53 protein-coding genes and 3 tRNA genes (1 of these 56 running past the window's edge) are annotated in these 57,116 nt (G+C 57.5%); 22 read left to right on the top strand and 34 right to left on the bottom strand.

The window, feature by feature from the left end; translation table 11 throughout:
- The 17 genes from tolB to sdhC form a co-directional block, all read right to left on the bottom strand.
- On the bottom strand, positions 1–1,065 hold the 5' portion of the coding sequence (gene tolB, locus HMPREF3140_RS25270) for a Tol-Pal system beta propeller repeat protein TolB (protein ID WP_002895066.1). The gene continues 228 nt to the left of window position 1, outside the view; only the first 1,065 of its 1,293 coding nucleotides appear in the window; its start codon is at positions 1,063–1,065; its stop codon lies beyond the left edge, outside the window.
- Positions 1,066–1,194: 129 nt separating this feature from the next.
- Entirely contained in the window at positions 1,195–2,433 is a 1,239-nt protein-coding gene (gene tolA, locus HMPREF3140_RS25265; RefSeq protein WP_032411067.1) for a cell envelope integrity protein TolA, read from the bottom strand.
- Between the two features lie 99 nt (positions 2,434–2,532).
- Positions 2,533–2,961: a colicin uptake protein TolR gene (tolR, locus tag HMPREF3140_RS25260; RefSeq protein WP_002895061.1), complete on the bottom strand. Its 429-nt coding sequence runs from the start codon at positions 2,959–2,961 to the stop codon at positions 2,533–2,535.
- Positions 2,962–2,964: 3 nt separating this feature from the next.
- Positions 2,965–3,657, bottom strand: a complete 693-nt coding sequence (gene tolQ / locus HMPREF3140_RS25255) for a Tol-Pal system protein TolQ (protein ID WP_004152221.1) — start codon at positions 3,655–3,657, stop codon at positions 2,965–2,967.
- On the bottom strand, positions 3,654–4,058 hold the full coding sequence (ybgC, locus tag HMPREF3140_RS25250; RefSeq protein ID WP_002895056.1) for a tol-pal system-associated acyl-CoA thioesterase: 405 nt from the start codon (positions 4,056–4,058) through the stop codon (positions 3,654–3,656). The genes tolQ and ybgC overlap by 4 nt, the downstream gene beginning before the upstream one ends.
- Positions 4,059–4,207: 149 nt before the next feature.
- Positions 4,208–4,498: a cyd operon protein YbgE gene (gene ybgE, locus HMPREF3140_RS25245; RefSeq protein WP_002895053.1), complete on the bottom strand. Its 291-nt coding sequence runs from the start codon at positions 4,496–4,498 to the stop codon at positions 4,208–4,210.
- Entirely contained in the window at positions 4,498–4,614 is a 117-nt protein-coding gene (gene cydX, locus HMPREF3140_RS25240) for a cytochrome bd-I oxidase subunit CydX (protein ID WP_002895051.1), read from the bottom strand. The genes ybgE and cydX overlap by 1 nt, the downstream gene beginning before the upstream one ends.
- 15 nt (positions 4,615–4,629) lie before the next feature.
- Positions 4,630–5,769: a cytochrome d ubiquinol oxidase subunit II gene (gene cydB / locus HMPREF3140_RS25235; protein WP_002895049.1), complete on the bottom strand. Its 1,140-nt coding sequence runs from the start codon at positions 5,767–5,769 to the stop codon at positions 4,630–4,632.
- A 15-nt stretch (positions 5,770–5,784) separates the two neighbouring features.
- Positions 5,785–7,353, bottom strand: a complete 1,569-nt coding sequence (gene cydA, locus HMPREF3140_RS25230; protein ID WP_002895047.1) for a cytochrome ubiquinol oxidase subunit I — start codon at positions 7,351–7,353, stop codon at positions 5,785–5,787.
- A gap of 825 nt (positions 7,354–8,178) precedes the next feature.
- On the bottom strand, positions 8,179–9,048 hold the full coding sequence (gene sucD / locus HMPREF3140_RS25220; protein WP_002895043.1) for a succinate--CoA ligase subunit alpha: 870 nt from the start codon (positions 9,046–9,048) through the stop codon (positions 8,179–8,181).
- Entirely contained in the window at positions 9,048–10,214 is a 1,167-nt protein-coding gene (gene sucC / locus HMPREF3140_RS25215) for an ADP-forming succinate--CoA ligase subunit beta (RefSeq protein WP_002895039.1), read from the bottom strand. The genes sucD and sucC overlap by 1 nt, the downstream gene beginning before the upstream one ends.
- A 103-nt stretch (positions 10,215–10,317) precedes the next feature.
- Positions 10,318–11,544 carry a 2-oxoglutarate dehydrogenase complex dihydrolipoyllysine-residue succinyltransferase gene (gene odhB, locus HMPREF3140_RS25210; RefSeq protein ID WP_004142209.1) on the bottom strand — a complete coding sequence of 409 codons (1,227 nt, stop codon included), beginning with the start codon at positions 11,542–11,544 and terminating at the stop codon, positions 10,318–10,320.
- A 14-nt stretch (positions 11,545–11,558) separates the two neighbouring features.
- Positions 11,559–14,366: a 2-oxoglutarate dehydrogenase E1 component gene (sucA, locus tag HMPREF3140_RS25205; RefSeq protein ID WP_004147623.1), complete on the bottom strand. Its 2,808-nt coding sequence runs from the start codon at positions 14,364–14,366 to the stop codon at positions 11,559–11,561.
- Between the two features lie 381 nt (positions 14,367–14,747).
- The gene (gene sdhB, locus HMPREF3140_RS25200) at positions 14,748–15,464 is read right to left on the bottom strand and encodes a succinate dehydrogenase iron-sulfur subunit SdhB (RefSeq protein ID WP_002894954.1); all 717 of its coding nucleotides are present in this window, start codon (positions 15,462–15,464) and stop codon (positions 14,748–14,750) included.
- 15 nt (positions 15,465–15,479) lie between these two features.
- Positions 15,480–17,246: a succinate dehydrogenase flavoprotein subunit gene (sdhA, locus tag HMPREF3140_RS25195; RefSeq protein WP_004179067.1), complete on the bottom strand. Its 1,767-nt coding sequence runs from the start codon at positions 17,244–17,246 to the stop codon at positions 15,480–15,482.
- Positions 17,246–17,593, bottom strand: a complete 348-nt coding sequence (sdhD, locus tag HMPREF3140_RS25190) for a succinate dehydrogenase membrane anchor subunit (protein WP_002894949.1) — start codon at positions 17,591–17,593, stop codon at positions 17,246–17,248. Before sdhD ends, sdhA begins: the two co-directional genes overlap by 1 nt.
- Complete coding sequence (gene sdhC / locus HMPREF3140_RS25185) at positions 17,587–17,991, bottom strand: succinate dehydrogenase cytochrome b556 subunit (protein ID WP_004142216.1); 405 nt, start codon at positions 17,989–17,991, stop codon at positions 17,587–17,589. The genes sdhD and sdhC overlap by 7 nt, the downstream gene beginning before the upstream one ends.
- Positions 17,992–18,631: 640 nt before the next feature.
- On the opposite strand from sdhC, the gene gltA reads away from it, so the two are divergent.
- Positions 18,632–19,915 (top strand): citrate synthase, encoded by a 1,284-nt coding sequence (gene gltA / locus HMPREF3140_RS25180; protein WP_002894943.1) that lies wholly within the window; start codon positions 18,632–18,634, stop codon positions 19,913–19,915.
- Positions 19,916–20,005: 90 nt separating this feature from the next.
- Here gltA and nei read toward each other — a convergent pair whose 3' ends face one another.
- From nei to HMPREF3140_RS25135, 8 genes are all read right to left on the bottom strand, one after another.
- Positions 20,006–20,797 carry an endonuclease VIII gene (gene nei / locus HMPREF3140_RS25170; protein WP_004223693.1) on the bottom strand — a complete coding sequence of 264 codons (792 nt, stop codon included), beginning with the start codon at positions 20,795–20,797 and terminating at the stop codon, positions 20,006–20,008.
- A gap of 15 nt (positions 20,798–20,812) precedes the next feature.
- Positions 20,813–21,457, bottom strand: coding sequence for a pyroglutamyl-peptidase I (gene pcp, locus HMPREF3140_RS25165; protein WP_016947164.1), 645 nt, complete (start codon positions 21,455–21,457; stop codon positions 20,813–20,815).
- 9 nt (positions 21,458–21,466) lie between these two features.
- Positions 21,467–22,462, bottom strand: coding sequence for a DUF979 domain-containing protein (locus HMPREF3140_RS25160; RefSeq protein WP_004176855.1), 996 nt, complete (start codon positions 22,460–22,462; stop codon positions 21,467–21,469).
- On the bottom strand, positions 22,459–23,184 hold the full coding sequence (locus tag HMPREF3140_RS25155) for a DUF969 domain-containing protein (protein ID WP_002894928.1): 726 nt from the start codon (positions 23,182–23,184) through the stop codon (positions 22,459–22,461). The genes HMPREF3140_RS25160 and HMPREF3140_RS25155 overlap by 4 nt, the downstream gene beginning before the upstream one ends.
- 81 nt (positions 23,185–23,265) lie before the next feature.
- Positions 23,266–24,009 carry a 5-oxoprolinase subunit PxpA gene (pxpA, locus tag HMPREF3140_RS25150; RefSeq protein WP_004176856.1) on the bottom strand — a complete coding sequence of 248 codons (744 nt, stop codon included), beginning with the start codon at positions 24,007–24,009 and terminating at the stop codon, positions 23,266–23,268.
- Complete coding sequence (gene pxpC, locus HMPREF3140_RS25145) at positions 23,999–24,931, bottom strand: 5-oxoprolinase subunit PxpC (RefSeq protein ID WP_004183433.1); 933 nt, start codon at positions 24,929–24,931, stop codon at positions 23,999–24,001. The genes pxpA and pxpC overlap by 11 nt, the downstream gene beginning before the upstream one ends.
- Positions 24,925–25,581, bottom strand: a complete 657-nt coding sequence (pxpB, locus tag HMPREF3140_RS25140; RefSeq protein WP_004176857.1) for a 5-oxoprolinase subunit PxpB — start codon at positions 25,579–25,581, stop codon at positions 24,925–24,927. The genes pxpC and pxpB overlap by 7 nt, the downstream gene beginning before the upstream one ends.
- A gap of 14 nt (positions 25,582–25,595) precedes the next feature.
- Positions 25,596–26,339, bottom strand: coding sequence for a type 2 GTP cyclohydrolase I (locus HMPREF3140_RS25135; RefSeq protein WP_004176858.1), 744 nt, complete (start codon positions 26,337–26,339; stop codon positions 25,596–25,598).
- Positions 26,340–26,606: 267 nt separating this feature from the next.
- Here HMPREF3140_RS25135 and dtpD point away from each other — a divergent pair, with 267 nt between their 5' ends.
- Positions 26,607–28,085, top strand: coding sequence for a dipeptide permease DtpD (gene dtpD, locus HMPREF3140_RS25130; RefSeq protein WP_004199663.1), 1,479 nt, complete (start codon positions 26,607–26,609; stop codon positions 28,083–28,085).
- On the opposite strand, the gene phrB is transcribed toward dtpD, so the two are convergent.
- Positions 28,057–29,499, bottom strand: coding sequence for a deoxyribodipyrimidine photo-lyase (gene phrB, locus HMPREF3140_RS25125; protein WP_032411062.1), 1,443 nt, complete (start codon positions 29,497–29,499; stop codon positions 28,057–28,059). The genes dtpD and phrB overlap by 29 nt on opposite strands.
- Before the next feature lie 183 nt (positions 29,500–29,682).
- On the bottom strand, positions 29,683–29,892 hold the full coding sequence (locus HMPREF3140_RS25120) for a DUF2517 family protein (protein ID WP_175437607.1): 210 nt from the start codon (positions 29,890–29,892) through the stop codon (positions 29,683–29,685).
- A 306-nt stretch (positions 29,893–30,198) separates the two neighbouring features.
- On the opposite strand from HMPREF3140_RS25120, the gene kdpF reads away from it, so the two are divergent.
- From kdpF to kdpE, 6 genes are read left to right on the top strand one after another with little or no spacing between them, the layout of a single operon-like run.
- A complete protein-coding gene (gene kdpF / locus HMPREF3140_RS28025; protein ID WP_020323459.1) occupies positions 30,199–30,288 on the top strand; it encodes a K(+)-transporting ATPase subunit F in 90 nt (29 codons plus the stop codon).
- Entirely contained in the window at positions 30,288–31,967 is a 1,680-nt protein-coding gene (gene kdpA, locus HMPREF3140_RS25115) for a potassium-transporting ATPase subunit KdpA (RefSeq protein ID WP_004152226.1), read from the top strand. The genes kdpF and kdpA overlap by 1 nt, the downstream gene beginning before the upstream one ends.
- Before the next feature lie 20 nt (positions 31,968–31,987).
- Positions 31,988–34,036, top strand: a complete 2,049-nt coding sequence (gene kdpB / locus HMPREF3140_RS25110) for a potassium-transporting ATPase subunit KdpB (protein WP_023284857.1) — start codon at positions 31,988–31,990, stop codon at positions 34,034–34,036.
- A gap of 10 nt (positions 34,037–34,046) precedes the next feature.
- Positions 34,047–34,622, top strand: coding sequence for a potassium-transporting ATPase subunit KdpC (gene kdpC, locus HMPREF3140_RS25105; RefSeq protein WP_004142248.1), 576 nt, complete (start codon positions 34,047–34,049; stop codon positions 34,620–34,622).
- The gene (gene kdpD / locus HMPREF3140_RS25100; RefSeq protein WP_004176863.1) at positions 34,623–37,310 is read left to right on the top strand and encodes a two-component system sensor histidine kinase KdpD; all 2,688 of its coding nucleotides are present in this window, start codon (positions 34,623–34,625) and stop codon (positions 37,308–37,310) included.
- The gene (kdpE, locus tag HMPREF3140_RS25095; protein ID WP_002894776.1) at positions 37,307–37,984 is read left to right on the top strand and encodes a two-component system response regulator KdpE; all 678 of its coding nucleotides are present in this window, start codon (positions 37,307–37,309) and stop codon (positions 37,982–37,984) included. The genes kdpD and kdpE overlap by 4 nt, the downstream gene beginning before the upstream one ends.
- On the opposite strand, the gene HMPREF3140_RS25090 is transcribed toward kdpE, so the two are convergent.
- Genes HMPREF3140_RS25090 through seqA form a run of 3 tightly spaced genes read right to left on the bottom strand, consistent with a single transcriptional unit; the run spans position 37,966 to position 40,679 of the window.
- Positions 37,966–38,403: a hypothetical protein gene (locus HMPREF3140_RS25090; protein ID WP_004176864.1), complete on the bottom strand. Its 438-nt coding sequence runs from the start codon at positions 38,401–38,403 to the stop codon at positions 37,966–37,968. The genes kdpE and HMPREF3140_RS25090 overlap by 19 nt on opposite strands.
- A gap of 54 nt (positions 38,404–38,457) precedes the next feature.
- On the bottom strand, positions 38,458–40,098 hold the full coding sequence (gene pgm, locus HMPREF3140_RS25085; RefSeq protein ID WP_002894773.1) for a phosphoglucomutase (alpha-D-glucose-1,6-bisphosphate-dependent): 1,641 nt from the start codon (positions 40,096–40,098) through the stop codon (positions 38,458–38,460).
- A gap of 32 nt (positions 40,099–40,130) precedes the next feature.
- Complete coding sequence (gene seqA, locus HMPREF3140_RS25080) at positions 40,131–40,679, bottom strand: replication initiation negative regulator SeqA (RefSeq protein WP_002894771.1); 549 nt, start codon at positions 40,677–40,679, stop codon at positions 40,131–40,133.
- A gap of 183 nt (positions 40,680–40,862) precedes the next feature.
- Between seqA and ybfF the strand changes: the two genes are divergently transcribed.
- From ybfF to HMPREF3140_RS25050, 5 genes are all read left to right on the top strand, one after another.
- The gene (gene ybfF / locus HMPREF3140_RS25070) at positions 40,863–41,636 is read left to right on the top strand and encodes an esterase (protein WP_004152229.1); all 774 of its coding nucleotides are present in this window, start codon (positions 40,863–40,865) and stop codon (positions 41,634–41,636) included.
- 133 nt (positions 41,637–41,769) lie between these two features.
- Entirely contained in the window at positions 41,770–42,063 is a 294-nt protein-coding gene (gene ybfE / locus HMPREF3140_RS25065) for a LexA regulated protein (protein WP_032411057.1), read from the top strand.
- Between the two features lie 151 nt (positions 42,064–42,214).
- Positions 42,215–42,745, top strand: a complete 531-nt coding sequence (fldA, locus tag HMPREF3140_RS25060; RefSeq protein ID WP_002894765.1) for a flavodoxin FldA — start codon at positions 42,215–42,217, stop codon at positions 42,743–42,745.
- Positions 42,746–43,036: 291 nt separating this feature from the next.
- Positions 43,037–43,489, top strand: coding sequence for a ferric iron uptake transcriptional regulator (gene fur, locus HMPREF3140_RS25055; protein ID WP_002894761.1), 453 nt, complete (start codon positions 43,037–43,039; stop codon positions 43,487–43,489).
- Between the two features lie 121 nt (positions 43,490–43,610).
- A complete protein-coding gene (locus HMPREF3140_RS25050) occupies positions 43,611–44,108 on the top strand; it encodes an MFS transporter (RefSeq protein ID WP_032423930.1) in 498 nt (165 codons plus the stop codon).
- On the opposite strand, the gene chiQ is transcribed toward HMPREF3140_RS25050, so the two are convergent.
- Together chiQ and chiP are read right to left on the bottom strand one after the other, a co-directional pair.
- Positions 44,105–44,437 (bottom strand): ChiQ/YbfN family lipoprotein, encoded by a 333-nt coding sequence (gene chiQ / locus HMPREF3140_RS25045; protein WP_002894759.1) that lies wholly within the window; start codon positions 44,435–44,437, stop codon positions 44,105–44,107. The two genes, HMPREF3140_RS25050 and chiQ, sit on opposite strands and share 4 nt — an antisense overlap.
- A gap of 47 nt (positions 44,438–44,484) precedes the next feature.
- Positions 44,485–45,888 carry a chitoporin ChiP gene (gene chiP / locus HMPREF3140_RS25040; protein WP_004152230.1) on the bottom strand — a complete coding sequence of 468 codons (1,404 nt, stop codon included), beginning with the start codon at positions 45,886–45,888 and terminating at the stop codon, positions 44,485–44,487.
- Between the two features lie 229 nt (positions 45,889–46,117).
- Here chiP and HMPREF3140_RS29685 point away from each other — a divergent pair, with 229 nt between their 5' ends.
- Positions 46,118–46,270: a hypothetical protein gene (locus HMPREF3140_RS29685; protein WP_411298111.1), complete on the top strand. Its 153-nt coding sequence runs from the start codon at positions 46,118–46,120 to the stop codon at positions 46,268–46,270.
- Positions 46,271–46,323: 53 nt separating this feature from the next.
- On the opposite strand, the gene glnS is transcribed toward HMPREF3140_RS29685, so the two are convergent.
- On the bottom strand, positions 46,324–47,991 hold the full coding sequence (gene glnS, locus HMPREF3140_RS25030) for a glutamine--tRNA ligase (RefSeq protein ID WP_070553155.1): 1,668 nt from the start codon (positions 47,989–47,991) through the stop codon (positions 46,324–46,326).
- Between the two features lie 178 nt (positions 47,992–48,169).
- On the bottom strand, positions 48,170–50,125 hold the full coding sequence (nagE, locus tag HMPREF3140_RS25025; RefSeq protein ID WP_004147599.1) for a PTS N-acetyl glucosamine transporter subunit IIABC: 1,956 nt from the start codon (positions 50,123–50,125) through the stop codon (positions 48,170–48,172).
- Positions 50,126–50,439: 314 nt separating this feature from the next.
- Here nagE and nagB point away from each other — a divergent pair, with 314 nt between their 5' ends.
- The 8 genes from nagB (at position 50,440) to HMPREF3140_RS24985 (ending at position 57,048) form a co-directional block, all read left to right on the top strand.
- Positions 50,440–51,240, top strand: coding sequence for a glucosamine-6-phosphate deaminase (gene nagB, locus HMPREF3140_RS25020; RefSeq protein WP_002894749.1), 801 nt, complete (start codon positions 50,440–50,442; stop codon positions 51,238–51,240).
- 113 nt (positions 51,241–51,353) lie between these two features.
- Positions 51,354–52,502, top strand: a complete 1,149-nt coding sequence (gene nagA, locus HMPREF3140_RS25015) for an N-acetylglucosamine-6-phosphate deacetylase (protein ID WP_032411053.1) — start codon at positions 51,354–51,356, stop codon at positions 52,500–52,502.
- A gap of 8 nt (positions 52,503–52,510) precedes the next feature.
- Positions 52,511–53,731 carry a DNA-binding transcriptional regulator NagC gene (gene nagC / locus HMPREF3140_RS25010; protein WP_002894742.1) on the top strand — a complete coding sequence of 407 codons (1,221 nt, stop codon included), beginning with the start codon at positions 52,511–52,513 and terminating at the stop codon, positions 53,729–53,731.
- A 116-nt stretch (positions 53,732–53,847) separates the two neighbouring features.
- Entirely contained in the window at positions 53,848–54,600 is a 753-nt protein-coding gene (locus HMPREF3140_RS25005) for an HAD-IIA family hydrolase (protein ID WP_032411051.1), read from the top strand.
- 278 nt (positions 54,601–54,878) lie between these two features.
- On the top strand, positions 54,879–56,543 hold the full coding sequence (asnB, locus tag HMPREF3140_RS25000; protein ID WP_002894734.1) for an asparagine synthase B: 1,665 nt from the start codon (positions 54,879–54,881) through the stop codon (positions 56,541–56,543).
- Between the two features lie 237 nt (positions 56,544–56,780).
- A tRNA-Met gene (locus HMPREF3140_RS24995) sits at positions 56,781–56,857 on the top strand.
- An 8-nt stretch (positions 56,858–56,865) separates the two neighbouring features.
- Positions 56,866–56,950 (top strand) — tRNA-Leu (locus HMPREF3140_RS24990).
- A gap of 23 nt (positions 56,951–56,973) precedes the next feature.
- A tRNA-Gln gene (locus HMPREF3140_RS24985) sits at positions 56,974–57,048 on the top strand.
- The last annotated feature ends 68 nt before the right edge of the window (positions 57,049–57,116 follow it).

Below are 57,116 nucleotides of genomic sequence, written 5' to 3'. Positions count from 1 at the left end.
CTGACCGCCGGCCGAGCTGACCATTACCATGGTTTTACCATCCGCGCTCACGTCGGCGTCCTGGTTCTGAGAACCTTCCCAGGTGATACGCTGCGGCGTGCCGCCATTAATGTTGACTTTATATACCTGCGGACGACCTGCCTGGTCAGAAGTGAAGGCCAGATTCTGGCTGTCCGGGAACCAGCTTGGTTCGGTGTTGTTGCTGCGACCGTTGGTCACCTGACGAATCTGACCCGATCCCAGATCCATTACGTACAGGTTCAGGCTACCGGTTTTCGACAGCGCGAACGCCAGTTTAGAACCATCCGGTGAGAACGCCGGGGCGCCGTTGTGCTGCGGGAAGGAGGCGATCTGACGCACAGAGGCGTTCGCCAGGGTCTGAACCACCAGCGCAGAACGACCGCTTTCAAAGGTAACGTAGGCCAGTTTAGAACCGTCCGGAGACCAGGCCGGGGACATCAGCGGCTGGGAGGAACGGTGAACCAGGAACTGGTTGTAACCATCGTAGTCGGACACGCGCAGTTCGTAAGGGTACTGGCCGCCGTTTTTCTGCACCACGTAGGCGATACGGGTACGGAAGGCGCCCTTGATGCCGGTCAGCTTCTCAAATACCGCGTCGCTGGCCGCGTGCGCCGCATAGCGCAGGTACTGCTTAGTGACTTTAAAAGAACCTTGCGCCAGCGTTGTGCCCGGCGCTCCGCCGGTGTCCACCAGTTGATACGCAACCTGATAAGAACCATCCGGATTTTGCGTGACCTGGCCGACGACTACGGCGTCAATACCCAGCGCAGACCAGGCAGCAGGCTGCACTTCCTGGGCACTGGTCGGCTGCTGCGGCAGACGAGAGCGATCCAGCGGATTGAATTTACCGCTGTTGCGCAGGTCAGCTGCCACGATACCACCGACATCTTCCGGCGCAGCGCCCTGGCCGGCCCACTGGAACGGTACCACGCCGATAGGGCGCGCCGAGTCCACCCCCTGGGTGATCTCGATACGTACTTCTGCGTGCAGCACCGCCGCCCACAGCATTAAAAAACCAAATGCTACTCGTAATGCCTGCTTCATCATATCTCCCTTATCCGGGCGGAAAGCCCACGATAATTTAGCAGAATGTTAACAAACTCAAATATACAAAACTACCAAAACCCTGTGACTACCATAGATTGTTTTTCCCCGTTTGCACGGGGAAAAATGTCACTGAGGTTTGAAGTCCAGTGGCGCATTTTTGAAGACTTCATATACTGCCTGGCTAGGTGGTTTCGGAAACTTAGCCTGTCGGGCTGCGGCAAGAGCGGCCTGGCACAGAGCAGGATCACCACCTTCGGACTGTATATTTAACAACAGACCGTCAGGAGCAAGTTTGATACGCAAGGTACATGTTTTGCCCGCATAGGACGATGCGTCATAAAACTTACTTTCAATCGCCGATTTTATCTGTCCGGCATAGTTGTTGATATCAGCCCCTGAGGCACTGTTTTTAGTATTACCACTCCCGGCAGCGGAGGCATTGTTTCCTTTGGCCCCACCGCCTGTTTTAGGCGCATTCTTACCAGAACTCAGATCGCCGAGCAGGTTGTCTACGCCGTCCGCTTCTTTCGCAGCCGCCGCTTTCTTCGCCGCCGCGGCTTTTGCTGCTGCCGCCTTGGCCGCTTTATCAGCTGCAGCCTTCTCTGCTGCAGCCGCTTTCGCTGCCGCCGCTTTTTCAGCGGCTGCGGCTTTCTCGGCGGCGGCCTTCTCAGCGGCCGCTTTTTGCGCGGCGGCTTTCTCAGCGGCTTTTTCGGCAGCCGCTTTTTCAGCTGCCGCCTGCTTAGCCGCTTCCTGCTGGGCTTTTTTCTCCGCTTCCTGTTGCGCTTTCTTCGCAGCCGCCGCTTCCGCTTTCTTCTGCGCCTCGGCCGCAGCTTTCGCCGCTTCAGCTTCCGCCTGTTTCTTCGCCTGGGCATCCGCCTTCGCTTTCGCCTCGGCGGCCGCTTTGGCAGCGGCTTCCTGCGCTTCTTTTGCCTGTGCGTCCGCTTTGGCTTTTGCCGCCGCGGCGGCCTTGGCAGCCGCTTCTTCAGCCTGCTTCTGCTGCTCCTTCGCTTCTTTCGCCGCTTCCTGCGCCTGCAGCCGCTCCTGTTCGAGCTGTTTCAGCCGTTCCTGTTCCGCCGCCTGTTTCTCACGTAACTCTTCCGCCTGCTGCTGCGCCTGTTTTTCACGCTGTTCAGCGGCGCGACGTGCGCTGGCCTGCTGCTGTTGCTGACGGTTATAGTTATTTACCACCGCCCCCGGATCGACCATGACGGCATCAATCGACGATCCGCCGCCGCCGCCGGCAGAGGCATCCAGATGCTCGTCAAACGAACTCCAGATCAGCAGCGCGATCAGAATGATGTGCAGCGCGACTGAAATGATGATCGCTCGTTTAAGCTTGTCGTTTTGTTCGGTTGCCTTTGACACTATCGGTTCCCAAAAACTGTTCGCCTGTATCCGCGATGCGCACCGACGGCGAGCGATACCCGCCACCGGACGCCGCGCGGACGCACCTACCTGAAGCGATTAAATAGGTTTGGTCATCAAGCCGACCGATTTAACCCCTGCACTATGCAACAGGTTCAGCGCTTTAATAATTTCATCGTAAGGGACGTCTTTCGCACCGCCGATCAGGAATACCGTTTTTTCATTGGCTTCAAGACGACGCTTCGCTTCGGCAATTACCTGCTCCGGCGGCAGCTGGGACAGCGTCTCCTGCCCCACCTTCACGCTGTACTGCCCTACCCCGGAGACTTCCACAATCACCGGCGGATCGTCATTGCTTTTCACCGCTTGCGATTCCGTGGCGTCCGGCAGATCGACTTCCACGCTCTGCGTAATGATCGGCGCCGTTGCCATAAAGATCAGCAGCAGCACCAGCAGGACATCCAGCAGCGGAACGATGTTGATCTCGGACTTCAGTTCGCGACGTCCGCGTCCACGTGCTCTGGCCATGGCTTACCCCTTATTGCTTTCGCTGGTGGTAAAGGCCTGACGGTGCAGAATAGCGGTGAACTCTTCCATAAAGTTGTCGTAATTCAGTTCAAGCTTGTTCACGCGCTGGTTCAGGCGGTTATACGCCATGACCGCCGGGATCGCGGCGAACAGACCAATCGCGGTGGCGATCAGCGCTTCGGCGATACCTGGCGCCACCATCTGCAGGGTGGCCTGCTTCACCGCGCCAAGGGCGATAAAGGCGTGCATAATCCCCCAGACGGTACCGAACAGACCGATATACGGGCTGATCGAGCCTACGGTGCCGAGGAACGGAATATGGGTTTCCAGCGTTTCCAGTTCGCGGTTCATCGAAATACGCATCGCGCGCGATGCCCCTTCGACAATCGCTTCCGGCGCATGGCTGTTGGCCCGATGCAGGCGCGCAAACTCTTTGAAACCGCTGTAGAAGATTTGTTCCGAACCGGTCAGGTTATCGCGACGCCCCTGGCTCTCCTGGTACAGACGAGAGAGCTCGATCCCGGACCAGAATTTGTCCTCGAACGCTTCAGCTTCACGCGCGGCCGAGTTAAGGATACGCGTTCTCTGAATAATGATAGCCCAGGAAGCGATAGAAAAACCAATCAAAATCAACATGATAAGTTTTACCAGAAGGCTCGCCTTCAGGAACAAATCAAGGATATTCATGTCAGTCACTGCTTAAACTCCGCGACAATAGACTTGGGAAGCGCACGTGGCTTCATTAAGAGTGGATCAACGCACACAATGAGAACCTCAGCTTCGTTTAACACTGTATTCTCGGCGTTGACGATTCGCTGCGTGAAAACCAAAGAGGTGCCGCGCATCGAGGTAATTTCCGTCTGGACTTCGAGCATGTCGTCGAGTCTGGCGGGGGCAAAATACTCCAGCGTCATTTTGCGAACCACGAAGGCAACGCGTTCAGCCAACAGCACCTGTTGACTAAAGTGATGGTGGCGCAGCATCTCTGTGCGTGCTCTTTCATAAAAAGCGACGTAACTGGCGTGGTAAACCACACCACCGGCATCGGTATCTTCGTAGTAGACCCGAACCGGCCATCGAAACAGCGTTGTATTCACTTTACATCCCGGTAATGCAAAAAAAGGTTAGAGCTTTCAAACTTCGCTACTATACGCGCGGGAAAGGTGGTTTGGAATGGGGGAAAGTAAACGGGGCGTAAATTTTTATGGGCTTATGCAAGCCCATAGCATTAACAGAGATCTCTTATTCAAAAGAAGAAAAAGAAGAGACCTAAAGCGAGCACGATATCAGCGATAAGCGGACAAAAAATCCCCTGCCAGTGAACGGCACGCGGGCGAAAGCCCACGCCGTGAATAACGCCGCTGCAAACCGCCCACATCAGCAAGAAACCATGCCAGATTTCCAGCTCGCTGGTCTTCGCCGCAAAGCGCGACGGATCCCAGAAAATGCAGCCAGCCAGCAGCAGCGCCATCAATAAGGAAAGCGCCCGGAGCGGGCGCTTGTCCATTATCGCGTACAGAGTAGCGATAAATTTCATCAGATTTCTTCTTTCTTCCCGGCTTTGGTGGCTTCCACGTGCTCAAGCGCCAGCGCGGTAATGACCCCAAAAGCACAGGCAAGAAGCGTTCCCAAAATCCATGCGAAATACCACATATATAGCTCCTTACCTTAGTACAGCGAGTGGGTATTCTTTTCGATGTCTTCGCGCGTGATGCGGCCAAACATCTTCCAGTAACACCAGCTGGTGTAGGCCAGAATGATCGGCACGAAAACAATCGCCACGTAGGTCATCAGGTTCAGCGTCCGCTGACTGGAGGTCGCGTCCCACATCGTCAGGCTGGCGTTCAGCATGGTGCTGGACGGCATGATGAACGGGAACATCGCGATACCGGCAGTCAGAATGATGCAGGCCAGGGTCAGCGAGGAGAACAGGAATGCCCAGGCGCCTTTATCCGCTTTGGTCGAAACGACGGTCAGCAGCGGCAACACCACGCCCAGGGCAGGCACCGCCCACAGCGCTGGCATATTGTTAAAGTTCACCATCCACGCGCCAGCTTCCCGCACCACTTCCTTGGTCAGCGGGTTAGACGGGCCGGTATGGTCAATCACCGATTTCACCACATAGCCGTCGATGCCGTAGTAGACCCACACGCCCGCCAGCGCGAAGCAGACCAGCGTCACCAGCGCCGCCACCATGGAAACGGTGCGAGTACGCAGGTGCAGTTCGCCTACGGTACGCATCTGCAGGTAGGTGGCGCCCTGAGTCAGGATCATCGCCACGCTGACGATACCGGCCAGCAGACCAAACGGGTTCAGCAACTGGAAGAAGTTACCGGTATAGAACAGACGCAGGTATTCATCGACGTGGAACGGCACGCCCTGCAGCAGGTTGCCAAAGGCCACGCCAATCACCAGCGGCGGCACGAAGCTACCGATGAAGATGCCCCAGTCCCACATGTTGCGCCAGCGGGTGTCCTCGATCTTGGAACGGTAGTCAAAACCGACCGGACGGAAGAACAGCGAGGCCAGCACCAGAATCATCGCCACATAGAAGCCAGAGAACGCCGCGGCGTAAACCATCGGCCAGGCAGCGAACAGCGCGCCACCGGCGGTGATCAGCCACACCTGGTTACCGTCCCAGTGCGGGGCGATGGCGTTGATCATAATCCGACGCTCGGTGTCGTTGCGGCCGAGGAAGCGGGTGAGCATGCCCACCCCCATGTCGAACCCGTCGGCGACGGCAAAACCAATCAGCAGAATGCCAATCAGCAGCCACCAGATAAAACGCAATACTTCATAATCGATCATTTGACGACTCCTGTCTTAGCGTGCCGACTGAATAGCCGCAGAGGACTGTTCAAAGTGATAGCGGCCGGTTTTCAGGCTGCTAGGTCCTTTGCGGGCAAACTTGAACATCAGGAACAGTTCAGCCACCAGGAACAGCGTGTACAGACCGCAGATCAGCAACATTGAGAAGATCAGGTCGCCCGCGGTCAATGATGAGTTAGCCACCGCCGTCGGCAGGACCTCACCAATCGCCCACGGCTGACGGCCGTATTCGGCAACAAACCAGCCCGACTCCACGGCAATCCACGGCAGCGGCAGGCCGTAGAATGCGGCGCGCAGCAGCCATTTTTTCTCGCCGATGCGGTTACGGATCACGCTCCAGAAGGAGGCGCCTATAATCAGCAGCATCAGGATGCCGCACGCCACCATGATACGGAAGGCGAAGTACAGCGGTGCGACGCTTGGAATGGAGTCTTTGGTCGCTTTGGCGATCTGCTCTTCCGTGGCGTCAGCGACGTTCGGGGTATAGCGCTTCAACAGCAGGCCATAACCGAGGTCCTTCTTCACGTTATTGAACTGGTCACGCACGGCCTGATCGGTTGAACCGGCGCGCAGCTGTTCCAGCAGCGCGTAGGCTTTCATGCCGTTACGGATACGCTCTTCGTGCTGAACCATCAGATCCTTGAGGCCGATAACCGGCTTGTCCACCGAGCGGGTAGCAATGATGCCCAGCGCGTAGGGGATCTGGATCGCAAAGTGGTTGGTCTGCGCATTCTGATCGGGAATACCAAACAGGGTGAAGGCCGCCGGCGCAGGCTGGGTTTCCCACTCTGCTTCGATAGCCGCCAGTTTGGTTTTCTGCACGTCACCCATTTCGTAACCGGATTCGTCACCCAGCACAATAACGGAGAGGATCGCCGCCATACCGAAGCTGGCTGCGATGGCAAAGGAGCGCTTGGCAAAGGCGAAGTCGCGACCTTTCAGCATGTACCAGGAGCTAATCGCCAGGATGAACATCGCGCCGGTGACATAGCCCGACGCCACAGTGTGAACGAATTTCACCTGGGCGACCGGGTTGAGCACCAGTTCAGAGAAGCTGACCATCTCCATACGCATGGTTTCGAAGTTGAAGTCCGATGCGATAGGGTTCTGCATCCAGCCGTTGGCGACAAGGATCCACAGCGCGGAGAGGTTGGAACCCAGCGCAACCAGCCAGGTGACGGCCATATGCTGAACTTTGCCCAGACGATCCCAACCGAAGAAGAACAGACCTACAAAGGTGGATTCGAGGAAGAAGGCCATCAGACCTTCAATGGCCAGCGGCGCACCAAAGATATCGCCCACGTAGTGTGAGTAATACGACCAGTTAGTCCCGAACTGGAACTCCATGGTCAGACCGGTCGCCACACCCAGCGCGAAGTTGATACCAAACAACTTGCCCCAGAATTTGGTCATATCTTTATAAATCTGTTTGCCGGAAAGGACGTAGACCGTTTCCATGATGGCCAGCAGGAACGCCATACCGAGCGTTAGCGGCACAAACAGGAAGTGGTACATCGCGGTCAAGGCAAACTGTAAGCGCGACAGTTCGACTATATCTAACATCATGACTCCTTGCTCATCGCATGAAGACTCCGAAAATGAACCGAGAAGCTCTGGCTCATACGCATGCCCCAATACAAATTTATTTGTCGCCCGTCCACAGCAGGTTTCAATCGAAGGTAAAACCATGCCAGGGTAAGGTTACAAATACGTTAACGAAAAACCCAATTGATTCCCCAATATATTACGCCGCAATAACCTTACAATAAATATGTTTTTATTGTTCCAGTTTTACATTTTTCGACGGTGATCAATATATAGTGAAGATGGCTGAATTCAGCCAATTTGACTTGAGACAATTTAACGTTTTTTGAGGGATTTTTCCAAGGATTAAGTATTGATATAAATCAATTTTTACTCTATGTGTTAATTATGTAGCCCAATAAAGAATATTGGTGAACTTAATGTTAATTAAGTGTTTAAACTATGGCTTTTCCAGTTACTAAAAAGAGAGATATGAGAATCATAGGTAATATTATTTAACGTCGTGGAAAAAAAACAAAAAAAAGGAACCGATCCGAATAATGTTAGACCGCTCACAGTATTTTATCTTCTTCCTTATCCCCTGCCCCACGCTTTTTCGCTGCCGCTTTTGTTTCCCTACGGTACACCCGGGGTATATTTTTTTAGCCACTACAGCGCATCGAAAATACTTATTAAATAATAAATTAAATCAATATGATAGATAGGGTTTTTCGCAGAAAATCAATTCGTTGTTGGCGTTGCGGTTCTGACGAGACGGGATAACGGTCACAAAAAAGGCCACCTGACGGTGGCCAACCATGTCGAAATCGGACAGATTTCTGCTTGCGGACAAGCAGAGAGGGTTTACTTGATAATAGCTTTCAGCGCTTCGCCGATGTCGGCCAGGCTGCGAACAGTTTTCACACCCGCCGCTTCCAGCGCTGCGAATTTCTCATCCGCTGTACCTTTACCGCCGGCGATGATAGCGCCCGCGTGGCCCATACGCTTGCCTTTCGGCGCGGTAACACCCGCGATGTAGCCGACAACCGGCTTAGTGACATGATCTTTAATATAAGCAGCCGCTTCTTCTTCCGCGCTGCCGCCGATCTCACCGATCATGACGATCGCTTCGGTCTGCGGATCTTCCTCGAACATCTTCAGGATATCGATGAAGTTGGAGCCCGGGATCGGGTCGCCGCCGATACCGACGCAGGTAGACTGGCCGAAGCCGTAGTCGGTGGTCTGCTTAACCGCTTCATAGGTCAGGGTGCCGGAACGGGAAACGATGCCCACTTTACCCGGCTTGTGAATGTGACCCGGCATGATGCCGATTTTGCACTCGCCCGGAGTGATAACGCCCGGGCAGTTCGGGCCGATCATACGCACGCCCGCTTCGTCCAGCTTCACCTTCACGGTCAGCATATCCAGCGTTGGGATACCTTCGGTGATGGTGATGATAAGCTTAATGCCCGCGTCGATCGCTTCCAGGATGGAATCTTTGCAGAACGGCGCCGGAACGTAGATCACGGTCGCGGTCGCGCCGGTCGCTTCAACGGCTTCGCGCACGGTGTTGAACACCGGCAGGCCCAGGTGAGTGGTGCCGCCTTTGCCTGGCGTCACGCCGCCAACCATTTGCGTACCGTAAGCGATCGCTTGTTCAGAGTGGAAGGTCCCCTGGCTACCGGTGAAGCCCTGGCAGATAACCTTGGTATCTTTATTGATTAAAACTGACATTATTTCCCCTCCACTGCGGCAACAACCTGCTGTGCTGCGTCCGTCAGACTTTTCGCTGCAATAATATTCAGGCCGCTGTCAGCCAGTTTTTTCGCGCCCAGTTCGGCGTTGTTACCTTCCAGACGAACCACAACCGGAACGTTAACCCCTACTTCCGCTACCGCGCCGATGATGCCGTCAGCGATCAGGTCGCAACGCACGATGCCGCCGAAGATGTTAACCAGCACCGCTTTAACGTTGTCGTCAGAGAGGATGATTTTGAACGCTTCGGTCACGCGCTCTTTGGTCGCGCCGCCGCCTACGTCGAGGAAGTTAGCCGGTTCGCCGCCGTGCAGCTTAACGATGTCCATGGTACCCATCGCCAGGCCTGCGCCGTTAACCATGCAGCCGATGTTGCCGTCCAGCGCGACGTAGTTCAGTTCCCACTGCGCCGCCTGCGCTTCACGTGGGTCTTCCTGAGACTGATCGCGCATTTCGCGCAGATCCGGCTGGCGGAACAGCGCGTTGCCGTCAGCGCCAAGTTTGCCGTCGAGGCAGATCAGGTCGCCCTGCTTGGTGATCACCAGCGGGTTGATCTCGATCAGCGCCAGGTCGCGCTCAAGGAAAATGGTCGCCAGACCCATGAAAATCTTGGTGAACTGCTGAACCTGTTTACCTTCCAGACCCAGTTTGAACGCCAGTTCACGACCCTGGTAAGGCATCGGGCCCGCCAGCGGATCGATGGCGATCTTGTGGATCAGGTGCGGGGTCTCTTCCGCCACTTTCTCGATTTCCACGCCGCCTTCGGTAGACGCCATGAACACCACGCGACGGGAGCTACGGTCAACAACCGCGCCCAGGTACAGCTCTTTGTCAATATCGGTCGCCGCTTCAACCAGGATCTGGTTAACCGGCTGGCCGTTCGCATCTGTTTGATAGGTCACCAGACGTTTGCCCAGCCAGTGCTCGGCAAATGCGCGGATCTCTTCTTTGCTCTTAACTACTTTCACACCGCCCGCTTTGCCGCGGCCACCAGCGTGAACCTGACATTTCACTACCCACGGACCCGCGCCGATTTTTGAAGCGGCTTCTTCTGCTTCACGCGGAGTAGTACAGGCATAACCCACCGGCGCCGGTAAGCCATAGCGGGCAAAAAGTTGTTTTGCCTGATATTCATGTAAGTTCATGTGTTCAGTCCATCCTTCAGGGTGTAATTATCTTTAAACCTGTAGGCCTGATAACGGCGCTAACGCGTGTTATCCGGCCTACGGTAGGTAATACGCTTGCTGACTACACGTCCAGCAGCAGACGGGTCGGATCTTCCAGCAGCTCTTTAATCGCCACCAGGAAGCCTACCGATTCACGTCCGTCGATCAGACGGTGGTCATAGGAGAGCGCCAGGTACATCATCGGCAGGATCTCTACCTTGCCATTGACCGCCATCGGACGGTCTTTAATGGCATGCATACCCAGAATAGCGCTCTGCGGTGGGTTGATGATCGGCGTGGACATCAGGGAGCCGAAGACGCCGCCGTTGGTAATAGTGAAGTTACCGCCGGTCAGGTCGTCTACGGTCAGCTTGCCGTCGCGGCCTTTCACTGCCAGCTCTTTGATATTCTTTTCGATATCCGCCATGCCCAGCAGGTCGACGTCACGCAGCACCGGGGTGACCAGACCGCGCGGAGTGGATACGGCCATGCTGACGTCGAAGTAGTTGTGGTACACCACGTCGTCGCCATCGATGGAAGCGTTCACTTCCGGATAGCGTTTCAGCGCTTCCACTACCGCTTTCACGTAGAAGGACATAAAGCCCAGGCGGATGCCATGACGTTTTTCGAACGCCTCACCGTACTGCTTACGCAGATCCATGATGGGCTTCATGTTGACTTCGTTAAAGGTCGTCAGCATGGCGGTAGAGTTTTTCGCTTCCAGCAGACGTTCGGCTACGCGTTTACGCAGACGGGTCATCGGGACGCGTTTTTCCGAACGGTGGCCCAGCTGCGGCGCCGGCGCGGCTGCCGGGGCGGCGGCTGGCGCTTTGGCTTCTGCCGGCGCCGGGGCTTTCGCCAGATGTTTCTCAACGTCTTCGCGGGTCAGACGACCGCCGACGCCAGTGCCTTTGATGGCCGCTGGGTCAAGGTTGTGTTCAGCCAGCAGACGACGGATCGCCGGGCTCAGCGCGTCGTTGTTCTGCTCTTCCAGAGAGGCCTGCTGACGCTGCGCCGGAGTGGACGCTTTCGCATCGGCTTTCTCGCTGCTTTCTTTACCTGCGCTGTTGCCTTCGCGCAGGCGGCCAAGGATCTGGCGAGACAGGACGGTGGCGCCCTCGTCTTCCAGCACTGCATCCAGAATGCCGTCCGCTGATGCCGGTACTTCCAGTACCACTTTGTCAGTTTCGATTTCGACCAGAACTTCGTCACGGACGACCGCGTCGCCCGGTTTTTTGTGCCAGGTGGCGACGGTTGCGTCAGCTACGGACTCAGGCAGGTCGGGAACCAGAATATCTACGCTACTCATTGTGTATCCTTTAATTAATCGACGTTCAGCGCGTCATTGACCAGATCTTGTTGCTGTTTCTGGTGAACGGACATATACCCTACCGCCGGAGAGGCGGAGGCCGGGCGGCCTGCATAACGCAGAGAGGCCCCAAACGGAATCACTTCACGGAAGTGATGCTGGCTGCAGTACCATGCGCCCTGGTTGAGCGGCTCTTCCTGGCACCAGACAAAATCATGCACGTGCGCATACGCTTTCAGCGCTTCCTGCACCGCCTGATGCGGGAACGGATAGAGCTGCTCGATACGAACGATAGCGACATCTTTTTGCTCGTTTTTGCGGCGCTGTTCCAGCAGGTCGTAGTAAACCTTACCAGAGCACAGCACAACGCGCTTCACAGCCTGCGGATCAAGTTGATCGATTTCACCAATAGCCGGCAGGAAAGTGCCGTTCGCCAGCTCATCCATGCTGGAGACCGCCAGCGGATGACGCAGCAGCGACTTCGGCGACATCACCACCAGCGGACGACGCATACCGCGCAGCGCCTGGCGACGCAGCATGTGATAAACCTGTGCCGGCGTGGACGGCACGCAGACCTGCATGTTTTGTTCAGCGCACAGCTGCAGATAACGCTCCAGACGCGCGGAGGAGTGCTCCGGGCCCTGGCCTTCGTAACCGTGCGGCAGGAGCATCACCAGGCCGCACATCCTTCCCCACTTCTGCTCACCGGAGGAGATGAACTGGTCGATCACCACCTGCGCACCGTTGGCGAAGTCGCCAAACTGCGCTTCCCAGATGGTCAGAGTGCGCGGCTCGGCGGTGGCGTAACCATATTCGAACGCCAGCACCGCTTCTTCAGACAGTACCGAGTCCCAAACGCGGAACTGGCCCTGGCCGTTATGGACATGCTGCAGCGGCGTGTAGGTTGAACCATTGGTCTGGTTATGGATCACCGCATGACGGTGGAAGAAGGTGCCGCGGCCGGAGTCTTCGCCGGACAGACGAACCGGAATACCTTCGTCAACCAGCGTGGCGTAGGCCAGGTTTTCGGCACCGCCCCAGTCAAACAGCTTCTCGCCTGCCGCCATCGCCTGGCGGTCGGCGTAAATTTTCGCCACGCGGGACTGCATTTCGATACCTTCCGGTACCGTGCTGATGCGTTTGGCCAACTCCTGCAGACGTTTCGGCTCAACTTTATCCGGATAGCTCTCGTCCCACTCGTGGTTGAGGTACGGCGACCAGGTAAAGGAATGCATATTCATCGGACGCCATTCCTGCACCACGCATTCGCCGGCATCCAGCGCATCGCGGTAGAGGTTAACCTGCTCGGTCGCATCTTCCAGAGTCGCCACCTTCTCCTGCTCCAGCTTGTCAGCATAGATTTTGCGCGGAGTCGGATGCTTTTTGATCTTCTGATACATCAGCGGCTGGGTTGCGCTCGGCTCATCGGCTTCGTTGTGGCCGTGACGGCGGTAGCACACCAGATCAATGAAGACATCGCGTTTAAAGGTATTGCGGAAATCAAGCGCCAGACGGGTGACGAAGGCGACCGCTTCCGGATCGTCCGCGTTCACGTGGAAAATCGGCGCCTGCACCATTTTACCGATGTCGGTGCAGTACGGCGTTGAGCGCGCATCCAGCGGGTTAGAGGTCGTGAAGCCCACCTGGTTGTTGATAACGATGCGCACGGTACCGCCCACTTCGTAACCGCGGGCTTTGGACATGTTCAGAGTTTCCTGAACCACGCCCTGGCCGGTGACGGCGGCGTCGCCGTGGATGGTAATAGGCAGAACTTTGTTGCTGCTTGGCTCGTCCAGACGATCCAGACGGGCGCGTACGGAACCGATAACCACCGGGCTGACGATCTCGAGGTGCGACGGGTTAAACGCCAGCGCCAGGTGCACCAGACCGCCTTCGGTTTCCATATCGGAAGAGAAGCCCATGTGGTACTTCACGTCGCCGGTGCCGAGGTGTTCTTTATGTTTGCCCGCGAACTCGTCGAACAGGTCCTGCGGTTTTTTACCCAGCACGTTGACCAGCACGTTGAGACGGCCGCGGTGCGCCATGCCCAGCACCACTTCGCGGGTGCCGCTTTTGCCTGCATGGCGGATCATCTCTTTGAGCATCGGGATCAGGGCGTCGCCACCCTCCAGCGAGAAGCGCTTCGCCCCCGGGAATTTGGCGCCGAGGTAGCGCTCCAGACCTTCCGCGGCGGTCAGTTCGCTGAGGAAGCGTTTTTTCTCTTCCGCGGTAAAGCTCGCTTTGCCAGCTACCGATTCAATGCGCTGCTGGATCCAGCGTTTTTCTTCGGTAGAGGTGATATGCATGTATTCCGCGCCGATGGAGCCGCAGTAGGTTTGCTTGAGGGCGGCAATCAGCTCGCCCAGCTTCATAGTGTCTTTACCGATGGCAAATGAACCTACGTTATAGCTTTCCTGGAAATCGGCCTCGGTCAGATCGTGGTAGGCCGGATCGAGATCCGCCACTCTCTCTTGCTTCCACAGCCCCAGCGGATCGAGATTCGCATGCTGGTGGCCACGGAAACGGTATGCGTTGATGAGCTGCAGGACTTTAACCTGCTTCACATTGGTGTCTGGGTCGGAAATCGAAGAAGTGTAACGTGAGGCATCCTTCGCCAGTCGACGGAAATAATCACGCGTTTTGGAATGAAATTGATCCGGTTTAACTCCGGTGCCAGGTAACTGCTGGAACATTGAACGCCAGTTGGCGTCAACAGAGTCAGGATCGGTTAAGAAGTCTTCATAGAGCTGTTCTATCCAGCTCTGGTTCGAACCAGAGAGGTAAGAAGAGTCCAGCCAGGCTTTCATTGCGCCGTTCTGCATCGTGATCCCTTAAGCATTCATATGCTTATTTCGCCGTAGAAACTACCACGCACACCGAGTGCACGTGCCGGGGTTCACTTGTTGCGGACGAGTTGTGGTTTCTATCCGCTAAGGAACCTTTAAAAACTGCCATTAATCTTCAGCGTTCAGGCTGCGGTTGCGTTGGCTGCCTTCGCTTACCCCGGTCACATAGTTCACTATGCTCCCGGGGATGCGCTCAGTTGCCGCCTTACCTCGCACTGAACGCCTCGATTACTGGTACATCTTGTGGCGGTTTTTAAAGATTTCCTGCTATATCCCCCGGCGGCGCTAACGCTTGCCGGGGCTACTGCTTTGGTAGCCCGGATAAGCGCTAGCGCCATCCGGGACAGACCGTGTTGCTTACGCGCTGCGCTGCAGCAGCATCGACTTAATATGGCCGATGGCGCGCGTCGGGTTCAGCCCCTTCGGACACACACTGACGCAGTTCATAATGCTGTGACAGCGGAATACGCTGAAAGCATCGCTCAGGCCGTCCAGGCGCTCGCTGGTTTCGGTATCGCGACTGTCGATCAGGAAGCGATACGCGGCCAGCAGGCCAGCCGGGCCGATGAACTTGTCCGGGTTCCACCAGAACGACGGGCACGAGGTCGAACAGCAGGCGCACAGAATACACTCGTACAGCCCGTCGAGTTTCTCACGCTGCTCAGGCATCTGCAGATGCTCGCGAGCCGGAGGATTTTGCCCATTATTCAACAAGTAAGGCTTAATCTTCTCATATTGTGCATAGAATTGCCCCATGTCCACCACCAAATCACGGATAACCGGTAATCCTGGCAGCGGACGGATAACAATCTTCTTGCCCGGCTGATTCAGCGCGGAGATTGGCGTGATGCACGCCAAACCGTTTTTCCCGTTCATGTTTAGACCATCGGACCCGCAGACCCCTTCACGGCAGGAGCGGCGGAACGACAGCGACGGATCTTTTTCTTTCAGCTGGATCAGCGCATCCAGCAGCATCATGTCGCGACCTTCTTCCGCTTCAAGGGTGTAATCCTGCATGTGCGGAGCGTCGTCAACATCCGGGTTATAGCGATAAATTGAAAACTCGAGTTTCATTTTCCTGTCTCCGCATTAGTAAGTACGAATCTTCGGCGGGAATGCCGGACGCAGTTTCGGTTCCATATTGACGCTACGACGCGTCATGGATTCCGACTCTGGCAGGTACAGGGAATGGCACAGCCAGTTTTCATCATCACGATCCGGGAAGTCGAAGCGGCTGTGGGCGCCACGGCTCTCGGTACGGAAGTTAGCGGATACGGCGGTCGCGTAGGCGGTTTCCATCAGGTTATCCAGCTCCAGGCACTCAACGCGCTGGGTGTTGAACTCGCTGGAGGTATCGTCGAGACGGGCGTTTTTCAGGCGCTCGCGGATCACTTTCAGTTGCTCCAGACCTTTGTGCATCGCATCGCCTTCGCGGAACACCGAGAAGTTATGCTGCATACATTCCTGCAGCGCTTTACGAATCGCCACCGGATCTTCACCAGAGCGGGTGTTGTTCCAGCGGTTGAGGCGATCCAGCGAGCCTTCGATATCGGATTCGCTAGCGTCGCGCAGCGTGCCCTGCTCGGCAATGGATTCCTGCAGATGCAGGCCCGCCGCGCGGCCGAAGACCACCAGGTCGAGCAGCGAGTTGCCGCCCAGACGGTTGGCGCCGTGGACCGATACGCAGGCGATTTCGCCTACCGCGAACAGGCCCGGGATCACCACGTCTTCGCCCTTCTCATTCACGGTCAACGCCTGGCCGGTGACTTTGGTCGGGATACCGCCCATCATGTAGTGACAGGTTGGGATAACCGGGATCGGCTCTTTCACCGGATCGACGTGGGCAAAGGTACGGGAAAGTTCAAGGATACCCGGCAGACGAGATTCCAGAACCTCTTTACCGAGGTGATCCAGTTTCAGTTTCGCGTGCGGGCCCCACGGACCGTCGCAGCCGCGGCCTTCGCGGATTTCGATCATGATGGAACGCGCCACCACGTCACGGCCCGCCAGGTCTTTAGCGTTCGGGGCATAACGCTCCATAAAGCGTTCGCCGTGTTTGTTCAGCAGGTAACCGCCTTCGCCGCGGCAACCTTCGGTAACCAGAACCCCAGCCCCGGCGATACCGGTCGGGTGGAACTGCCACATTTCCATATCCTGCACCGGCACGCCGGCGCGGATGGCCATCCCGACGCCGTCACCCGTATTGATGTGGGCGTTGGTGGTGGACTGATAGATACGGCCTGCGCCGCCGGTCGCCAGCACGGTGGCGCGGGCTTTAAAGTAGACCACTTCGCCGGTCTCAATGCACAGGGCGGTACAACCGACTACCGCGCCGTCCTGGTTTTTCACCAGATCGAGGGCGTACCATTCGGAGAAGATAGTGGTGTGGTTTTTCAGGTTCTGCTGATACAGAGTGTGCAGCAGGGCGTGACCGGTACGGTCAGCCGCCGCCGCGGTACGCGCCGCCTGTTCGCCGCCGAAGTTCTTCGACTGGCCGCCAAACGGGCGCTGATAAATACGGCCATCGTCAAGACGAGAGAACGGCAGTCCCATGTGCTCCAGCTCAAGAATCGCTTCCGGACCGGTCTTACACATGTATTCGATGGCGTCCTGGTCGCCGATATAGTCCGACCCTTTTACGGTGTCGTACATATGCCATTCCCAGTTATCTTCATGGGAGTTACCGAGCGCGACGGTGATGCCACCCTGCGCGGATACGGTATGGGAACGGGTAGGGAAAACTTTGGAGAGCAGTGCACAGGTCTGTCCGCTCTGGGAAATTTGCAGCGCCGCGCGCATACCTGCGCCGCCGGCACCGATGACAACAGCATCAAACTCTCTGACTGGCAATTTCATTACACACCCCACACCACAACAAATCCATAAAGAACGTAAGCCACCAGCGCCACAACGATAGCCAGTTGCAGAACCAGGCGCAGAGCCAGTGGTTTAACGTAGTCCGTTAACACCTGCCACATCCCGATCCAGGCATGGATGAGAATGGAAACGAGAGCCAGCAGAGTGAAGACTTTAGTGAAGCCGGAGGCAAAGAATCCGGTCCACACTTCCCATGAGATTTCACCGGTGGTGGCGAAGAAGCCAACCATGTAGATGATGTAGAGGGTCAGAACGATGGCGGTAGCACGGACCAGGATAAAGTCATGTACGCCGTTGCGTCCCAGTGCTGAGGCGTTGCTTACCATACGAGGACTCCTGCGAGAAGTGAAAGCACGACAGTAATAACAAAAGAAATTTTGGCGGAACGTTTCCCTGCTTCGAGGGTTTCGTCAAGGTAGCCAAAGTCCATCATCAGATGGCGAATACCGACAACGACGTGATAGGCCAGCGCGGTGAGAATGCCCCACATGATGAACTTCACAAAGAAGCTATCCATGATGGAGGCCGCCGTCAGAAAACCTTCTGGGGAGGAAAGGCTGGTGCCCAGCAGCCAAAGCAGAATTCCGACCGCCACGAAGGTGATGACACCGGAAACGCGATGGAGAATGGACGCTATCGCCGTGATTGGGAACCGTATCGTTTGTAGATCCAGATTGACAGGTCTTTGTTTTTTCACATTTCTTACCATGAATAACGCCCACATGCTGTTCTTATTGTTTCCTTCCTCCGGTCTGCTTGCGGGTCAGACAGCGTCCTTTCTATAACCAGAAGTCATGTTAAAACGTCTTTTCAGGCATTAAAACATCACTAAACAACGCTGGGTGGCTCGGGATTGCAGGGTGTTCCGGAGACCTGGCCGCAGTATAGGCCGTTCACAAAATCATTACAATTAACCTACATATAGTTTGTTGGGTTTTCTCCGGAACAGTGATCAAGGTCACGATACCAACATTTTTTTAATTTTTAATCACCTGATTTGACAAATATTAAACATTCTTGTTACAACCATTACCAGTTAAATGCAATAATGCTCAAAAGTTATGGGGTCACTCTTTCACCTGAGAATAAGTTATGTAACAGTGTGTCAGTATTGACCGATGTAATCAGGACAGTTATTAGTGGTATATAGGTTTTAATATTCGGACTGCTAAAACGCTGATTTGCTGTTGTTTCACCGCAGCCCTGAAGGACGTGCCATCAAGCGCCGTTGCTCTGTACCCTGCCCTTTTCGCTGACGCAGAGCTGTGTGCAACATAACAAACTGGTAACGTATGCAGGCGCGGGCCGAAAGCAAATCCACCACCCGGCAGTCTTAAGCAATAAAGGCGCTAAGGAGACCATAAATGTCTGATGCTAAAGCAAAAATCACCCTGGGTGGTGACACTGCTATTGAACTGGATGTGCTAAAAGGCACGCTCGGTCAGGATGTTATTGATATTCGTAGTCTTGGTTCAAAAGGCGTATTTACCTTTGACCCAGGTTTCACATCAACGGCTTCTTGTGAATCTAAAATTACGTTTATCGATGGTGACGAGGGGATCCTGCTGCACCGCGGCTTCCCGATCGACCAGTTAGCGACCGAATCTAATTATCTTGAAGTCTGTTATATCCTGCTGTACGGCGAAAAGCCGACCCAGGCCGAATATGACGAATTCAAAACTACCGTCACCCGCCACACCATGATTCATGAGCAGATCACCCGTCTGTTCCACGCGTTCCGTCGCGATTCCCACCCGATGGCGGTGATGTGCGGGATCACCGGCGCGCTGGCGGCGTTCTATCATGATTCCCTCGACGTGAATAACCCGCGTCACCGCGAGATTGCCGCCTACCGTCTGCTGTCCAAAATGCCAACCATGGCAGCCATGTGTTACAAGTATTCTATCGGCCAGCCGTTTGTTTATCCGCGCAACGACCTCTCCTACGCCGGCAACTTCCTGCGCATGATGTTTGCGACACCGTGCGAAGAGTATGAAGTCAATCCGGTGCTGGAGCGCGCGATGGATCGTATTCTGATCCTGCACGCCGATCACGAGCAGAACGCGTCGACCTCCACGGTACGTACCGCGGGCTCCTCCGGCGCTAACCCGTTCGCCTGTATCGCTGCGGGCATCGCCTCCCTGTGGGGACCGGCACACGGTGGCGCCAACGAAGCGGCGCTGAAAATGCTGGAAGAGATCAGCTCCGTTGAGCACATTCCGGAATTTGTTCGTCGTGCGAAAGACAAGAATGACTCTTTCCGCCTGATGGGCTTCGGCCATCGTGTTTACAAAAACTACGATCCGCGCGCCACCGTGATGCGTGAAACCTGCCATGAAGTGCTGAAAGAGCTGGGCACCAAAGACGACCTGCTGCAGGTGGCCATGGAGCTGGAGCATATCGCGCTGAACGACCCGTACTTCATCGAGAAGAAACTGTATCCGAACGTCGACTTCTACTCCGGTATCATCCTGAAAGCGATGGGTATTCCGTCCTCCATGTTTACCGTTATCTTCGCCATGGCGCGTACCGTGGGCTGGATTGCGCACTGGAACGAAATGCACAGCGATGGCATGAAGATCGCCCGTCCGCGTCAGCTGTATACCGGCTACGCCAAACGCGATTTCCAGTCCGACATTAAGCGTTAATCTCACTGTCCGGATCATAAAAACGCGCCTGCTGGCGCGTTTTTTTATGCCTGATAACGCGCTTCATGCTGAAATCGCCCGCCAGCCGGCTTAATGCTGGCATCCTGGACACCAGTAAAATGGCCGCGAGGAGAGCGTCGTCTTCTCAATGATTCCCCCACAGCGTTCGCACCTTTCCCCATCGCGATGGAAGACCTTAAAGCGAAACAGCGCGCCATGATGCTTGTTGTCATCCACCAGACCGCGAGTACGATAGGACAGCCGCGGGATATCGAGCAGCGCGTGCGCCAGCGCATCCAGCTGACTGTCGCTCAGTTCAGCGGCTTTACGCTTACCGCTTAATCCCACCTGCCAGAGAATTTCCACCCGCAGATAGTTTCCGAGCCCGGCAAGAAAAGCCTGATCCAGCAGCAGGCCGGAAAACTGACGATTGCGGAATTTGGCCGACAGCAGCCGCGCTTTCACCTGCTCCGCGGTTAACGTCATGTCCAGCACGTCCGGTCCGACGCGCAGCAAGAACGGATGGTTGGCAACCTGCTCCGCCGTGAGGATATCAATGTCCGACGCGCTGTAGAGCAAAATCGCCTTGCTGGCGGTCTGCAGCCTGACGCGCAGTACGCGGTTCGATTGCGGCTCAACGCCGGCATCCACCACACGCCAGACGCCGTACAACTGGTTATGGCTATACAGGGTCAATCCGCCGGAGAAGTGGGTTAACAGGGCCTTGCCGCGGGTGGCGATATGGGTCACCCGCTGACCAGTTAGCTGAGTTTGATAGGGTTGCAACTGAGGAAAGGCGAACCAAACGTTGGTTAAGGGTTCGCCTTTGATTGCCGCCTCCAGTTTATCCGCCGCACGGCGGATCTCCGGACCTTCCGGCATACTGTCATCCTTCTGTTAATGGGTGGCGCCGCCGCCAATTTTGACATCGTCATCCTGTTCAAGAGCGACGGCAATCGCCGTTTCCAGCGCCGCGCGTACCGTCGCGACCGACATACTCGCCTGCCCCGGGTGGGCCGCCGCCTGTTCAGGCAGATACGGAATATGGATAAAACCGCCCTTCTGTCCGCGTTTTCCCTGCAGCTGATGCAGCAAACCATACATCACGTGATTGCAGACGAAGGTGCCCGCGGTTTGCGACACCGAGGCCGGGATCCCCTGCTGGCGCAGCGCGCTGACGATCGCTTTGATCGGCAGCGTACTGAAGCAGGCCGCAGGGCCATTAGCGACGATCGGCTCATCGATCGGTTGCTGGCCTTTATTGTCGGGGATCCGCGCATCATCGACATTGATCGCTACACGTTCGACGGTGATATCGACACGGCCGCCGGCCTGTCCGACGGCAATCGTCAGCCGCGGTTGATAGGTTTCCAGCGCCGCCTTCAGCACCGTCAGCGCTTCGCCGAATACGCAGGGTAACTGTTTAGCCACCACCTGCTGTCCGCGAATAATCATGCCATCCAGCTGCTTAACCACTTCCCATGAAGGATTAACCGTTTCGCCGCCGAACGGCTCAAAACCGGTAATCAATACGCCAGCCATCATCCCTCCTTACAGGAACATCAGGAAATAGAGTAAGAATACATTGACGATAAGCAACAGGATACCGGTCGGTATCTGGGCTTTAATCACCGCGTTTTTATCCGGCAGTTCCAGCAGCGCCGCCGGGACAATATTGAAGTTCGCCGCCATCGGCGTCATCAGCGTGCCGCAGTAGCCGGAAAACATACCAATCGCCGCCATTACCGCCGGATTGCCGCCGTGCTGCAGGACTAAAATCGGAATGCCAACTCCGGCGGTCACAATCGGGAAAGCGGCAAAGGCGTTGCCCATCACCATTGTCAGCACCGCCATGCCGATGGCATACACAGCCACGGCGATAAAGCGGTTATCGACCGCCAGATAGTGCTCGGTCAGCCATGAAATGCTGGTTCCGACGCCCGCCGCGGTAAACAGCAGCCCCAGCACCGCGAGGATTTGCGGCAGGATAAAGGCCCAGCCGACGGAATCAAGCAAACGGCGCGCTTCCTGCATTGGCTGCGCCACCGTTTCATGCGTCATACGAATCGCCATCGCCAGGCCAATCAGCGTACCGACAGTCATCGAGAACAGAGTAATCAGCGTCGCGTGGTTGCCCGGCCCGAAGAGCGCCACCTGCCATGAGGGCAGATTGTTAAACAGCAGTACGCCAATGACGGTGACGACCGGAATCGCCAGCGCCGGAAAGAAAAGTTTGTTGCCGAGGCGTTTCGCGCTGGCGGTTTTCTCTTCCTGGGTACGCTGATGGTAGCTGCCGAGGCGCACGCCGCCAAAACCGGCGATCAGCGCCAGGACGACCACCACCCCGCCGACAGCGATATTCACCGTACGCTTATCGCCCACCAGTTGATATGTCCAGTCGCCGAGCAAGAACACCAGCCCGTACAGGCCCCAGAACAGACCGGTTGTCAGACGCCGCGGATTGCTTTTGTCGCGCCAGGACATGATAGCCACGACCAGCAGTACCGCTCCGGCCAGCCAGTATAAATAGGTTTGCTGGAAATTCATGCCGCACCGCCTTTCGCCTGTCCGGCGTTTATCCGGTCCAGCTCGCGCTGGAGATGGCGATCGAGTCGCCACAGGCGCGCGGCGTGGATCAGAAAGGCGCAGATCGCCGTCGGGATCCCCCACAGGGCAATATGCAACGGTTCTGTCTGGATCCCACCCGACTCCAGCATAAAGTTGTGCATGAAGATGATCGCGCCGAAGGCGACAAAAATATCTTCGCCGAAGAACAGCCCGACGTTATCGGTTGCCGCCGACATCGCGCGCAGGCGGTAGCGTACATTGCCCGGCAGCGGGCCAAAGCGCTTTTCCGCCGCCCCCTCCGCCATCGGCGCCAGCAGCGGGCGCACCATTTGCGGATGTCCGCCGAGGCTGGTCAACCCCAGAGCGGCGGTGGCTTCGCGCACAAACAGATAGACGATCAGCAGACGTCCGGCGGTCGCGCTATGGATCTTCGCGATCCACGCCTGCGCCCGCTCTTTCAGACCATGGCGCTCCAGCAGCCCGATCACCGCCAGCGGCAGCAGCAGAATAAACGGCAGATTACGGGTATTCAGGAAGCCCTCGCCCAGTTTCTCCAGAATAGTGGCTATTGGCATATGCGCCGCCACGCCGGTGACGATCCCGGAGATAATCACCACCAGCACCGGGTTAAAGCGTAATACAAAACCGACCACAATCACGGCAATGCCGATTAGCGGCCAGAGGGATATCGCCTCTTGCATAATAACGTCCTGTTCAGTTGTGAGTATTGTGAGTGTTGTTAATTATTTGATTTAATTATTATTAATAACTTAGGCGGACTATTACTCGAGGTCCGCGCTGACGTCGATATTCCGCCCGGCAAACGCGGCGCGCAAGCGTCGGGCGAAATCGAGCGCGTGAGCGCCATCGCCATGCAGGCAGACCGTTTCCGCCTTAACATGCGCCCATTCGCCGCTCAGGCTGCGCACCCGATTGTGCTGCACCATTTCCAGCGTTTGCGCCAGCGCCTGCTCTTCGCTCTCAATCAGCGCGCCCGGTTGGCTGCGCGGCACCAGGCTGCCGTCGGCCTGATAGCCGCGATCGGCGAAGACTTCCTGGCGCGTCGTCAACTGATAATGCTGTCCGGCGCGGATAAGCTCGCTGCCCGCCAGCCCAACCAGCACCAGGTCGGCGTCGGCATCGCGCACCGCACGGGCGATAGCGTCGGCCAAAGGCGGCTCTTTCGCCGCCTGGTTGTACAACATGCCATGCGGTTTGACGTGCCGCAGCTCGCCCCCCTGGGCGTGTACGATTGCCGCCAGCGCGCCAATTTGGTACAGCACCTGGGCGTAGACCGTCTCTGGCGGTAACTGCATCGCGGTTCGACCGAAATTTTCCCGGTCCGGGAAGCTCGGGTGTGCGCCAATAGCGACGCCGTTTTTCAGCGCCTCGCGCACGCATTGCTGCATGAGAACCGCATCGCCGGCGTGAAAGCCGCAGGCGATATTGGCGGAAGAGACCAGCTGCAGCAGCGCGCTATCGCTGGCGCAGCCTTCGCCGAGGTCGGCATTTAAATCAATTTTCATCGCTTAATCTCCAGGCCAGTTGTTCAAGGTAGCGCTGCTGGTCGGCGCGCGCTTTTAGCGCTTCCTCCAGCGAACAGGGGGTGAAATGGATCGGCTGACCTAGCGGAATTTGCGCCAGTTGGTACATATCGGCTTCAATAATGCAGGCTATACGCGGATAGCCGCCGGTGGTTTGCGCATCGTTCATCAACACAATCGGCTGGCCGTTATGCGGTACCTGTACCACGCCGGGCAGCAGGCCATGAGAGAGCATTTCCCGGTCGGTTGTGCGCCTGAGCGGCTGCCCCTGCAGGCGGTAGCCCATACGGTTGCTTTGCGGACTCAGCTTCCACGGCGAGCGCCAGAAAGACTCCTGCGACACGCTGTCGAATTCGTGATACTCCGGCCCCGGCAGCGCGCGAATAATATTGCCTATCGGCAGCTGTTTAACGCCGCGCGAGGCGCTAAAGCGGCGGGACGATTTCCCAATCTTCACTTGATCGCCATCCTGCAACCGGCGCCCTTCGATTCCGCCGATACCGACTTTCAGATCGGTAGAGCGGGAACCTAAAACTTCAGGGACATCAATACCGCCCGCGACCGCCAGATAGCTGCGGATCCCATGCTGAGGATTTTTCAGCACCAGCCGCTGCCCGGCCTTCGCCTCCATTCGCCAGCCCAACCAGACCGGCGCGCCGTCGAGCGTCGCTTCACAGGCGGCGCCGGTCAACGCGAACCAGCAGTGGCGGGTAAACTGCACATCGACCTGACCCAGCGTAATTTCCAGCGCCGCCGCCTCCGGCGCATTGCCCACCAGCAGATTGGCAATGGTCATCGCCGGTTTATCCAGCGCGCCGCAGCGGCTAATCCCCCACTGGCGCTGGCCTTCCCGGCCGCCATCCTGTACCGAGGTATACATGCCGGCGCGGATAAATTTCAACATACCCCCTCCTTCTGCGGCACAAAGCGCACGCGATCGCCGGAACGCAGCAGCACCGGCTCTTCACGTTTTGGATCGAATAATGCCAGCGGCGTGCGCCCCAGCAGCTGCCAGCCGCCCGGCGTCGCCAGCGGATAAATACCGGTTTGCGATCCGCCGATACCGACGGATCCCGCCGGTACCAGTACGCGCGGCTCGGCGCGACGCGGCATCGCCAGCTGCTCCGGCAGGCCGCCAAAATACGGAAACCCCGGCTGGAAACCCAGAAACCACACCATATACTCCACCGAAGAGTGCAGTTCGACCACCTGCTTTTCGCTCAACCCGCTATGGCGCGCGACGTCGCCAAGATCTGGTCCCGCCTCGCCGCCGTAGATAACCGGGATACTTATCTCACGGGATTCCGGCTCCAGCGCATCGCTCTCTTCCCACCAGCGCTGCAGCTTGTCAATCGCCTCCCACGCCATCTCCTGCGGACGACGCAGCACAACGGTGATGTTGTTCATCCCCGGGATCACTTCAACCACCTCTTCGCGATCGGTCAACCGCTGCGTCAGGCCCCAGATACGTTTTTGGCTCTCCAGGGTCACCGGAGGCTCAAGCTCCAGGACCACCGCCGTTTCACCTAACAGATAACAACGCGCTCGCTGCACTTTCTTCTCTCCCGTCAGGCAGGGTTAGGAATATCAATAAAGGTAACGTCCAGATCGGTCGTTTCCGTCAGCCATTCGCTGAGGGCGCGAATGCCGCCCCGCTCGGTGGCGTGGTGGCCGGCGGCATAAAAATGCAGGCCCTGCTCGCGGGCAGAGTGAATAGTTTGTTCCGACACCTCGCCGGTGATAAAGGCGTCCACGCCAAAGCGCGCCGCGGCGTCGATAAAGCTCTGGCCGCCGCCGGTACACCAGGCGACGCGGCTGACGGTGTCCGGCCCGGTATCGCCGCACCACAGCGGCTTGCGCCCCAGTCGCGCTTCGATCCACGAGGCCAGTTCGAGGCCGGAAACCGGCATCGACAGCTCGCCCCAAGGCACCAGCGGTTCGATTTCGCCGAGCACGTTAATCCCCAGCAGATGCGCCAGCTGCGCGTTATTGCCCAGCTCCGGATGGGCATCCAGCGGCAGGTGCCAACCGTAGAGATTGATATCGTTGGCCAGCAGGGTTTTCAGGCGACGGCGCTTCATGCCTCGGATCACTGGCGATTCGTTTTTCCAGAAATAGCCGTGATGAACAATCACCGCGTCCGCCTGCAGACGGACGGCCTCATCCAGCAGCGCCTGGCAGGCCGTCACTCCGGTGACGATCTTGTGCACCGTTTCGCGTCCTTCCACCTGCAGACCGTTAGGGGCGAAGTCACTGATGGCCGCACTATTGAGCTTGTCGTTAATCAGTTGTTCCAGTTCGCTATTTTTCATCGCCACTCCAGCAGATAATCAGGTTATACAAAGGCATAACATAACCATATCCATTCGGGTCGTCGATAGTCCGCTACCGTCACTGACCATGACTTTTTAACGAATCCCGCAATTTGTCTATTCATCCCGCCGCGCATTAGTGTATATTTATGCACTAATAAAGCATATTAAATAATCAGAAAGCCCCTAAAGCCATGAATATGACTGATAAATCGCTATTCATGCAGAACGATCGACTTTCGCTTTACGCCAGGAAACACACTTCATATGCAGACAACATCATCGCAACCGCGGGCGATCTACTACGTCGTGGCGCTGCAAATCTGGGAGTATTTTAGCTTTTACGGCATGCGCGCCCTGCTGATCCTCTATCTCACCAATCAGCTCAAATATGACGATAACCATGCCTACGCCCTGTTCAGCGCCTACTGTTCGCTGGTCTATGTGACGCCGATCCTCGGCGGCTATCTGGCCGATAAGCTGTTAGGCAACCGGATGGCGGTCATGCTCGGCGCGCTGCTGATGGCCATTGGCCATCTGGTGCTCGGGGCCAGCGAAACCGCTCCGCTTTTCCTGTACCTGTCGCTGGCGATCATCGTCTGCGGCTACGGGTTGTTTAAATCCAACGTCAGCTGTCTGCTGGGCGAGCTGTACGAACCCGCCGATCCGCGTCGCGATGGCGGCTTTTCGCTGATGTATGCCGCCGGCAATATCGGCTCGATTATCGCGCCGATCGCCTGCGGCTACGTACAGGAGGAGTATAGCTGGGCGATGGGCTTTGCCCTGGCGGCCATCGGCATGGTCGCGGGGCTGGTGATTTTCCTCTGCGGCAACCGTCATTTCCAGCATACCGCTGGCGTCAACCGCCAGGCGCTGTGCGCGCGCCGCTTCCTGCTGCCAAACTGGGGCTGGCTGCTGGTGTTGCTGGTTACCGCCCCGCTGCTGATTGCGGTACTGTTCTGGCAGGAGTGGTCGGTGTATGCCCTGATCGTGGCCACGGCCATTGGCCTCGCGGTACTGGCGCGGATCTACCTGCGCGCCGAAACCGATAAACAGCGCAAGGATCTGCGCCTGATCGTCGTCCTGACCGCCTTCAGCCTGCTGTTCTGGGCCTTCGCCCAACAGGGCGGGAGCTCCATCAGCCTGTATATTGACCGCTTCGTTAACCGCCATATCATGAGCTACGAAGTCCCTACCGCTATGTTCCAGTCAATCAACGCCTTCGCGGTGATGCTCTGCGGGATGGTGCTGGCGTGGCTGGTGAAAGAGAGCGTGAACGGCAATCGCACCGTGCGCATCTGGGGGAAATTTGCCCTCGGTCTGGGCCTGATGAGCGCCGGGTTCTGCATTTTGACCCTCAGCGCCCGCTGGTCGGCGGCCTATGGTCAGTCGTCCATGCCGCTGATGGTGCTGGGTCTGGCGGTGATGGGCTTTGCCGAACTGTTTATCGACCCGGTCGCGATGTCGCAGATCACCCGCATTGAGATCCCGGGTGTCACTGGGGTGCTGACCGGTATTTATATGCTGCTCTCAGGGGCCATCGCCAACTATCTGGCCGGCGTTATCGCCGACCAGACCTCGCAGGCGTCATTCGACGCCGCCGGAGCGGTGAACTACTCCATTGACGCCTACATTACCGTCTTCAGCCAGATCACCTGGGGCGCGCTGGCCTGCGTCGGCGTGGTGCTGGTCATCTGGCTGTATCATTCGCTGAAAGTCAGGACCCGCCGTCTGGCGGTGGAGTAATTCCTTTTCTGGCGGCCTCCCAGGCCGCCAGCGTCTCCTGCCGCGCCTGCTTGTGATCAACTATCGGGCGCGAATAATCCAGCGTGATCCCTTGTTTATCCGCCCACGCCCACGGCTGATGCAGGGCCTTCTCCGGCACCTTTGCCAGCTCCGGCAGCCAGCGACGTATAAACACCCCCTGTTTATCAAACTTTTCGCCCTGGGTTGTGGGGTTAAATATGCGGAAATAGGGCGCGGCGTCGGTGCCCGTTGAAGCCGCCCACTGCCAGCCGCCGTTATTCGCCGCCAGGTCGCCATCAATCAGCTGGCTCATGAAATAGCGCTCGCCCGCCCGCCAGTCGAGGCGCAAATCTTTGGTCAGGAAGCTGGCGACAATCATGCGCAACCGGTTATGCATCCAGCCGGTGGCGTTCAGCTGGCGCATGGCGGCATCGACTATCGGAAAACCGGTCTCCCCGCGCTGCCAGGCCTGCAGGGCGGCCTCCTCTGCGCGCCAGGCGACCTTATCTGTCCAGGCAGTAAATGGCCGTCCTTTACAGAGCTTCGGATAGTAGACCATCAGATGGCGGTAAAACTCGCGCCAGATCAGCTCGTTAAGCCAGGTGGCGCCGGCTCCGCCGTCCAGCGCGGCGGGATGTTCCGTCAGCAGACGATGCAGGCACTGGCGGGGGGACAGCACGCCGATGGCCAGGCAGGGCGACAGGCGACTGGTCCCTTCCACGGCCGGGAAGTCGCGCTGCCCCTCGTAATCCGCCGCCGCTTGCTGACAAAACGCGCGCAGACGCGCCAGCGCCGTTTTTTCATCCGCGGCAAACAGCAGCCCGTCAAACGGCGTTTGCGGGTAGTTAAGCTCAGGCAGCGGCGGCGCCTGGCGGGCAGGCGCCTGGCGCGGCTTCGGGGCCGCCACGCACGCCGGCAGCCCGTCCCGCAGACGGCGAATAAACGCATTTTTAAACGGGGTGAAGACTTTATACATTTCGCCGCCACCGGTCAGTACGCTGCCGGGCGGCAACAGGACGCTGTCGTCAAAGCCCTGGCAAATCACGTCGCACAAGGTGTTCTCAACGGCGGCATCGCGCTGGCGTTCATTGAATTCGTACTGATAGTTGTAGAACAGGTGACTGACCTGATGCTGCTGGCAAAAATCGGCCAGCCGTTCGACGCTGGCGGTAAAATCGTCCGCCTCTTCTACCCACAGCGGTATGCCCCGTTCCGCCAGCGCGGCATGCAGACTCTGTAAATGGCTGGCGATAAAAGCGGCCTGCCGTGGCGCCAGGTGATGTTCACGCCACTGCCCCGGGGTGGCGATATACAGCGCCAGCACCTGCGCCTGCGGATCGCGGCAGGCGGCAGCCAGCGCCAGGTTATCGTGAATGCGTAAATCCGTGCGTAACCAGACCAGATGGGTGGCCATATCACTCCTTATTATCCGTCAGCAATACTCATCTTATGATCTAAGCCGGCAAAAATAGCGCGCTCCGGCAAAATACGCACCTGCCAATTCCAAGGCGGCGCATAAAAACGAGTGTAGACAAGCGGCGAAAAAAAACCGCCGGGGCAACCCGGCGGTCTTGTTATTTTCTTCGCAGCAGGAGGATTAATAGAAATCGTGAGCGGCTTTCTCCGCCTGCGCCATCCACACCGGCTGCTCGCTGGTTTTCGACCACACCCGGTGCAGCCAGCTGTAGTAGCGGGCGCGATCTTTCCAGAACAGTATCACCGGCAGCGCTGCGACGCCAGCCACGACGGCGAAAGCACGACGCAGCAAAATAATATGAGCAGGATAAGCTTTGTACAACGCCATCATTTCTCTCCCCTTTGTCAGGCCGGCAAGCAGCGCCGGTAAAATTAATCATGTTTGTCTGAGCAAAATAATACCGCTCTGCTTGTAATTTTACTACTCATCCGACCACTAAAAAGCACGTATTTATACTTAATTTACATTCGCCACGTAAATTAGTTACGAAAAAGTTAAATTAATACTAACCATCAGTTAATTTGTGCCTTTGTCATTTTTATACTTTTTTTACACCGCACCCGCGGATTTTTGCGAAATCTTTGCGCCGTAATTTCTATCCTCCAGGTAAATCGAAAACACACCCGGAGGTGGATTGTGACTGCAGGCGTACTCACTGGCGTTGGGCTGGTGTTCCTGTTACTGGCTTATCTGGTTTATGCCTTGATACATGCGGAGGCATTCTGATGGCTGCCCAGGGATTTTTATTATTAGCCAGCTATCTGCTGGTATTGCTGGTGCTGGCGCGCCCGCTGGGGATGTGTCTGGCGAGAATGGTGAACGATATCCCGCTTCCCGGCCTGGCCGGCGTCGAGCGCGTCCTGTGGCGCGTGGCCGGGATCCGCGCCGAGGAGATGGGCTGGCTGCAGTATTTGCTGGCGATCCTGCTGTTTAACGCCCTCGGCGGCCTGGCGCTGTTTGCCCTGCTGATGCTCCAGGGCGTGCTGCCGTTTAACCCGCAGCACCTGCCGGGGCTGTCATGGGATCTGGCGCTCAATACCGCGATCAGCTTTGTCAGCAATACCAACTGGCAGGCTTACGCCGGCGAAAGCACCATGAGTTATCTCAGCCAGATGGTCGGCCTGACGGTGCAGAATTTCCTCTCCGCCGCCACCGGCATCGCCGTGGTCTTCGCCCTGACCCGCGCCTTCGCCCGGCAGAAAATGTCGACCCTCGGCAATGCCTGGGTCGATCTGACGCGCATTACCCTGTGGCTGCTGCTGCCGCTCTCTCTGCTGGTGGCCCTGTTCTTTATTCAGCAGGGCGTGCCGCAGAATCTGCAGGCCTACCAGCCCTTTACCACCCTCGAAGGGGTGCACCAGCTGCTGCCGATGGGGCCTGTCGCCTCACAGGAAGCGATTAAGCTGCTGGGCACTAACGGCGGCGGTTTCTTCAATGCCAACTCCGCCCATCCGTTTGAAAACCCGACCGCGCTGACCAATCTCGTGCAGATGCTGGCGATCTTCCTGATCCCGGCGGCGCTGTGCTTCGCCTTCGGCGAGGTGGTAAGCGATCGGCGTCAGGGACGCGCCATCCTGTGGGCAATGACGCTGATCTTTATCCTCTGCGTCGCCGTGGTGATGTGGGCGGAGACCCGCGGCAATCCGCATCTGCTGACGCTGGGTGCCGACAGCAGCCTGAATATGGAAGGAAAAGAGAGTCGCTTCGGTATTCTCGCCAGCAGTCTGTTCGCGGTGATCACCACCGCCGCCTCCTGCGGCGCGGTCAATGCCATGCATGACTCCTTCACCGCGCTGGGCGGCATGGTGCCGATGTGGCTGATGCAGATTGGCGAAGTGGTATTCGGCGGCGTCGGCTCGGGCCTGTACGGCATGCTGCTGTTCGTTATGCTGGCGGTATTTATCGCCGGGCTGATGGTCGGCCGCACCCCGGAGTACCTCGGGAAGAAAATCGATGTCCGGGAAATGAAAATGATCGCCCTCGCCATTCTGGTCACCCCGACGCTGGTGTTGCTCGGCACGGCGCTGGCGATGATGACCGACGCCGGCCGCGCCGGGATGTTCAACCCTGGACCGCACGGCTTTAGCGAAGTGCTGTACGCCGTCACCTCGGCGGCCAATAACAACGGCAGCGCCTTCGCTGGCCTGGGCGCGGCGACGCCGTTCTGGAACCTGCTGCTGGCGTTCTGCATGCTGGTCGGCCGCTTCGCCGTCATCATTCCGGTGATGGCCATCGCCGGCTCGCTGGTGGCGAAGAAAATTCAACCGGCCAGCCCCGGCACCCTGGCCACTCACGACGCCCTGTTTATCGGTTTACTGATCGGCACCGTGCTGCTGGTGGGCGCCCTGACCTTTATTCCTGCGCTGGCGCTTGGCCCGCTGGCTGAACACTTTTCCTTACTTTGAGCGATGCGGAGCACCCTGTTATGAGTCGCAAACAATTAGCCCTGCTGGAGCCGACGCTGGTGCGCCAGGCGCTGCTGGATGCCGTGAAAAAACTCAGCCCGATGGTGCAATGGCGCAATCCGGTGATGTTTATCGTCTGGGTGGGCAGTCTGTTAACTACCCTGCTGGCGATCGCCATGGCTGGCGGCGCCCTGACCGGTAGCGCCACCTTTACCGCCGCCGTCAGTATCTGGCTGTGGTTTACCGTGCTGTTCGCCAACTTTGCCGAAGCGATGGCGGAAGGCCGCAGCAAAGCCCAGGCCAACAGCCTGAAAGGGGTGAAAAAAACGGCCTTCGCCCGCAAACTGCGCGCCCCGCAGCATGACGCGCCGGTCGACCACGTGCCGGCGGAAGACCTGCGCAAAGGCGACGTGGTGCTGGTGGAAGCCGGGGATATTATCCCCTGCGATGGCGAAGTCATCGAAGGCGGCGCCTCGGTGGACGAAAGCGCCATTACCGGCGAATCTGCCCCGGTGATCCGTGAATCCGGTGGCGATTTTGCCTCGGTGACCGGCGGGACACGCATTCTCTCCGACTGGCTGGTGATCCGCTGCAGCGTGAACCCGGGAGAAACCTTCCTCGACCGGATGATCGCCATGGTGGAAGGCGCCCAGCGCCGTAAAACGCCGAACGAGATCGCCCTGACGATCCTGCTGATCGCCCTGACGCTGGTGTTCCTGCTGGCCACCGCCACCATCTGGCCCTTCTCGGCGTGGAGCGGCAATGCGGTCAGCGTTACCGTACTGGTCGCCCTGCTGGTGTGCCTGATCCCGACCACCATCGGAGGGCTACTGTCGGCCATCGGCGTCGCCGGGATGAGCCGTATGCTCGGCGCCAACGTGATCGCCACCAGCGGCCGCGCGGTGGAAGCCGCTGGCGACGTCGATGTTCTGCTGCTGGATAAAACCGGGACTATTACTCTCGGCAACCGCCAGGCCTCCGCCTTCCTGCCGACGCGCGGCGTGGAAGAGCGAACCCTCGCCGACGCCGCCCAGCTCTCCTCGCTGGCGGATGAAACCCCTGAGGGGCGCAGCATCGTGGTGCTGGCGAAACAGCACTTTAACCTGCGCGAACGCGATCTGCAGTCGCTGCACGCCACCTTTGTCCCCTTTACCGCGCAAACGCGGATGAGCGGCATCAATATCGATCAGCGCATGATCCGCAAAGGGTCGGTGGACGCCATTCGCCGCCACGTGGAGGCCAACGGCGGCCACTTCCCTGCCGATGTCGATAAACAGGTGGAAGAGGTCGCCCGCCAGGGTGCCACGCCGCTGGTGGTCGCCGAAGGGGAAAAGGTGCTGGGGATTATTGCGCTCAAAGATATCGTCAAAGGCGGCATCAAAGAACGTTTCGCCCAGCTGCGCAAAATGGGCATTAAAACGGTGATGATCACCGGCGATAACCGCCTGACCGCCGCGGCGATCGCCGCCGAGGCCGGCGTCGATGATTTCCTCGCCGAAGCGACGCCGGAAGCCAAGCTGGCGCTGATCCGCCAGTACCAGTCGGAAGGTCGTCTGGTGGCGATGACCGGCGACGGCACCAACGACGCGCCCGCGCTGGCTCAGGCCGACGTGGCGGTAGCCATGAACTCCGGCACCCAGGCGGCGAAGGAAGCGGGCAACATGGTCGACCTGGATTCCAACCCCACCAAGCTGATTGAGGTGGTCCATATCGGCAAACAGATGTTAATGACGCGCGGCTCGCTGACCACCTTCAGTATTGCCAACGACGTGGCGAAATATTTCGCCATTATTCCGGCGGCGTTTGCCGCGGTCTATCCTCAGCTGGCCATGCTGAACGTGATGGGCCTGCATTCGCCCTCATCGGCGATCCTCAGCGCCGTTATCTTCAACGCGCTGATCATCGTCTTCCTGATCCCGCTGGCCCTGAAAGGCGTCAGCTATCGCCCACTCTCCGCCTCGGCGATGCTGCGCCGCAACCTGTGGATCTACGGCCTCGGCGGTCTGCTGGTGCCCTTTATCGGTATTAAAGCCATCGACCTGCTGCTGACCCTGAGCGGTCTGGTGTGAGGAACAAACTATGTCATTGATTCGTCCGGCACTTGTGCTATTTATTCTGTTAACGCTGCTCACCGGCGGCGTCTATCCTCTGCTTACCACCAGCCTGGGACAATGGTGGTTTAACTCACAGGCCAACGGCTCGCTGATCCGCCTGAACGGTGAAGTGCGCGGCTCGGCGCTGATTGGCCAGAACTTCACCGCCGCAGGCTATTTCCAGGGCCGCCCGTCGGCCACCGCGGAGACGGCGGATAATCCCATGGCCTCTGGCGGCAGCAACCTCGCCGCCAGCAACCCGGCGCTGGATAAAGCGGTGAGCGAGCGCGTGCAGGCCCTGCGCGCCGCCAACCCGGACGCCGACCCGCGGGTGCCGGTCGAACTGGTCACCACCTCGGCGAGCGGTCTCGATAACAACCTGACTCCGGCCGCCGCGCTGTGGCAGGTGCCCCGGGTGGCTCAAGCGCGCCAGCTGAGCGTTGAGCAGGTAACCCAGTTGGTGAATCAGGCCACACAAACCCCGCTGCTGAGCTTCCTTGGCCAGCCGGTGGTCAATATACTGCAACTCAATATGGCGCTGGATGCCCTGAAGGATAAGTAAATGAGTGACGAGCCGCTGCGCCCGGACCCTGACCGCCTGCTGCAGCACACCGCCGCCCCGCATCGCGGCAAACTGAAAGTGTTCTTTGGCGCCTGCGCCGGGGTGGGGAAAACCTGGGCGATGCTGGCGGAAGCGCAGCGGCTGCGCGCCCAGGGGCTGGATATTCTGATTGGCGTGGCGGAGACCCACGGCCGTAAAGAGACCGCCGCGATGCTGCAGGGCCTGAGCACTCTGCCGCCGCGGCGGCTTGCCCATCGCGGGCGGTACGTCTATGAGTTCGATCTCGACGCCGCCCTCGCCCGCCGTCCGGCGCTGATTCTGGTAGATGAGCTGGCGCACAGCAATGCGCCAGGCTCCCGCCATCCAAAGCGCTGGCAGGATGTGGATGAACTGCTGGAGGCCGGGATAGATGTTTTCACTACCGTTAACGTCCAGCATCTGGAAAGCCTGAATGACGTCGTCAGCGGGATCACCGGCGTGCAGGTGCGGGAGACGGTTCCCGATCCCTTCTTTGACGCCGCGGACGACGTGGTGCTGGTGGACCTCCCCCCTGACGATCTGCGCCAGCGGCTCAATGAGGGCAAAGTCTACATCGGCGGCCAGGCCGAGCGCGCTATCGAAAACTTTTTCCGCAAGGGCAATCTGATTGCGCTGCGCGAGCTGGCCCTGCGCCGCACCGCCGACCGCGTCGATGAGCAGATGCGCGCCTGGCGCGACCGCCAGGGCCAGGAGAAAGTCTGGCACACCCGCGATGCGATCCTGCTCTGTATTGGGCACAACACCGGCAGCGAAAAGCTGGTGCGCGCCGCCGCCCGGCTCGCCGCCCGCCTGGGCAGCGTCTGGCATGCGGTGTATGTCGAGACCCCTTCCCTGCACCGGCTGCCGGAAGGCCGGCGGCGGGCTATTCTCGCCGCGCTGCGTCTGGCCCAGGAGCTGGGGGCCGAAACCGCCACCCTCTCCGACCCGTCGGAAGAGAAAGCGGTCCTCCATTACGCCCGCGAACATAACCTCGGCAAAATCGTCATTGGCCGCCAAAGCAAGCGCCGCTGGTGGGATCGCAGCGGCTTCGCCGATCGTCTGGCTCGCCATGCGCCGGACCTCGATCTGGTGGTGATCGCCCTCGATGAGAAACCCTTCCCCCTTGCCGCACGCGCCAGCGACAGCCGTCCGGCGCTGGAGAAATGGCGCCTGCAGCTGCAGGGCTGCGCGGTGGCGGTGGCGCTATGCGCCATCATTACCCTGGTGGCCATGCAGTGGTTGATGGCCTTCGAAGCCGCCAACCTGGTGATGCTCTATCTGCTGGGGGTGGTGCTCATCGCCCTGGTCTATGGCCGCTGGCCATCGGTGCTGGCGACGGTGATCAACGTCATCAGCTTCGATCTCTTTTTTGTCGCCCCGCGCGGAACGCTGGCGGTGTCGGATGTCCAGTATCTGCTCACCTTCGGCGTGATGCTCACCGTGGGCCTGCTTATCGGCAACCTCACCGCCGGCGTGCGCTACCAGGCGCGGGTGGCGCGCTACCGCGAACGCCGTACCCGCCATCTGTATGAGATGTCTAAAGCGCTGGCGGTGGGTCGCAGCCAGCAGGATATCGCCACCACCAGCGAGCGGTTTATCGCCTCCACCTTTCAGGCCCGCAGCCAGCTGCTGCTCCCGGACGCCCAGGGAAAACTGCTGCCCTTAACCCACCAGCCAGGGCTGACCCCGTGGGATGATGCCATCGCCCGCTGGAGCTTTGATAAGGGGCAGCCTGCCGGCGCCGGCACCGATACCCTGCCCGGCGTGCCGTATCAGATCTTGCCCCTGAAGAGCGCCGCCCGCACCTGGGGACTACTGGTGGTGGAACCGGAGAATCTGCGCCAATTGATGATCCCGGAGCAGCAGCGGCTGCTGGAGACCTTTACCCTGCTGGTGGCCAGCGCCCTGGAGCGCCTCACCCTGACCGCCAGCGAAGAGCAGGCCCGGCTGACCAGCGAGCGGGAAAGCCTGCGTAACTCGCTGCTCGCCGCCCTGTCGCACGATCTGCGTACTCCGCTAACCGTGCTGTTTGGCCAGGCGGAAATTCTGACCCTCGATCTGGCCAGCGAAGGTTCAAAACATGCCCCGCAGGCCAACGAAATCCGCCAGCATGTGCTCAACACCACCCGGCTGGTGAACAACCTGTTGGATATGGCGCGGATCCAGTCCGGCGGCTTTAATCTGCATAAGGAGTGGCTGACGCTGGAGGAAGTGGTCGGCAGCGCGCTGCGCATGCTCGAGCCAAGCCTCGGCGGCCAGCATATTCAGCTGGATTTACCCGATCCCCTCCAGCTGGTGCATGTCGACGGGCCGCTGTTCGAGCGGGTGCTGATCAACCTGCTGGAAAATGCCCATAAGTATGCCGGCGCCCGGGCGAGCATCGGCATCCGCGCCGAGGCGGACGCCCGGCAGCTGTCGCTGGAGGTATGGGATAACGGTCCTGGGATCCCGGCAGGCCAGGAACAGACTATCTTTGATAAATTCGCCCGCGGCAACAAAGAGTCGGCGATCCCTGGCGTCGGGCTGGGCCTTGCCATCTGTCAGGCCATCGTCGACGTCCACGGCGGGACCATCTCCGCCAGCAACCGGCCCGAGGGCGGCGCCTCATTCCGTGTTACACTGCCGGGAGAAACGCCCCCTGAACTGGAAGAGCTACCTGAGGAATTGTGATTAACGTTCTGATTATCGAAGACGAACACGCTATCCGACGCTTTCTGCGCACCGCGCTGGAAGCCGACGGCATGCGCGTATTTGAAGCGGAAACCCTGCAGCGTGGGCTGATTGAAGCCGCCACCCGTAAGCCCGACCTCGCGATCCTCGATCTCGGCCTGCCGGATGGTGACGGCATTGATTTTATTCGCGACCTGCGTCAGTGGAGCCAGATGCCGATTATCGTCCTGTCAGCGCGTAGCGAAGAGCATGACAAAATTGCCGCCCTGGATGCCGGCGCCGATGACTACTTAAGTAAACCCTTTGGCATCGGCGAGCTGCAGGCCCGCCTGCGCGTCGCGCTGCGTCGCCACGGCGCGGCGCAGGCCGATGAGCCGGTGGTGCGCTTCGCTGACCTGGAGGTCAATATCCCCGCCCGCCGCATCCTGCGCGGCAGCGAAGAGATCCACCTGACGCCTATCGAGTTTCGCCTGCTGGCGGCGCTGTTGAATAATCCCGGCAAAGTGCTTACCCAGCGCCAGCTGCTAAATCAGGTGTGGGGGCCTAACGCCGTGGAGCACAGCCACTATCTGCGGATCTATATGGGTCATCTGCGACAAAAGCTGGAGGCCGATCCGGCACGGCCGCAGCATTTGCTGACCGAAACCGGGATTGGCTATCGCTTTATGCCCTGAATCCCGCCTCTGCAGTACCAGAGGCTGGCGATTTTCAGCCCTTCAGAGAGCAGCAGAAAGCCTGCCAGGATCGCTAAATGCCGGACGCCGGCAGCCTGAATCAGCCACAGGCCCAGCGATAGCGAAGGCTGCATAAACAGCAGCCTGAGCGGCGCCTGCCCCCAGGCCAGCCACAGCGCATAGCGGCTCTGGCGGAAAAAAAAGATCATCGATAGCGGGATGCTGATAATCAGCAGAACATTCAGCGGGTACAGCCAGACCGCCGCGGAGCCCCAGGTGTGCAGCAGCTGGAGATAAGCCAGCAGATCGTCGTAAAAAGGGAGGCGGCGGTGGGCAATATTCCACCATAAGAATTGCAGGACGAAAAAGAGATCCATCCACGCCCAGAACAAAAACAGAGACTTCCGTTGTATTTTCATCGCTATCCTTGCGAAAAAAATCAGGCCCGCAAGGGGCCTGATGGTAGTGCGTCGTTAAGCGTTCTTCAGCACTTCGCTGACAATCTCTACCGCTTCTTTTTCAATCAGCTTGCGATGCTCTTCGCCGAGGAAGCTTTCGCAGTAGATCTTGTAGGCGTCTTCGGTGCCTGACGGACGCGCCGCGAACCAGCCGTTGTCGGTCATCACCTTGAGGCCGCCAATCGCCGCCCCGTTGCCCGGCGCCGCGGTCAGACGGGCAGTGATCGGATCCCCCGCCAGGGTGTCAGCGCTGACCATTTCCGGAGAGAGCTTGGACAGCGCCGCTTTCTGCGCGGAGGTCGCGGAAGCCTGCAGACGGTTATAGCTCGGCGCACCGAAGCGTTCCGCCAGTTCGTTGTAATGCTCCTGCGGGTTTTTCCCGGTCACCGCGGTGATTTCCGCCGCCAGCAGGCACATGATGATGCCGTCTTTATCGGTGGACCACGGCGTGCCGTCGAAGCGCAGGAAGGAGGCCCCGGCGCTCTCTTCGCCGCCGAAGCCGAAGCTGCCATCGAACAGGCCGTCGACAAACCACTTAAAGCCCACCGGCACTTCCACCAGCTTGCGGCCCAGATCGTTCACCACGCGGTCAATCATCGCGGAGGAGACCAGCGTTTTACCCACCGCCACCTCTTTGCCCCACTGCGGACGATGCTGGAACAGGTAGTTGATCGCTACCGCCAGGTAGTGGTTCGGGTTCATCAACCCCGCCGGGGTGACAATCCCGTGGCGGTCGTAATCCGGGTCGTTAGCAAACGCCAGATCGAACTTATCGCGCAGCGCCAGCAGGCCGGCCATCGCACACTCTGAGGAGCAATCCATGCGGATGGCGCCGTCTTTATCGAGGTGCATAAAGCGGAAGGTCTGATCCACCTGATCGTTAACAATGGTCAGATTGAGCTTGTAGTGCTCGCCAATGCGTTTCCAGTATTCGATACCGGACCCGCCCAGCGGATCGACGCCCAGCGTCAGGCCGGCTTTCTGGATTGCGGCCATATCGACGATATCCGCCAGCCCCTCAATGAACGGCTGCACCAGATCCTGTTCTTTAACGTGGCCAGAAGCCAGCGCCGCGTCCAGAGAAATGCGTTTCACGCCCTGCAGGCCCGCGGCCAGCAGTTCGTTGGCGCGGTTTTCCACCACTTTGGTGACGTTGGTATCAGCCGGGCCGCCGTTTGGCGGATTGTACTTGATACCACCATCTTCCGGCGGGTTGTGTGACGGGGTGATCACAATGCCGTCCGCCAGCGGACCGCCTTTTTTGTTATGCACCAGAATCGCGTTGGAGACCGCCGGCGTCGGGGTGAAGCCGTTGTTTTCCTGCACGATCACGTCGACGCCGTTGGCGGTTAACACTTCCAGCACCGAAATAAACGCCGGCTCGGAGAGGGCGTGGGTATCTTTGCCGACATAGCACGGACCGGTGATCCCGTTTTTCGCACGATCTTCCGCAATGGCCTGGGCGATGGCCAGGATATGCGGTTCGTTGAAGTTGTGGCGCGCCGCGCTGCCGCGATGGCCAGAGGTGCCGAATTTTACCGCATGCTCCGCATTACCGACTTCAGGCTTCAGCACGTAGTACTGAGCAGTCAGTTGGGCGACGTTAATCAAATCACTCTGTTGCGCAGGCTGCCCCGCACGTTTATCGATTGCCATTGCCTGATCCTTCTGGTGCAAATGTTAAAAAGCTAGATCGTGCCGCAAACCTTTTCAATCAGCTCCGCAGGGAACTGCATCGACTGCATGATGTGCTCAATCATGCTGCATTTACGGCCGGTATTGGTATTGGTGATCACCCACCACGGTGTACCAGGAACCTGTTTCGGTTTGGTCTGATTACCGCTTTTCAGCAGCGTACGCGCATCTTCCGCGAAGTAAACGCGCGTGCGGCCGTGCAGAGACTCGGTGGCCTCGGCAAATGCTTTACTGTCCAGGGAGTAGAGGGTCGTCAACACCAGCATAAAACGGTTCACCGCGCGCTTCTGCTCGGCGTATTCATCAGATAACAGCATCTCGCGCATGGCGCGGACTTTATCTTTCACCGGGTTAGCGGGTTTCACCTCAGCGACAGGCGCTGGCGCCAGCGTCGGCGCGGCTTTGCTGACCGGTGTAGCCGGTTGGGAAACGGCGGAAAATTTTAGCATACGCCGTAAAATGTCGGATGCGCTCTCGCCGATATGCAGAGTGTGGCTGGCAATATAGCGATAGAGTTCATCATCAACTTCAATTGTTTTCATCTTAATCCAGTGCGATATCTTTTCTGAATACAAATCGTTGGGATTATAAGTACAAATCCCAACCGCGGATAGCGTCAAACCAGGATGGCGGTAAAACTCAGAAAACTTCTGGGTCTTGCAGCCGGATGGCAGAATGTCCAACATAATACCCTAACCCGACGGAGCGAAAAAAAGAACTTTGCCATGAAATTAAATAGCCGAGCGCAATCTGCACAGAATCCGCACAACCACTCCCCGATCGTGCTGGTCCACGGTCTGTTTGGCAGCCTGGACAACCTGGGCATCCTCGCCCGCGACCTGATCGCCGACCATGATATTGTGCAGGTCGATATGCGCAACCACGGTTTGTCGCCGCGGTCGCCAGAGATGACCTACCCCGCCATGGCGCAGGATCTGCTTGATACGCTCGACGCGCACCAGATCGAGCGCGCCACCTTTATCGGCCATTCGATGGGCGGGAAAGCGGTAATGGCGCTTACCGCCCTGGCGCCTGAACGCATCAGCGGTCTGGTGGCGATCGATATCGCGCCGGTGGATTATCACGTTCGCCGCCATGATGAGATTTTCGCCGCTATCCGCGCCGTCAGCGAATCCGCCGCCAGCACCCGCCAGCAGGCGGCGCAGGTGATGCGCGAGCACCTGCAGGAAGAAGGCGTGATTCAGTTCCTGCTGAAATCATTCGTCGACGGCGACTGGCGCTTCAACGTGCCGGTGCTGTGGGACCAGTATCCGCATATCGTCGGCTGGGAAACCATCCCGGCCTGGCCGCACCCGACGCAGTTTATTCCCGGAGGCAACTCGCCCTATGTGACCGACGCCTACCGCGACGCGCTGCTGGCCCAGTTCCCGCAGGCCCGGGCCCACGTCATCGCCGGCGCCGGACACTGGGTCCATGCCGAGAAACCCGAGGCGGTGTTACGCGCCATCCGCCGCTATCTGACGAGCATCGCCGCCTGATTGGCTAAAATATGCCCGACCGCGCCGCAGAATGCCCGCGGTCGTTGGCGCAGCCGTTCGCCTGATGTATGATGGCGCGCTATCTGCGCCGGCTAGAGCCCGGCAGCTTGTTTCCCCGAAGTCACTCAGAATCATGGCAAAAGAACAAACGGACCGTACGACATTAGATTTGTTCGCAAACGAGCGTCGCCCGGGAAGACCGAAAACCAATCCGCTGTCGCGCGATGAACAACTGCGCATCAACAAACGTAACCAGCTGAAACGCGATAGGGTTCGCGGGCTGAAGCGCGTGGAGTTAAAACTCAACGCCGATGCGGTCGATGCGCTCAACGAGCTGGCGGAAGCGCGTAATATGAGCCGCAGCGATCTCATTGAAGAGATGCTGATGGCCCAGTTAACCGCCCTGCGCAGCCAGGGAAAAGTCTAACTTTCCGCGAAAAACCCGCATTCATGTAGCAGAGTGTGCAGTCGGGCGTGATTGCTGTTTCCGCGCCCTTGCCTGTTCTGCTATGATTGCCGTTATCTATGGGCATTGCGTCCCTACCACATCATTTAAGTTTCAAGAGGTTATTTTACTCATGGCAATCATCGGCATCTTTTTTGGCAGCGACACCGGCAACACCGAAAATATTGCAAAAATGATTCAAAAGCAGCTTGGTAAAGATGTTGCTGATGTTCACGACATTGCCAAAAGCAGCAAAGAAGACCTGGAAGCCCACGACATCCTGCTGCTCGGTATCCCGACCTGGTACTACGGTGAAGCGCAGTGTGACTGGGATGACTTCTTCCCGACGCTGGAAGAGATCGACTTCAATGGCAAACTGGTGGCGCTGTTCGGCTGCGGCGACCAGGAAGATTACGCAGAATACTTCTGCGACGCGCTGGGCACCATCCGCGACATCATTGAGCCGCGCGGCGCGACCATCGTCGGTCACTGGCCAACGGCGGGGTATCATTTTGAAGCTTCCAAAGGCCTGGCGGATGACGACCACTTCGTCGGCCTCGCCATCGATGAAGACCGCCAGCCGGAGCTGACCAACGAGCGCGTTGAGAAATGGGTGAAGCAGGTTGCCGAAGAGCTGCACCTCGAAGAAATCAAAAACGCCTGATGATTAAGCGGCGCAATCATTGAGTTGCGCCGCATTAATAGACAAAAGCAATCAAACTAATAGCTACAAGTTTTTAACTTTTAATCACATATCTGTACAATGTCCTCTGATTCTACGAGGCACGTGACGCAGTTTGTAGCTGGTGCCTCGTTTTTGACAGCAAACCAGGCCCGATGCTTGCAGTTTTCATTTACCAGTGGCAGTTCTATAATGAGACGCATTACGTCGGGTTAATTTCTGTATGACTTCCGTTGAAGGAAGTAGATCGTTTAGCAACAGGACAGATTCCGCATGACTGACAACAATACCGCATTAAAGAAGGCTGGCCTGAAAGTCACACTTCCTCGACTAAAAATCCTTGAAGTGCTGCAGGAACCGGATAACCATCATGTCAGTGCGGAAGACTTATATAAACGCCTGATCGACATGGGCGAAGAGATCGGTCTGGCGACCGTTTACCGCGTCCTCAACCAGTTTGATGACGCCGGCATCGTGACTCGTCATAATTTCGAAGGCGGAAAATCCGTTTTCGAACTGACCCAGCAGCATCACCACGATCACCTGATCTGCCTCGACTGCGGCAAAGTGATCGAATTCAGCGACGACTCGATCGAATTACGCCAGCGTGAAATTGCCTCCCGCCACGGCATCCGCCTGACCAACCACAGTCTGTATCTGTACGGTCACTGTGCGGAAGGGGATTGCCGCGAGGACGAACACGCCCACGACGCGGTGGAAAAATAATTCCCCGTTTCGCTGAGACTGAAAAGCCAACCTGCCGGTTGGCTTTTTTATGGGCGCCTCTGGCGCCCTTCCCGCACACGCCCCTGGGGTGACTTTCCTCATCCCCGCTTTGTCCGGAGAGTTGATATGGAACTTCGCCAGCGGGGCGATCTCTGTCCGGATCGGTCGTCGTCCCGTGCTGATGGGCATTACCGTGCTGGCCCTGCTCACCACCTGGCCGGTGATGCACTGGCTCACCGTCGCGCCCGATTTCACCCGTATGACGCTGGTCCTGCTATGGTTCTCGTTCTTCTTTGGCATGTATAACGGCGCGATGGTCGCGGCGCTTACCGAAGTGATGCCGGTACACGTCCGCACCGTGGGCTTTTCGCTGGCCTTTAGTCTCGCTACTGCCATTTTCGGCGACCTGACGCCAGCTATTTCCACCGCCCTGGTCGAGCTCACCGGCGATAAAAGCCCGCCGGGCTGGTGGCTAATGTGCGCCGCGCTGTGCGGATTCATTGCCACCGCGCTACTGTTCGTGCGGCTGAGCCGCGGCTATCAGCCGGCGGAGAGTCAGCGCAAAAAAACAAACGGGCGGAGATATGCCCCGCCCGTTTGCCGCTGTCGTCTGATTTAATGGGTCGTATTATTGCTGCGGATCTCCTTCCAGATCTGATCGCAGCGCGCTTTCACCGCCTGATCGTTGCCGGTGCGGGTGGCCTGAATACACTGTTGGTAATCCAGGACGCGAACGCTCTCCTGGTTGGCGAACTGCTGGTGCTGTTTATCCTTTTTCAGCACATTCAGTACGCTCTGGCAGGCTTCAATCTTGTCCGGATTCCCTTCCGCCGTATTAATACAGGCGCTATAGGCATCTTTCAGTTTGGTGTCTTCTTTCGGCGCCGGCGACGTGGTGCAGGCCACCAGGCCCGCTGCCATCATGGCAATAAGCAGCATTTTTTTCATTGTCGTTCTCCCAGAGGTGCGGCAGGCTCACGCCCGCCGCGCAGGCATCAGAAAATAGTGAACGGGGCGATAACCATGAACTTCACGTCGCGCTCATCCTGGAAGATGTTGCCGTAGCCGCCGCTCCAGCTCGGAATATCGGAATGGTTGTCGTATTGGGTAAAGTGCAGTTTGAACAGGGTGCCCTTCGCCCGCCCTTCCTGTACGGTATACATTGCATCCAGGCTATAGGCCGACTCTTTCAGGCGATAGTCAGGGTCATAGTACGCATCCGGAGAGGACATTCGGCCCGGCTTCGCATCCCAGGCGTAGACATAAGACGCGCCGAACGCCCAGCCCGGCATATCCCAGTTTTTCATGTCATACATCGCGCCAAAGAAGACCGCTTTTTCGCCGTTGGCGTTAAAGTCGGAGCGGTTATCCCACCAGATATCGAGACGACCATTGGAAGAGGCGTAGGTCGGGGTCATACGCTGCAGGAAGTAGCCCTGCTGGCCATCAGCCTTCACCCAGGTTCCCTCGAGACGCAGATCCAGGACATCCGCCACCTTATAACCAAAGGTTAACGCCTGCAGCCATGCGGTGCCATCATAGATGTCGTTGACCCCGCCGTTGCTGACCTTATCGCGGGTGCCGTAGAACTGGTAGCTGGTGCTCAGCGGCGCGCCGGCGACGTCAAACTTGTAGCTGGCTTTAGCAAAGTACTGATCGATATAGCCCTGAGCCTGACCAAATGCCGCCTCCAGCACCAGGTCATTTTTGAAATCATATTTAGCGCCGACGGAGTGGAGATAATCGACTTTGGTCTTCTTATCGTTCTGATAGAAATCGTCCATCTCGATATGCCATGGCGCTTTATACTCGTTCGTCCACATATAGGAGAAACTTAACGCGCCCGCCGTGCCATAGTCGAAGTTAGCCCCGGCCTCCGCCCCCTGATAGGTACCTGGCATAAAACTCCAGTGCGGGGCCAGCAGAGTCTGGCCGGTTGGCTGGATATAGCCCGCACGTGCCCACGCCGGACCATATTTGAATTTCGCTGCGGCTTTATACAGGCTGATGCCGCTCTTATCGCCGGAATAGTCTTCGTCATAGGCTTTGTTACGTGACGAGAAGGCAATTTCGTTCGGGTGACCGCTATCGCCGTTCTCCGCCATTTCAATCGCGGTAAACGCGGCAATATCAAGGCCAAACATATCGGCGGCATAGCCGGACTGGAAGTCCAGGTTGGCGTTCCAGGTGGAGTGGGAAAGGTTGGTTTTGTATTTGTCGCCGTCGGTCACATCTTTACGGTCACGCTCACGCTGCCAGTAATAGATACCGCCGGTTAAGGTTGAATCATCGATAAAGCCTGCTGCGCTGGCCTGTGGAGCCACAACCCAGCCCGACATCGCGGTGACGGCGGCAATAGCCAGCGCCAGCGTACTACGTTTGCCACTAAACGTACGCATGTGCATATCCTCTTTGACGTTTTAAAAGGCGAAGACCAGCGGTCAATCGCTAAAAAATAAATAAAACTGCAAAATGTGGGGCGGTAAAAAAGACCGCGAAACCACTGTAGATAGACTATTTTTCGTGACGCGAATTATCAATGTTTTTCGTGAGGCAAAGCTTAAGATTATGACAAAGCGCACATATTTTATGTCGTTTTGTTACAGTCTTATCTCTGATGATTTTGTTATGGAAGTCATTGCAAAATCAGGGAAAAACGCAATCATTGAAAGCGATTACATTGGTTTTATGTATGTGACAGGAAACATCAGAAGCGCTATTTATTACCGCGCAGAAACAGAATTAATTCGCATCGCGAAAATGAAAAGTTTAATTAGCTGATTCTGAAACAAAAAAAGCGCCGCTGGGAGCGACGCTTTGACAGAAAAGAAATGTTATTCGCCCGCTTTCGCCCAGGTATCACGCAGCCCGACGGTGCGGTTGAACACCAGATTGGTTGCGGTTGCATAGCGGCTGTCGAGGCAGAAATAGCCTTCACGCTCAAACTGGTAAGCTTTACCGGCTTCGGCCTGCGCCAGGCTCGGCTCCGCGTACCCCTGTTTGATCACCAGCGATTCCGGGTTGATCACTGCGAGGAAATCTTCCGCCGCGCCCGGGTTTGGCACGCTGAACAGACGATCGTAGAGACGGATCTCTATCGGCAGCGCATGCGCCGCGCTTACCCAATGGATCACGCCTTTGACCTTGCGGCCATCGGCCGGGTCTTTGCTCAGGGTGTCGGCATCGTAGGTGCAGAAGATGGTGGTAATATTGCCTTCGGCATCTTTCTCCACGCGTTCCGCTTTGATGACGTAGGCGTTGCGCAGACGCACTTCTTTACCCAGCACCAGACGCTTGTACTGTTTGTTGGCTTCTTCGCGGAAGTCCGCGCGATCGATCCAGATTTCGGCGCTGAACGGCACTTCACGACTGCCCATTTCCGGCTTGTTCGGATGGTTCGGCATCACCACCATTTCGCTTTCGCCCTGCGGATAGTTCTCGATAACCAGTTTCACCGGATCGATCACCGCCATCGCGCGCGGGGCGTTTTCGTTCAGATCTTCACGAATGCAGGACTCCAGCGACGCCATCTCGATGGTATTGTCCTGCTTGGTCACGCCGATGCGCTTGCAGAACTCACGGATGGATTCGGCGGTGTAGCCGCGACGACGCAGACCGGAGATGGTCGGCATACGCGGGTCGTCCCAGCCTTCCACGTGCTTCTCAGTCACCAGCTGGTTCAGCTTACGCTTGGACATCACGGTGTATTCGAGATTCAGGCGCGAGAATTCGTACTGACGCGGATGCACCGGGATGCTGATGTTGTCCAGCACCCAATCGTACAGGCGGCGGTTGTCCTGGAACTCCAGGGTACACAGCGAGTGGGTAATGCCTTCCAGCGCATCGCTGATGCAGTGGGTGAAGTCGTACATCGGGTAGATGCACCACTTGTTGCCGGTCTGATGATGCTCAGCGAACTTAATGCGGTACAGCACCGGATCGCGCATCACGATAAACGGCGATGCCATATCGATCTTCGCGCGCAGGCAGGCTTTACCCTCTTCGAAGCCGCCGCTGCGCATTTTTTCAAACAGCGCCAGGTTCTCTTCCACGCTGCGGTCGCGATACGGGCTGTTTTTACCCGGCGCTTTCAGGGTGCCGCGGTATTCGCGAATTTCATCAGGAGAGAGTTCATCAACATAGGCCAGACCTTTGTTGATCAGCTCAACCGCATATTGATGCAGCTGATCGAAATAATCAGACGAGTAGCATACGTCCCCGGACCAGTGGAAACCTAACCACTGCACGTCGTTTTTAATCGACTCAACGTATTCGATATCTTCTTTCACCGGGTTGGTGTCATCGAAACGCAGGTTGCATTGGCCCTGATAATCCTGGGCGATGCCGAAGTTCAGGCAGATGGATTTTGCATGGCCAATGTGCAGATAACCGTTCGGCTCCGGCGGGAAGCGAGTGTGAACGGTGGTATGTTTACCGGTAGCCAGATCTTCATCAATAATCTGACGGATAAAGTTAGTCGGGCGGGCTTCTGCCTCACTCATCACGGGTTCCTCAAAGCGTAAACAACGTATAACGGCACATGATCTTACAAGCAGGGCGTAGTGACAACTATTAGTTACGTAAAATAGGTATCAGAAGAGGATTATGGGGCCGATTGCTGGAAAAAAAAGCGGCGAAGGTTTCCCTTCGCCGCTGAGGCAAAAACTCGACTCAGGAGCCTTACTTGCCTTTAATCTCATACAGCGGCGTCTGGCCAGCAACGACCTTACCGCTCGCCAGTATCACCAGCGCGCTGTAGTCATCGCTGTTGCTGCAGACGACCGGACTGATCATTGAGCGCGCGTTGGCGTTGAGGAAGTCCAGATCCATTTCCAGAATCGGCTCACCCGCCTTCACGTCCGTGCCCTCTTCAACCAGACGTTTGAAGCCCTTGCCTTCCAGCGCCACGGTGTCGATACCCATGTGAACGACGATTTCCGCACCGTTGTTGGTTTCGAGGCAGAACGCGTGGTTAGTGTTGAAAATTTTCACCACGGTACCGGCGGCCGGGGCCACCACGATGTTGCTGGTCGGTTTCACCGCGATCCCGTCGCCGACGGCTTTGCTGGCGAAGGCTTCGTCCGGCACCTGCTCGAGGGCCACCACGTCACCGGTAATCGGCGAAACCAGCGACTCAACGGTCTTCGCGTTCGCTACCGCCTGCGGTTTAGCCGCGGGCGCTGCGGTGGCGACGTTGCCAGCCGGTGCGGCTGCCGCTGCCGCTACCGGGCCGCGGGTAACCACTTTTTTCATCTCATCGCCGATAGACTCTGCTTTCGCACCGACGATAACCTGGATGGTTTGCTTATTCAGTTTCACCACCCCGGACGCGCCGAGACGTTTACAGGCGGCGTCGTTCACCTTCGCCGAATCGCCCACGGTCAGACGCAGACGGGTGATACAGGCGTCAATGGCTTTCAGGTTGTCCGTTCCGCCCACCGCGGCGATATAGCTGGTCGCCAGCTGGGTCAGCCCCTCTTCAGTGTTGCTGTTGGCTTCTTCCGTTACCACGTCAGCGGCTTTGTCTTCACGACCCGGCGTTTTCAGGTTGAACATGCGGATCACCGCGCTGAACAGCAGGAAGTAGACGAAGAAGAACACCACGCCCATCACCAGCAGCATCCAGACGTTTTTGCTGGCGGCCGGCAGGCTGTACATCAGCACGTAGTCAATTGCACCTGCGGAGAAGGAGAAGCCCGCATGGATCCCGAGCGCCGTTGCGATGAACAGGCTGATACCGGTCAGCACCGCATGCAGGAGGTACAGCAGCGGAGCCAGGAACATGAACAGGAATTCCAGCGGCTCGGTTACCCCGGTCAGGAACGCGGTGATGGCCACGGACAGCAGCATACCGCCGACCATCGGACGACGCGCTTTCGGCGCCGCCAGATACATCGCCAGCGCCGCACCCGGCAGACCAAACATCATGATTGGGAAGAAGCCGGACATGAACATCCCCGCGGTGCCGTCGCCGGCGTAGAAGCGGTTGATGTCGCCGTGGAACACAGCGCCAGCGGCGTTAGTGAACTCACCAATCTGGAACCAGGCGATAGTGTTCAGCACCTGATGCAGACCGGTTGGGATCAGCAGACGGTTGATGAAACCAAAGATACCGGAACCCAGCGCCCCTGCGGAGACGATCCATTCGCCGCCAGAGTGGATAGCGTGCTGCACCGGCGGCCAGACGTAGCCGAAGATCGCCGCGAGGATCAGACAGAAGAAGCCGGTGGCGATCGGCACGAAGCGTTTGCCGCCGAAGAAGCTCAGGAAGTCCGGCAGCTTGATGCCGGCCCAGCGGTTGTATACCGCCCCTGCCACCAGACCGGTAATGATACCGGCCAGCACGCCCATATTGATTTCCGGGTTGATGGTGACCATCGCTTTGGTCATCACGAAATACCCTACCGCACCGGCCAGCGCCGCAGAACCGGCGTTATCCTTGGACCAGCTTGATGCCACACCAATTGCGAAGATCAGCGCCAGATTATCGAAGATCGCCCCACCCGCTTGCGCGATGAAGGGTACATTCAACAGGTCTGGTTGCCCGAAACGCAGCAGCAATGCCGCGACCGGCAGCACTGCGATAGGGAGCTGCAACGCCCTACCCAGTCGCTGAAAGAAACCTAAAATATTCATCTTATTCCCCCTATGAGACCCCGATGAGGCTCATTTCAAAGCCACTTTTTTATTGTGTAACAAGGTCGGTTTTATCACTTACCGGCAAAGTGTGTGAAAAATTAATTCGTATCGCAAATTAAACGGGTATTTTTTGTGATAATTATCACCAAATATCGTATTCCCTCCTCCCTTGCACTGGCTAACAACGAAAACTTATTTTATCATTCAAAAAATCAACACGGATTGACCCCGGTCGGCGCAGTTGCTGCAATACTCTCCTTAGAGTGCTGGCGCCAATCCGCCAGAATCTACTTTGACTATAGAGGTGAAGAATGAGACTGATTCCCCTGGTAACCGCTGAGCAGGTCGGTAAATGGGCTGCCCGCCATATCGTTAACCGCATTAATGCATTTAAACCAACCGCGGACCGTCCGTTCGTCCTGGGTCTGCCAACCGGTGGTACCCCGCTGACCGCCTACAAGGCGCTGGTTGAAATGCATAAAGCAGGCCAGGTTAGCTTCAAGCACGTCGTCACCTTTAACATGGATGAATACGTTGGCCTGCCGAAAGAGCATCCGGAAAGCTATCATAGCTTTATGCACCGTAATTTCTTTGACCACGTTGATATTCCGGCAGAAAATATCAACCTGCTGAATGGTAACGCGCCGGACATCGATGCGGAATGCCGTCGCTATGAAGAAAAAATTCGTTCCTACGGTAAAATCCACCTGTTCATGGGCGGCGTGGGCAACGATGGTCATATCGCGTTTAACGAACCGGCCTCTTCTCTGGCGTCCCGCACCCGTATTAAGACCCTGACCCATGAAACCCGCGTAGCGAACTCCCGCTTCTTCGACGGCGATGTGGATCTGGTGCCGAAATATGCGCTGACCGTCGGTGTGGGCACCCTGCTGGACGCAGAAGAAGTGATGATTCTGGTGCTGGGTCATCAGAAAGCGCTGGCGCTGCAGGCGGCGGTAGAAGGTAACGTCAACCACATGTGGACTATTACCTGTCTGCAGCTGCATCCGAAGGCGGTGATCGTCTGCGACGAACCGTCCACCATGGAGCTGAAAGTGAAGACGCTGAAATATTTCAACGAATTAGAAGCTGAAAATATTAAAGGTCTGTAATGTAGTCCTTCCCGCGCCCTGGCGCGGGATCATCTTTTTCTTTGTACGCACCATCATGTCGGCGGCAAACGAACGAACGCTGACCTGATGAGGCGTATATACCGGGGGTCGTAATGTATGCATTAACCCAGGGCCGGGTTTATACCGGTCATGAAATTCTCGATGACCATGCGGTTGTTATCGCTAATGGCTTTATCGAACGTCTTTGTCCGCTGGCAGATTTGCCGTCTGACATCGAGCAGCGCTCAGTCAACGGCGCAATAATCGCCCCCGGTTTTATCGACGTCCAGCTCAACGGCTGCGGCGGCGTGCAGTTTAACGACAGCCCAGAGGCGGTCACTGTCGAAACGCTGGAGATCATGCAGAAGGCCAACGAACGCTCAGGCTGCACCAGCTTCCTGCCGACGCTGATTACCTCCAGCGACGATCTGATGAAGCAAGGCGTGCGCGTGATGCGCGAATATCTGCAAAAACATCCGAACCAGGCGCTGGGCCTGCATCTCGAAGGGCCGTGGCTGAATATCGTTAAGAAAGGCACCCACAATCCGGACTACGTGCGTAAACCGGACGCGGCGCTGGTCGATTTCCTGTACGACAACGCCGATGTGATCACCAAAGTGACCCTCGCCCCTGAGCGCGTTGAGCCAGAAGTGATCCGCAAACTGGTCGCCGCCGGGATCGTTGTCTCCGCGGGCCACTCCAACGCTACGCTGAAAGAGGCGAAAGTCGGCTTCCGCGCGGGCATTACCTTCGCCACCCACCTGTATAATGCGATGCCGTACATTACCGGCCGCGAACCGGGTCTTGCCGGGGCGATTTTTGACGAGCCGGATGTCTACTGCGGTATCATCGTCGACGGGATGCACGTCGATTACGCCAACGTGCGCAACGCCAAGCGCCTGAAAGGCGACAAGCTGTGCCTGGTCACCGACGCCACCGCGCCGGCGGGGGCGAATATTGACCAGTTCATTTTTGCCGGGAAAACAATATACTACCGCAATGGGCTGTGCGTAGATGAAAACGGCACCCTCAGCGGATCTTCGCTGACCATGATTGAAGGGGTGCGTAATCTGGTTGAGCATTGCGGCGTGGCACTGGACGAAGTATTGCGCATGGCGACGCTCTATCCTGCGCGCGCTATCGGCGTGGACAAGCAGCTCGGCAGCATTGCGCCGGGCATGGTCGCTAACCTGACCGCCTTTACACGCGATTATAAAATCACCAAGACCATCGTTAATGGTAACGAGGTCGTCACTGAGTAAGTAAAAGTATGACAGCAGGCGGACAAGCTCAAATTGGTAACGTTGACCTCGTAAAACAACTGAACAGCGCGGCCGTGTACCGCCTGATTGACCAGCATGGGCCCATCTCGCGCATTCAGATAGCCGAACAAAGCCAGCTTGCCCCTGCCAGCGTGACCAAAATCACGCGTCAGCTTATTGAGCGCGGCCTGATCAAAGAAGTCGATCAGCAGGCCTCCACCGGTGGCCGTCGCGCTATCTCTATCATCGCAGAAACTCGCAACTTCAACGCCATCGGCGTGCGGCTTGGCCGCTATGACGCCACTCTGACCCTGTATGATTTAAGCAGCAAGACTCTGGAAGAGGAGCACTTCCCGCTGCCCGAGCGCACCCAGGAAACGCTGGAACACGCCCTGCTGAATATCATCGCCACCTTTATCGAAAACTGTCAGCGCAAAATTCGCGAGCTGATCGCTATCTCAGTGATCCTGCCGGGCCTCGTCGACCCGGAAAGCGGCGTGATCCGCTATATGCCGCATATTGCGGTGGAAAACTGGGGCCTGGTCGGGGCGCTGGAGAAACGCTTCAACGTTACCTGCTTTGTTGGCCACGATATCCGCAGCCTGGCGCTGGCCGAGCACTATTTTGGCGCAAGCCAGGATTGCGAAGACTCCATTCTGGTGCGCGTGCACCGCGGTACCGGGGCGGGGATTATCTCCAACGGGCGCATTTTTATCGGCCGCAACGGCAACGTTGGCGAAATTGGCCATATTCAGGTCGACCCGCTGGGCGAACGCTGCCACTGCGGCAACTTCGGCTGTCTGGAGACCGTCGCGGCCAATGCCGCCATTGAACAGCGGGTTCGCCACCTGCTGGAGCAGGGCTACCAGAGCCGTCTGACGCCGGATGACTGCACGATCAAAACTATCTGCAAAGCGGCCAACAAGGGCGATGCCTTGGCCTGCGAGGTGATTGAGTACGTGGGGCGCCACCTCGGGAAAACGATCGCCATCGCCATTAACCTGTTCAACCCACAAAAAATCGTCGTCGCCGGCGAAATAGTGGAAGCTGAAAAGGTCCTTCTTCCGGCCATCGAAGGCTGCATTAACGCCCAGGCGCTTAAGGCGTTTCGTAAGAACCTGCCGGTGGTGCGCTCCACCCTCGATCACCGCTCTGCAATCGGCGCCTTCGCGCTGGTCAAACGCGCCATGCTTAATGGCACGCTGCTGCAGCGTTTGCTTGAGAGCTAATCGCCCCTTTTCTGATAGCGCGTCACCTTGATACGGGCGGGCCTCGCCCGTCAGAGGTGTGAAACCTCATCGATGACGCGTATAGTTTCGTCTTTGTTAATGATTCTGGACCCACCATGACCATTCAAAACATAATTTGTGATATTGACGGCGTACTGATGCACGATAACGTCGCCGTTCCCGGCGCAGCCGAGTTTATCAAGCGCATCCTCGATAAAGGCATGCCGCTGGTAATGCTGACCAACTACCCGTCGCAAACCGGCCAGGATCTGGCGAACCGTTTCGCCACCGCTGGAATTGATGTTCCGGATAGCGCCTTTTACACCTCAGCGATGGCCACCGCCGATTTTCTGCGTCGCCAGGAAGGCAAAAAAGCCTACGTGGTGGGAGAAGGGGCGCTGATCCACGAGCTGTACAAAGCCGGCTTTACCATTACCGATGTGAACCCGGATTTTGTCATCGTCGGAGAAACTCGCTCCTTTAACTGGGAAATGATGCATAAGGCCGCCTTCTTCGTCGCCAACGGCGCCCGCTTCATTGCCACTAACCCGGATACGCACGGTCGCGGCTTCTACCCTGCCTGCGGCGCGCTGTGCGCCGGGATCGAGAAGATCTCCGGCCGTAAGCCGTTTTACGTCGGCAAACCCAGCCCGTGGATCATCCGTTCAGCGCTGAATAAAATGCAGGCTCACTCCGAGCAGACGGTGATTGTCGGCGATAACCTGCGCACCGATATACTGGCCGGTTTCCAGGCGGGGCTGGAGACTATTCTGGTGCTCTCCGGCGTCTCCACCCTCGACGATATCGACAGCATGCCGTTCCGCCCGTCGTGGATTTACCCTTCCGTCGCGCAAATCGATATTTTCTGATGCCAACCACGTCGCAGGACGTGGTTTTTCATTTCTAGCGCCCTTCAGAATTACCTCATCTAATAAAAACGGCCTATAAATACGAATTCCTCAATAAAGCCGTTCAAAAGATACTCTTTTTTCACTGTTCAACAATCACGGTTGCGTTTTTTCTTTTTCCGGCCGCAAACCCCTTGCGCCTGCTCCCCCTTTACGGCATTTTCTTAAGCACGCACTCAGGCTTCGCCACGAGACGAAGCCAGCACAACATCAAACACGACAGGGTAATGGAGAAGGCTATGTGTTCTATTTTTGGCGTACTGGATATTAAAACTGACGCAGGCGAGCTGCGTAAAAAGGCGCTGGAGCTTTCCCGCCTGATGCGCCACCGCGGTCCGGACTGGTCTGGCGTATATGCCAGCGACAAAGCGATTCTGGCGCACGAGCGCCTGTCGATTGTCGACGTCAACGCCGGGGCCCAGCCGCTGTACAACGCCGAAAAAACCCATGCGCTGGCCGTTAACGGCGAGATCTACAACCACCAGGCGCTGCGCGCGGAGTATGGCGATCGCTACCAGTTCCAGACCGGCTCCGACTGCGAAGTGATCCTCGCGCTGTATCAGGAAAAAGGCCCGGAGTTCCTCGACGATCTGCAGGGAATGTTCGCCTTCGCCCTGTACGACAGCGAAAAAGACGCGTACTTAATTGGCCGCGACCATATCGGCATTATCCCGCTGTATATGGGCCATGACGAACACGGCAACTTCTATGTCGCCTCCGAAATGAAAGCGCTGGTGCCGGTATGCCGCACCATTAAAGAGTTCCCGGCGGGCAGCTACCTGTGGAGCAAAGACGGCGAAATTCGCCAGTACTATCAGCGCGACTGGTTTGATTACGACGCGGTGAAAGACAACGTTACCGATAAGAACGAGCTGCGCCAGGCGCTGGAAGAGTCGGTGAAAAGCCACCTGATGTCCGACGTGCCTTACGGCGTGCTGCTCTCCGGCGGTCTTGATTCATCGGTCATCTCGGCTATCACCAAGAAATTCGCCGCCCGTCGCGTCGAAGATCAGGAGCGTAGCGAAGCCTGGTGGCCGCAGCTGCACTCTTTCGCGGTCGGTCTGGAAGGCTCTCCTGACCTGAAAGCGGCGCAGGAGGTGGCCAACCACCTCGGCACCGTGCACCACGAAATTCACTTTACTGTCCAGGAAGGGCTGGATGCCATCCGCGACGTTATCTATCACATCGAAACTTACGATGTGACCACTATTCGCGCCTCGACGCCGATGTACCTGATGTCGCGGAAAATTAAAGCCATGGGCATCAAAATGGTGCTTTCCGGCGAAGGTTCGGACGAAGTGTTCGGCGGCTACCTCTACTTCCATAAGGCGCCGAACGCCAAAGAACTGCACGAAGAGACGGTGCGTAAGCTGCAGGCGCTGCATATGTTTGACTGCGCCCGCGCCAACAAAGCGATGTCCGCCTGGGGCGTGGAGGCCCGCGTGCCGTTCCTCGACAAGAAGTTCCTCGACGTCGCGATGCGCATTAACCCGCAGGATAAGATGTGCGGCAACGGCAAAATGGAAAAACACATTCTGCGCGAATGCTTTGAATCCTACCTGCCGGCCAGCGTCGCCTGGCGCCAGAAGGAGCAGTTCTCTGACGGCGTCGGCTACAGCTGGATCGATACCCTGAAAGAAGTGGCCGCCAAACAGATCAGCGACCAGCAACTGGAAACCGCAAGCTTCCGCTTCCCGTACAACACGCCGACCTCCAAAGAAGGCTATCTGTACCGCGAGATCTTCGAAGAGCTGTTCCCGCTGCCGAGCGCGGCGGAGTGCGTCCCTGGCGGTCCGTCGGTGGCCTGCTCTTCAGCGAAAGCCATTGAGTGGGATGAAGCGTTCAAAACCATGAACGATCCATCAGGCCGCGCGGTCGGTGTCCACCAGTCGGCCTACAAATAAGCCCAGACGGGCGGTGAAACGCAAAACGGACCCTCCGGGGTCCGTTTTCTTTTTGCCGGATTTATACCGCTGAAAAACGATAAATAACCAATAATTGCCGAATATTCCAGCGAGCTGTTCGCAACCTAACCAAACAGTCACATTACAACGATTTTCCTTGAAAAAGAGGTTGACGCTCGCAGGCCCAATACGCATAATGCGCCCCGCAACGCCGATAAGGTTACGCGAAAAAAAGATGGCTACGTAGCTCAGCTGGTTAGAGCACATCACTCATAATGATGGGGTCACAGGTTCGAATCCCGTCGTAGCCACCATCTTTTTTGCGGGAGTGGCGAAATTGGTAGACGCACCAGATTTAGGTTCTGGCGCCGCAAGGTGTGCGAGTTCAAGTCTCGCCTCCCGCACCATTCACCAGTTAGCGTTGTACGGATGGGGTATCGCCAAGCGGTAAGGCACCGGTTTTTGATACCGGCATTCCCTGGTTCGAATCCAGGTACCCCAGCCATATTTCTTCGATATTTGCGGTTCACCGCGACGGTATTGGGGTATCGCCAAGCGGTAAGGCACCGGTTT

It is taken from the genome of Klebsiella sp. HMSC16A12 (assembly GCF_001808265.1).
Classification (GTDB): Bacteria; Pseudomonadota; Gammaproteobacteria; order Enterobacterales; family Enterobacteriaceae; genus Klebsiella; species Klebsiella pneumoniae.
This window is presented reverse-complemented; position numbering and strand designations above follow the sequence as displayed.

Excerpts from the sequence above, each read along its gene's own strand:
- sdhB (WP_002894954.1), bottom strand. The coding sequence starts at position 15,464 with ATGAAACTCGAGTTTTCAATTTATCGCTATAACCCGGATGTTGACGAC.
- glnS (WP_070553155.1), bottom strand. The coding sequence starts at position 47,991 with ATGAGTGAGGCAGAAGCCCGCCCGACTAACTTTATCCGTCAGATTATT.
- HMPREF3140_RS25160 (WP_004176855.1), bottom strand. The coding sequence starts at position 22,462 with ATGAATTTCCAGCAAACCTATTTATACTGGCTGGCCGGAGCGGTACTG.
- tolR (WP_002895061.1), bottom strand. The coding sequence starts at position 2,961 with ATGGCCAGAGCACGTGGACGCGGACGTCGCGAACTGAAGTCCGAGATC.
- sucD (WP_002895043.1), bottom strand. The coding sequence starts at position 9,048 with ATGTCAGTTTTAATCAATAAAGATACCAAGGTTATCTGCCAGGGCTTC.
- gltA (WP_002894943.1), top strand. The coding sequence starts at position 18,632 with ATGTCTGATGCTAAAGCAAAAATCACCCTGGGTGGTGACACTGCTATT.
- cydA (WP_002895047.1), bottom strand. The coding sequence starts at position 7,353 with ATGTTAGATATAGTCGAACTGTCGCGCTTACAGTTTGCCTTGACCGCG.
- HMPREF3140_RS25135 (WP_004176858.1), bottom strand. The coding sequence starts at position 26,339 with ATGAAAAATAGCGAACTGGAACAACTGATTAACGACAAGCTCAATAGT.
- kdpB (WP_023284857.1), top strand. The coding sequence starts at position 31,988 with ATGAGTCGCAAACAATTAGCCCTGCTGGAGCCGACGCTGGTGCGCCAG.
- fldA (WP_002894765.1), top strand. The coding sequence starts at position 42,215 with ATGGCAATCATCGGCATCTTTTTTGGCAGCGACACCGGCAACACCGAA.
- sucC (WP_002895039.1), bottom strand. The coding sequence starts at position 10,214 with ATGAACTTACATGAATATCAGGCAAAACAACTTTTTGCCCGCTATGGC.
- HMPREF3140_RS25120 (WP_175437607.1), bottom strand. The coding sequence starts at position 29,892 with ATGATGGCGTTGTACAAAGCTTATCCTGCTCATATTATTTTGCTGCGT.
- nagB (WP_002894749.1), top strand. The coding sequence starts at position 50,440 with ATGAGACTGATTCCCCTGGTAACCGCTGAGCAGGTCGGTAAATGGGCT.
- pxpA (WP_004176856.1), bottom strand. The coding sequence starts at position 24,009 with ATGAAAATTGATTTAAATGCCGACCTCGGCGAAGGCTGCGCCAGCGAT.
- phrB (WP_032411062.1), bottom strand. The coding sequence starts at position 29,499 with ATGGCCACCCATCTGGTCTGGTTACGCACGGATTTACGCATTCACGAT.
- nagE (WP_004147599.1), bottom strand. The coding sequence starts at position 50,125 with ATGAATATTTTAGGTTTCTTTCAGCGACTGGGTAGGGCGTTGCAGCTC.
- asnB (WP_002894734.1), top strand. The coding sequence starts at position 54,879 with ATGTGTTCTATTTTTGGCGTACTGGATATTAAAACTGACGCAGGCGAG.
- ybfF (WP_004152229.1), top strand. The coding sequence starts at position 40,863 with ATGAAATTAAATAGCCGAGCGCAATCTGCACAGAATCCGCACAACCAC.
- pxpC (WP_004183433.1), bottom strand. The coding sequence starts at position 24,931 with ATGTTGAAATTTATCCGCGCCGGCATGTATACCTCGGTACAGGATGGC.
- sucA (WP_004147623.1), bottom strand. The coding sequence starts at position 14,366 with ATGCAGAACGGCGCAATGAAAGCCTGGCTGGACTCTTCTTACCTCTCT.
- ybgE (WP_002895053.1), bottom strand. The coding sequence starts at position 4,498 with ATGAAATTTATCGCTACTCTGTACGCGATAATGGACAAGCGCCCGCTC.
- nei (WP_004223693.1), bottom strand. The coding sequence starts at position 20,797 with ATGCCGGAAGGTCCGGAGATCCGCCGTGCGGCGGATAAACTGGAGGCG.
- nagA (WP_032411053.1), top strand. The coding sequence starts at position 51,354 with ATGTATGCATTAACCCAGGGCCGGGTTTATACCGGTCATGAAATTCTC.
- nagC (WP_002894742.1), top strand. The coding sequence starts at position 52,511 with ATGACAGCAGGCGGACAAGCTCAAATTGGTAACGTTGACCTCGTAAAA.
- pcp (WP_016947164.1), bottom strand. The coding sequence starts at position 21,457 with ATGGCTGGCGTATTGATTACCGGTTTTGAGCCGTTCGGCGGCGAAACG.
- odhB (WP_004142209.1), bottom strand. The coding sequence starts at position 11,544 with ATGAGTAGCGTAGATATTCTGGTTCCCGACCTGCCTGAGTCCGTAGCT.
- chiQ (WP_002894759.1), bottom strand. The coding sequence starts at position 44,437 with ATGAAAAAAATGCTGCTTATTGCCATGATGGCAGCGGGCCTGGTGGCC.
- sdhC (WP_004142216.1), bottom strand. The coding sequence starts at position 17,991 with ATGTGGGCGTTATTCATGGTAAGAAATGTGAAAAAACAAAGACCTGTC.
- sdhD (WP_002894949.1), bottom strand. The coding sequence starts at position 17,593 with ATGGTAAGCAACGCCTCAGCACTGGGACGCAACGGCGTACATGACTTT.
- sdhA (WP_004179067.1), bottom strand. The coding sequence starts at position 17,246 with ATGAAATTGCCAGTCAGAGAGTTTGATGCTGTTGTCATCGGTGCCGGC.
- chiP (WP_004152230.1), bottom strand. The coding sequence starts at position 45,888 with ATGCGTACGTTTAGTGGCAAACGTAGTACGCTGGCGCTGGCTATTGCC.
- HMPREF3140_RS29685 (WP_411298111.1), top strand. The coding sequence starts at position 46,118 with ATGGAAGTCATTGCAAAATCAGGGAAAAACGCAATCATTGAAAGCGAT.
- HMPREF3140_RS25155 (WP_002894928.1), bottom strand. The coding sequence starts at position 23,184 with ATGCAAGAGGCGATATCCCTCTGGCCGCTAATCGGCATTGCCGTGATT.
- kdpC (WP_004142248.1), top strand. The coding sequence starts at position 34,047 with ATGTCATTGATTCGTCCGGCACTTGTGCTATTTATTCTGTTAACGCTG.
- dtpD (WP_004199663.1), top strand. The coding sequence starts at position 26,607 with ATGCAGACAACATCATCGCAACCGCGGGCGATCTACTACGTCGTGGCG.
- fur (WP_002894761.1), top strand. The coding sequence starts at position 43,037 with ATGACTGACAACAATACCGCATTAAAGAAGGCTGGCCTGAAAGTCACA.
- kdpD (WP_004176863.1), top strand. The coding sequence starts at position 34,623 with ATGAGTGACGAGCCGCTGCGCCCGGACCCTGACCGCCTGCTGCAGCAC.
- HMPREF3140_RS25090 (WP_004176864.1), bottom strand. The coding sequence starts at position 38,403 with ATGAAAATACAACGGAAGTCTCTGTTTTTGTTCTGGGCGTGGATGGAT.
- kdpA (WP_004152226.1), top strand. The coding sequence starts at position 30,288 with ATGGCTGCCCAGGGATTTTTATTATTAGCCAGCTATCTGCTGGTATTG.
- seqA (WP_002894771.1), bottom strand. The coding sequence starts at position 40,679 with ATGAAAACAATTGAAGTTGATGATGAACTCTATCGCTATATTGCCAGC.
- cydX (WP_002895051.1), bottom strand. The coding sequence starts at position 4,614 with ATGTGGTATTTCGCATGGATTTTGGGAACGCTTCTTGCCTGTGCTTTT.
- cydB (WP_002895049.1), bottom strand. The coding sequence starts at position 5,769 with ATGATCGATTATGAAGTATTGCGTTTTATCTGGTGGCTGCTGATTGGC.
- pgm (WP_002894773.1), bottom strand. The coding sequence starts at position 40,098 with ATGGCAATCGATAAACGTGCGGGGCAGCCTGCGCAACAGAGTGATTTG.
- ybfE (WP_032411057.1), top strand. The coding sequence starts at position 41,770 with ATGGCAAAAGAACAAACGGACCGTACGACATTAGATTTGTTCGCAAAC.
- HMPREF3140_RS25005 (WP_032411051.1), top strand. The coding sequence starts at position 53,848 with ATGACCATTCAAAACATAATTTGTGATATTGACGGCGTACTGATGCAC.